This is a genomic window from Kluyvera sp. (assembly GCF_965301105.1).
Genome location: NZ_CBDKZX010000002.1, coordinates 57672 through 115342, shown reverse-complemented (window position 1 = coordinate 115342; position 57671 = coordinate 57672). Strand labels below are relative to the sequence as shown.

Genomic DNA, 57671 nt, shown 5'->3' with positions numbered 1-57671 from the left:
GGCGAACCGTCGGCCATTCCAGCAGGTAAGCCAGCACTAGTGCAACCAGCAGCGGCGCCAGCAGGCCACTGAAGAAAAACAGAATGCAAAACCCGGCCACCAGGATGACCAGCAGCGCGATGGCCTCCGGGTCGCTGAACCGGCGGCGGTACCATTGCATCAACATCTCGAGCATAAATCTATTCCCTGAAGCCTATCGCGTTCATACAGAACATGAATTGTATCTAAGTGTCACAAAAAAGACTCCGCTTTTTATTTTTATCCCTGCAATCTGGTGATTATCGTTTTCAACCCGTGATCAGATAGATACACTGCCAAAGTAGCCCATAATGGAACGTAACATTATGCTGTTGGTCAAAACAGGCACATCCCACATTACAGGACAGAGGTTATGTTCAGGCAGTTGAAAAAAACGCTGTTGGCATCCCTTATTGCGACGCTCGCTTTCGGCCAGATTGCCCCCGCCTTCGCGGACACAACGGATAATCTGCCGGATATGGGTACATCCGCAGGAAGCACGCTCTCCATTGGTCAGGAGATGCAGATGGGGGATTACTATGTTCGACAACTGCGCGGAAGCGCGCCGCTGATTAACGATCCGCTGCTGGTGCAGTACATTAACTCACTGGGTATGCGGCTGGTCTCGCACGCTTTTTCCGTGCGCACCCCGTTCCATTTTTATCTGATCAATAACGACGACATTAACGCCTTCGCCTTCTTCGGCGGCAATGTGGTGCTGCACTCGGCGCTGTTCCGCTACTCAGATAACGAAAGCCAACTGGCGTCGGTCATGGCGCACGAAATCTCCCACGTCACCCAACGCCACCTGGCGCGCGCGATGGAAGATCAAAAACGCAATGCTCCGCTGACGTGGGTCGGCGCACTCGGTTCTATTCTGTTGGCAATGGCCAGCCCGCAAGCCGGGATGGCGGCGCTGAGCGGTACCTTAGCCGGTACCCAACAGGGCATGATCAGCTTTACCCGCCAGAACGAAGAAGAAGCTGACCGCATCGGTATTCAGGTCCTTCAGCGCGCCGGCTTCGACCCGCAGGCCATGCCTGCATTTATGGAGAAGCTGCTCGATCAGTCACGCTACTCCTCACGTCCGCCGGAAATGCTGTTAACCCACCCCTTACCCGAGAGCCGTCTGTCCGATGCGCGTAACCGCGCCAACCAGATGCGTCCGGTGGTGGTGCAGTCTTCCGCCGACTTCTACTTTGCTAAAGCGCGTACGCTTGGCATGTATAACAACGGGCAAAACCAGCTCGGCAGCGACCTGCTCGACAGTTGGTCGAAAGGCAACGTGCGCGAACAGCACGCCGCCCAGTACGGCCGCGCGCTGCTGGCCATGGAAGCCAAAAATTACGCCGAAGCCAGCAAGCTGCTCCAGCCGCTGCTGAGCGCCGACGGTCAAAACGCCTGGTTCCTGGATCTGGCCACCGATATCGACCTTGGCCAGAACAAAACCAACGAGGCAATTAGCCGGCTGAAAAATGCCCGCGAACTGCGCACTAACCCGGTCCTCCAGCTTAACCTGGCTAACGCACTGTTAGAGGGTGGGCAAGCTGGCGAAGCGGCCACCATTCTTAACCGCTACACCTTTAATAACAAAGGTGATACCAACGGCTGGGATCTGCTGGCCCAGGCGGAAGCGAAGCTCGGTAACCGCGACCAGGAGCTGGCCGCGCGCGCCGAAAATATGGCGCTGGTCGGCCGGCTTGACCAGGCAATTTCCCTGCTGAGCGCCGCCAGCGCGCAGGTGAAATTACGCAGCCTGCAGCAGGCGCGCTACGATGCGCGCATCGACCAGCTGCGAGAGCTGCAGGAACGCTTCCGCCCTTATCAGAAAATGTAACAGGAGAGACGATGACGGATTCGGTCACGATTTACCACAACCCGCGCTGCTCAAAGAGCCGCGAGACCTTGAGCCTGCTGAAAGATAACGGCATTGACCCTAACGTCGTGCTTTACCTCGACACGCCGCCAGACGCCGCAACCCTGGCTAAGCTGATTAAGATGCTTGGCCTCAGTAGCGCCCGCGAGTTGATGCGGCAGAAAGAAGATCTCTATAAAACGCTGAACCTCGCCGATAGCCAGCTTAGCGAAGAGCAGCTTATCCAGGCGATGGTTGAGAACCCGAAGCTGATTGAGCGCCCTATCGTCGTCAAAAATGGCCAGGCGCGCATTGGCCGCCCGCCGGAGCAGGTGTTGGAGATTGTGGGCTAATTCGCCTTAAGGCCGCAGCGCTTCCAGAAAAGCCTGCGGCGTCATATTCCCCAGCTTTTTCTGTTGTTTCCCGCCGTTAAATAACCCACACAGCCTGCACGCCAGCTCATCCGGCGTGTAGATGCTTGCCGCTGGAATAATCTCTGCCAGTGGTGAGGTTACCGTGACCGCCTGCCGTTTTTCGCCCGAGGGCATGACGCTGGCGTTTATTCCTCGCTCAGCCAGATGCTGGCGCAGCGTGGCGATATATGCATCATTCAGCCACTCGTCACTTTTAATCTCAACAGATTGGATATCACCCGGGAACTGCGCCAGCACCTCATCCAGCCAGTGAATCACCAGTGGCGACGACATCCCCGAATAGATCCGCGCCGTGCACCAACCGCTCACCGGCTCCTGCGCCCACAGCAGGTGATGATCGCCATCATCATCCATATGCAGCGACAACGCGCGGTAGTGCAGCGTTAGCGTCTGCGGCCGCATTCCCGCCTTGAGCGCCTTCTTACCCTGTAGCGCCTGTTCAGCCGTTTTCGAATAAGATGGCGCCAGATAACGGCTAAGCGTCGCCCGTGATAGCGGAATGCCTAAACCTTCCACCACGATAAACAGCAGATCGTCCAACGGCGCGCTAAGAATTTCACGCAGGGCGTTAATCAATACAATCTGTTCTTGTCTCATCGCTTTGTGTACAACCTTTGGCGTCGTACTTCGATCTGCCGTCTGCTCGCGATTACGCCAACGGCGAACCGTCGTCACGGAAATACCCAGCTCAACTGCCAGTTCACGGTCACTTTTATTCGATTCCTGGAGATATTTGCGGATACGAGGCGTCGTCGTCGCATTAGCGTGCAGCTTAATTTCCATGGCATTCCTTAAAAAATAAGTAACTAATCATATGAGATTTATATGGGTTAAGTCGATGCATTGTGACCCGATTCACCTTTCTGCCCCCACCTTTCTCCGATAATCCCCTCGTCGTTTTCTATTACATAACACACACAATGTCCGTTAATCTTATACGGAGTTCACAATGAACAATGTTCTGGGATTTTTAGAAGAGAAATTGATGCCGATTGCGGCGAAAACCGCACAGCAACGTCATCTCGGCGCCATCCGCGGCGCATATGTTTCCTTTATGCCGTTCATTATCGTCGGCTCTATCCTGCTGGTTATCTCGTCGTTCCCGAATCAGAGCTATCAGCAGTTTATGTCCAGCACTTTTGGCGCCAGCTGGAGCGCCATTATCGAGATTCCGTTTAACGCGGTCTTCTCCACCATGTCGCTGTTTATTAGCTTCCTCGTTGCCTACCGTCTGGCAGAGCACTACGGCGATGACAAAATCTCCAGCGGCATCCTCGCGCTGGTGTGCTTCCTGATCCTGACACCGTTTATTAAGGTCGCCGAGAACGGCGGCATTACCGTGATGCCGGTAGAATGGATTGGTACCAAAGGGCTGTTCGTCGCCATGATTGGCTCTCTGCTATGGACGGAGCTGTTCTGCTGGCTGAAGCGCAAAAAGCTGGTGATCAAAATGCCGGAAGGTGTACCGCCCGCGGTGCAGGAATCATTTGCCGCGCTGATCCCCGCGCTGGTGGTGATGATTCTGGTGCTGGCTATCCGCATCGGTTTTGAAAACACCCACTACAACACCATTCACCAATTTATTTACGACGTCGTCGCCACCCCGGTTCGTCATTTCGGCACCTCCTACTTTGGCGCGCTGATGACGGTATTCAGCATCACGATTCTGTGGTCGGTGGGGATTAACTCCGGTTCCATGGTCAACGGCATCATCCGTCCGCTGTGGATGGAAAACCAGACCGACAACATCGCCGCCATTCAGGCGGGCGTCACGCCGCCGCATATTATTACCGAACAGTTCTTCGACATGATCTGGATGGGTGGCGCCGGAGCCACGCTGTCGCTGGTCATCGCAATGCTGATTTTCGCCCGCAGTAAAAACATGCGCGAAGTGGCGCGTCTGGGCGCGGGGGCTTCCATCTTTAATATCAATGAACCGGTGCTGTTTGGCCTGCCGGTGATCATGAACCCAATCATGCTGATTCCGTTCAACCTGGTGCCTCTGGTGCTGGTGACCATCCAGTATCTGGCGATGAAAATCGGTGCGGTTGCGGTCACTACCGGGGTGTTTATCCCGTGGACGCTGCCGCCGGTCATCAGCGGATTTATCGTCACCGGGCATATTTCCGGCAGCGTGATGCAAATTATTAACCTGCTGATTGGCGCGATGCTGTACCTGCCGTTTATGCGCATCGTCGACAAGCAGTACCGCAATGCGGAAATCAGTGCCGTTGAGGAATCCGGCACGCTAGCAAAACAGGAGTAGCAAAGGATGTGGGGAATTATTGCAACCTGGCGCATGGCGCTGGAAGGCGTAGGCGAGTCAGCTTCTGCGCTGGCGGCTGGCAGCGCAGCAACAACGTCCGTCGTGGATGCCGTGGTCGCGGTAGAGGATTTTCCGTTCTATAAATCGGTGGGCTATGGCGGCCTGCCCACCGAGAACGGCGAGGTTGAGCTGGACGCGGCCTGGATGGACGGCGACACCCTGGCCTTTGGTGCCGTAGGCAATCTGGTCGACATCGCCAACCCGGTTAAAGTGGCGCAGGCGCTGGGCCGCCAGCGTTATAACTCGCTGCTGGTCGGCCAGGGGGCGCGCGAATGGGCGCTGAGCCAGGGTTTCGCCGAGAAAAAAATGCTCACCGAACGCGCGATGCAACACTACCGCAAGCGCTGTCGCGAAACGCTGGATAAAGGGTTAAGCCCCTACGATGGTCACGACACCGTCGGCGTGATTGCTCTCGATAAAAAAGGGTCAATGAGCGTCGCCACCTCGACCAGCGGCCTGTTTATGAAAAAGCGCGGGCGGATTGGCGACTCGCCAATTATCGGCTCTGGCTTCTACTGCGACAGTCAAATTGGCGCGGCTACCGCCACCGGCGTGGGCGAAGATCTCATGAAAGGCTGCACCAGCTATGAAATCGTTCGCCGTATGGAACAGGGAATGACGCCGCAGCAGGCGGCTGATTCCGTGGTTTACGAACTGGAAGATAAGCTGATGTCGCGCTTTGGCCGCGCGGGGGATCTCTCCGTGGTCTGTATGAACCGCAAAGGCGAGTTCGGTGCCGCGACCAACATCAAAACCTTCTCTTTCGTGGTCGCGACCGCTACCCAGCCGCTCACGGTGTTCCGCGCCGAACGCGTCAAAGAGAAAACCCATTATCAGCCGGTGGACGACGCCTGGATGCAGGCCTATGCCGATCGCATTCGCGCGCCCATTGAGGAGTAAATGATGATTCACTACCGATTAGTCACGGCGCTGCCCAGCGAACAGGAACAGTGTCATCTTATCACCAGACCCGATAGTCCCTTGCTCCAGCAGGATGCGCTACGTAATAACCCGCTGATTGCCGAGATGACGGCGCGCGCCGCTCAGGGAAAACTGGCGGATACCTGTTTCGGTTGCGGGCCGTTCGCCCGTATCACGCTGGTGCCGCAAAGCGCCTGGCAGGACAATCTGACCGATTCACTGCTCACTTTTCTGCGCCCGCTGTTTGCTTCACCGATGTGCCGCGAGGTACTGCTGGATTGCACGCAAATTCACGACACGGTACTGGCGAAAACCCTGCGCTTCCTGTTTAACCAGCAGCACCGGCTTACGGATCTCGGGCTGAAAACCACGGCGCAAAACGATACGCGTCTGACCCATATTCATGCCTACTGCTCAGATAACGAACTGGCGTGCCTTGAGCCGCTGTTTAAGCAACAGCAGGCCATCGCCAACGGGATGGTTGCCGCCCGCCGCCTGGCGGATATTCCCTCCGAGCAATGCACACCGCAGTTTGTGGTGGAAGAAGCGCAACGCCTGTGCGCGGCCTTCCCTGCACTGCGCTGTGAGGTTTTGGATGAGCAAGCGATTATCGAGCAAGGTCTGGGTCTGCTGCACGCGGTAGGCAAAGGGGCCAGTCGTCCGCCGCGCCTGCTGGCGATTCACTATGAGGGGGCGAGTCATGGCCCGGTACGCAGCTACGTCGGCAAAGGCATCACCTTCGACACCGGCGGTCTGTGGCTGAAAGACGGCGCGGGCATGTATACGATGAAATACGACATGTGCGGCGCAGCCAACGTCCTGGGCTTGATGCTAAGCATCGCCGAGCTGGCGTTACCGGTGCGGGTGATGGGCGTACTGGCGCTGGCGGAAAACGCTATCGGCCCGGACGCCATGCAGCCGGGTAGCGTGGCGCGCGCCTGCAACGGCATGACGGTGGAGATCAACAACACCGATGCCGAAGGCCGTCTGGTGCTCTCGGACGCCATCGCCTGGGCCAGCCAGCGCCATGCACAAACGCGTTATATCATCGACTTAGCCACCCTTACCGGCGCAGTAGTCAAAGCGCTGGGCTATGAGCTGAGCGGGCTGATGACCCAGGATAAGGCACTGCGCTCAGCGTTAACCCTGGCCGGTGAACAGAGCGGTGATGAAGTGTGGTCGCTGCCGCTCGATGCGCGCTTGAAAAAGCAAACCGAGAGCGCGATTGCCGATCTGTGCAACACGCCGACCAACAACGCGGCGATCAGCGCTTCTGCCGCCTGGCTGCTGCATCACTTCTGTCCTGCGGATATTCCGTGGGCACATCTTGACGTCAGCGGGACGGCGCTGTGGCGTGAAGGCGGCAAAAGCGTGGCATCGGGCAGGCCAATTCCGCTGCTGATGCAGCATTTGCTCAACGATTTGTCCCTCAACAGTTAACCCCCCGCCCGGCCGAGCATCGCGACGCCGGGCATTTCCTTCTGATAAGCTCAGCTTAACTATCAGCTTTCTCTCCGAGCCGCACTGACATAGCGCCTACCGCTGATAACGTTTGTCATGAACGTTCAGTTTTTATATATAACACCATGTTTTTAAAAACTATTTAAACTGAGATGACAGTTCAACTCACATCGGTAATTCTGCGTTTATACAACGAAAAAACCTGATGATAAGGAGCAAAATGAACTGGAATATTCAGAAATTCATTGTCTGCCCTGATACCGGGACCATGTATAGTCTGGCCGTCAGCGCCAAAAACCTACAGATGATTCTCTGGTGTAAAGGTGACTACTTTTTACGTCAGGGTTCGGTGATGGACAGCACGCCGTTTGGCATGGTTGTGAACGGAAAAGTCAGGAAAATTCAGGTGCTGCACGCGTTCCCGTATAGCCTTTCGCTGTGGGATTATTTCAAACAACGCACGCTTTGCCCCGGCAATGAAATGCCGGAGCTCCGGCGCTGTCCGCGCCAGACGGTATGCGCTTTCCAGCTTTGCCCTTACGGCGCGCAGGAAACCTAGAGTTTCAGAATTTCTTTTACAAACGGGATGGTCAGCTTACGCTGGGCGGTGATGGAGGCATGATCGAGCTGATCCAAGGTCTGGAATAACGTTCGCATCTCCCTGTCCAGGCGCTTGAGCATAAAGCGGCAGACATCGTCCGGCATTTCAAAACCGCGCAGACGGGCACGCAGCTGCAAGGCCTGGAGCTTGTCTTCGTCCGAGAGCGGCTGCAGCTTGTAGATTTGCCCCCAATCAAGGCGCGAGGCGAGATCCGGCAGGCCCAAATTCAGCTGGCGCGGCGGACGATCGCCGGTGATCAGCAGGCGCGTATTGCCGGATTCCAGAATGCGGTTATACAGGTTGAAGATCGCCATCTCCCACGGTTCGTCTCCCGCCACGCACTCGATATTATCGATACAGACCAGCGAGAGCTGCTCCATTCCTTCCAGCACTTCCGGTACAAACCAGGTGCGTTTATCCAGCGGAACATAGCCAACCGCGTCGCCGCGCTGAGAGAGTTCGGCACAAGCCGCGTGCAGCAAATGGCTGCGCCCGGCGCCTTCGCGCGCCCAGATATAGATGTATCCGCTATGTTCCTGCCGCAGCACATTTTGCAGTGCGGCAAGTAAAGAAGGGTTATCGCCCGGGAAGAAACTGGCAAAGGTTTCGTCGTCGGGAAGATAAAGTGGCAAAGAGAGCTGTGCCGGTGCGTTCAGAGGAGACCTCAACATGGGCTTACGAAAAAACGTGAAGAGTTTACCACAGAAATAACGGATGAGAGAACCGGGCGGCGATCCCGCCCGGTTTGCGGATCACGACTTCGCTTCGTCGCTGTCCGCGGCGTCCAGCACCACTTCTTCCGGGCGCAGTACGCTGATAAGTTTAAAGACCAGGCTCAGGCAGATACCGACGATCGTCGCCAGCGCCATACCTTTCAGCTCGGCCGCGCCAATGTGTACTTTCGCGCCGCTGACGCCAATGATCAGAATCACGGAGGTGAGGATCAGGTTCTGTGCTTTGCTGTAATCCACTTTCGATTCGATCAGCACGCGGATACCGGATGCGCCGATCACCCCGTACAGCAGCAGAGACACGCCACCCATCACCGGCAGCGGGATAATCTGAATGGCCGCCGCCAGCTTGCCGACGCAGGAGAGCAGAATCGCAATAATCGCCGCGCCGCCGATAACCCAAGTGCTGTACACGCGGGTAATCGCCATCACGCCGATGTTTTCACCGTAAGTGGTGTTCGGGGTAGAACCGAAGAAACCAGAAATCACCGTCGACAGACCGTTGGCAAACATTGAGCGATGCAGGCCCGGGTCGCGAATCAGGTCTTTTTTAACGATGTTCGCCGTCACCACCAGGTGACCGACGTGCTCGGCAATCACCACCAGCGCCGCCGGTAAAATAGTGAAGATAGCGAACCACTCGAAACGCGGGGTATAGAAGGTTGGCAGCGCGAACCAGTGCGCCTGCGCAATCGGCGTGGTATCCACTACGCCCATCACGAAGGACAGCGCATAACCGACCAGCACGCCGATCAGAATCGGGATAATCGCCAGGAAGCCGCGGAACAGCACGGAGCCGAATACGGTCACGCCGAGCGTCACCAGGGAAATAATAATGGTTTTGGTATCCGCTGACTGGCCATCCGGCGGCAGCAGGCCTGCCATGTTGGCCGCTACGCCCGCCAGCTCAAGACCGATGACGGCAACGATTGCGCCCATCGCCGCCGGCGGGAACATCACGTCCAGCCAGCCGGTACCCGCTTTCTTCACAATGAAAGAGACCAGGCAGAACAACACGCCGCACATAATAAAGCCGCCCAACGCCACTTCATAACCTAGCGGCAGCAGCAGCAGCACCGGAGAAATAAAGGCAAAGCTCGACCCGAGGTAGGCCGGGATTTTCCCTTTACAGATAAAGAGGTACAGCAGCGTGCCGATGCCGTTGAACAGCAGCACGGTGGCTGGGTTAATGTGGAACAGCACGGGCACCAGCACGGTTGCGCCAAACATGGCGAATAAATGCTGCAAACTAAGCGGGATGGTCTGTAAAAGCGGTGGTCTCTCACTTACCCCAATTGCGCGGCGCGTCATTGTGTTTTCCTCTGTGTTATTAGTCTGGGTTTTTTATTCAAAAAAAAGCCGACTATCAAAGTCGGCTCTTTTTATTTTTTCGTTTACTTGGTACCAAAAATCTTATCGCCGGCATCGCCGAGGCCCGGGATGATGTATCCCTGCTCATTCAGCCCCTGGTCGATCGATGCGGTGTACAGCTCGATGTCCGGATGCGCTTTCTCCAGCGCCGCGATACCTTCCGGCGCAGCAACCAGCACCAGCACCTTGATGCTGGAGCAGCCCGCTTTTTTCAGCAGGTCGATAGTGGCGATAACGGAGCCGCCGGTCGCGAGCATCGGGTCAACGATCAGCGCCATACGCTCATCAATGTTGGAAACCAGCTTCTGGAAGTACGGTACCGGCTCCAGCGTCTCTTCGTCACGGTACATACCCACCACGCTGATACGCGCGCTTGGGACGTTTTCCAGTACGCCATCCATCATCCCCAAACCTGCACGCAGGATTGGCACAACGGTAATTTTCTTACCTTTGATCTGGTCGATTTCTACCGGGCCGTTCCAGCCTTCGATAGTCACTTTTTCCGTTTCCAGACCGGCAGTGGCTTCATAAGTCAGCAGGCTACCGACTTCGGAGGCGAGTTCACGGAAGCGTTTGGTGCTAATGTCGTTCTCACGCATCAGGCCCAGCTTGTGTTTGACGAGTGGGTGTTTAACTTCCACAATCTTCATTCTCTTTCTCCTTTAGATGGGGCAGCCACAAAAAAAATCGCGGGATTATACCGCTTTTTTTCGGCTGCGCCATACCTATGATGATTGACCAGGATCAAGCAAAGCGGCGAATGGCGCATCTGTCAGTATAAGACAGGATAAAAATAAACCCCGACGAGCGGGGTTTTATTTTATCTATTCAGCGAGTTAAAGCTCGCTGCCGTTGGTTGCAATCACCTTTTGATACCAGGCAAAAGATTTTTTACGACTGCGCGCCAGCGTACCGTTACCTTCGTTGTCTTTGTCGACATAGATAAAGCCATAGCGCTTTTTCATCTCGCCGGTGCCCGCGGATACCAGGTCGATACAGCCCCACGGCGTGTAGCCCATCAGATCCACGCCATCTTCCACGACCGCTTTTTTCATTTCAGCGATATGCGCGGAGAGATAGTCGATACGATACTGGTCGTTCACCGTACCGTCGCTCTCCAGCACGTCGATGGCGCCAAAGCCGTTCTCCACGATAAACAGCGGCAGCTGATAGTGATCGTAGAACCAGTTCAGCGAGTAGCGCAGGCCCACCGGGTCAATCTGCCAGCCCCAGTCGGACTTCTGCACGTACGGGTTGGAAACCAGGCTGGTGGTTTCGTCGTAGTCGAGCTGCGGGTTATCTTCGGTGGCCTTGGTGGCAAACGACATATAGTAGCTAAAGCCGATGTAGTCGACGCAGCCCTCAGTGAGCGCCTGACGGTCTTCATCGGTGATATCCAGCGCAAAACCGCGACGCTGGAAGTAGTTCAGCAGGTGCTGCGGATACTTACCGCGCACGTGCACGTCGGTAAACCAGTAGCGGCGATGCATGGCGTTCATTGCCATCATCATGTCGTTCGGCGCGCAGGTCAGCGGATAGATAGGACACATGGCGATCATGCAGCCAATTTGCAGCGCCGGGTTGATTTCACGCGCCGCCTTCACCGCCAGAGCGCTGGCCACCAGCTCGTAGTGTGCGGCCTGGTACATCACCGGCTCGCGATCCTCACCCGGCTGGTACTTCAGGCCAGAGTTGGTAAACGGTGCGAAATCTTCGTGGTAGTTGGCCTGGTTGTTGATTTCATTAAACGTCATCCAGTACTTCACTTTGTGCTGGTAACGGGTAAACACCACTTTGGCGAAGCGGACAAAGAATTCAATCAGCTTACGGTTGCGCCAGCCGCCGTACTCCGTGACGAGGTGATACGGCATCTCAAAGTGCGACAGCGTGATAACCGGCTCAATCCCCAGCTTCAGGCACTCATCGAACAGGTCGTCATAGAACTGCAGGCCCGCTTCGTTTGGTGTCAGCTCGTCGCCATTCGGGAAAATACGCGTCCAGGCGATAGAAGTACGGAAGCATTTATAGCCCATCTCAGCGAATAGTTTCAGGTCGTCTTTATAACGATGGTAAAAGTCGATGGCTTCATGGTTGGGGTAATTTTTCCCCGGCAGCACGCCGTCGGTAATTTCACGCGGCACGCCGTGCGCACCCGCCGTCATCACGTCCGCGACGCTTACCCCCTTGCCGCCCTCTTTCCAGCCGCCTTCCAGTTGATGTGCTGCGACCGCGCCGCCCCAGAGAAACCCAGCTTTAAATCCAGACATATCTTTCCCTCGTTAATCAGTAAGTTGTCGCTGCGAATAGTGCTGATTGAAATGGTAAACCGCGCCAATAAGCCCGGCGTCGTTGCCGTGGCTGACGGTATCGATGTAGTCGGCAATGCCAAACCAGGCAAGGTGCTCGCGCATCAGCGCCAGGAAACCGGGGCGTTCAACAATGCCGCCGCCGATGAGAATCGTCTGCGGGTCGAACAGGTTCACCAGGTTATAGAGGCCAGTGCCCAGGCCGTTGAAAAATTCGGCGACCAGGCGCTGACAGACGACATCGCCTGCGTCGAAGCGGTCGAAAATTTCCTCGCCGGTGACCTCTTCCAGCGTTTTGCCGAGATGCTGCGCATAGCGATAGCGAAGTACGCGCAGGGTACAGTTTTCGTTCATGGAGTAGCGGCGTACGTCGCGAGAGCCGGGACGTGAAGTTTGCATATAACCGAATTCGCCAGCGCGAAAACGCGCGCCGTGCACCAGCTGATTGTTGCAGAAAATGGCGCCGCCGATGCCGGTACCGATGGTCAGCACCAGAAAATCGGACAGTTCGGCCCCTTTGCCCTGCCAACGCTCGGCCAATAACACACAGTTGGCGTCATTTTCGATAGCGACGGGCAGCCCGGTGCGCTCCTCCAGCCAGTCTTTAATGGCAAAGTTGTCGAAGCGGCGAATCGCGCCGCCCATTTCGATATAGCCGGTATGCGGGTTAACGTAGCCAGGCGCGCTGATGGCGACGCCTTCACATTCGGGATGGGCGGTGATCCAGCCTGCTATCGCCGCGAGAATCTGCTCGCCATCGCTGTCAGTGATAGGCTGTTTCCCCTTTTCCAGCAGCTCGCCGCTGTCGGCGACTACCCCCATTTTTAACGCCGTACCCCCAATATCAAAGGCAGCAATTTTCATTCCATTCAATCCCTTCTGGCCATTTTCAGATCGCTTACCGGGCGCTATGCAACAAAAACAGAAACCGGTTTCATTACTATGATGTGGATTCATCAGAGAGGATGCAAGGACAAGGGTGTACCCGGTTTCATTTTCGTGAGCAGTATCATATTTGACCAATTTAATGATGGAATCGCAGCAAAATACGCAGGCGAAAAATTGGGTGCAGAATAGGCTCGCAAACGTTTGCCTGGGCTGATAGAATTGCGCCGATTTTTCTTGCTATCGCAAATGCGTGGAGACTTGCAGTGACCGACAAAACCTCTCTCAGCTATAAAGATGCCGGTGTTGATATTGACGCAGGAAACGCTCTGGTTGACCGTATCAAAGGGGTGGTGAAGAAAACGCGCCGTCCGGAAGTGATGGGTGGGCTAGGCGGTTTCGGCGCCTTGTGCGCGCTGCCGCAAAAATATCGTGAACCGGTGCTGGTGTCTGGCACTGACGGCGTTGGCACGAAGTTACGTTTAGCGATGGATTTAAAACGTCATGACACCATCGGCATTGACCTGGTCGCCATGTGCGTCAACGACCTGGTGGTTCAGGGCGCCGAGCCGCTGTTCTTCCTCGACTATTACGCTACCGGCAAGCTGGATGTCGACACGGCGGCAAGTGTGATCAACGGCATCGCCGAAGGCTGCCTGCAGTCCGGCTGTGCGCTGGTCGGCGGTGAAACCGCTGAAATGCCGGGCATGTACCACGGCGAAGATTACGACGTGGCGGGTTTCTGCGTGGGCGTGGTCGAAAAATCTGAAATCATCGACGGCAGCAAAGTCACCGATGGCGACGTGCTGATCGCGCTGGGCTCCAGCGGCCCGCACTCCAACGGCTACTCGCTGGTGCGCAAAATTGTTGAAGTCAGCGGCTGCAACCCGGACACCACCATGCTGGAAGGCAAAACCCTGGCCGACCATCTGCTGGCGCCGACCCGCATTTATGTGAAATCTATTCTTGAGCTGATTGCGAACGTCGACGTTCACGCCATCGCCCACCTGACCGGCGGCGGCTTCTGGGAAAACATCCCGCGCGTACTGCCGGACAACACCCAGGCGGTGATCGACGAGTCCTCCTGGCAGTGGCCTGCGGTGTTCAACTGGATGCAGGATGCCGGTAACGTCAGCCGTCACGAAATGTACCGCACCTTTAACTGCGGCGTCGGCATGGTGATCGCCCTGGCGGCGGACCAGGCCGATAAAGCCATCGCCCTGATGAACGAAAAAGGTGAAACCGCGTGGAAAATCGGCTATATCAAAGCCACGGATTCCGAACAGCGTGTGGTCATCGAGTAAATGAAAAATATCGTGGTGCTGATTTCCGGCAACGGCAGCAACTTACAGGCCATCATTGATGCCTGTGAGCAGAAAAGGATTCATGGCACCATCCGGGCAGTGTTCAGCAATAAGGCCGACGCCTTCGGCCTTGAGCGCGCACGTTCTGCGGGTATTCCTCAGCATGCCCTGTCTGCCAGCCAGTTCGCCAGCCGCGAGGCGTTCGACCGCGAGCTGATGCACGAGATTGACGCCTACGCGCCGGATGTCGTGGTGCTGGCGGGGTACATGCGCATCCTGAGCGCTGAATTCGTACAGCACTATCGGGGCAAACTGCTCAACATCCACCCTTCCCTGCTGCCGAAATATCCCGGCCTGAACACCCATCGTCAGGCGCTGGATAACGGCGATGCGGAACACGGCACTTCCGTGCACTTCGTGACCGAAGAGCTGGACGGTGGGCCGGTCATATTGCAGGCCAAGGTGCCGGTTTTTGACGGTGATGACGAAGCGGAAATCACTTCACGCGTGCAGGTTCAGGAACATGCTATCTATCCGCTGGTGGTGGGCTGGTTCCTCGATGGCCGCCTGAAGATGCAGGATAATCACGCCTGGCTTGACGGCGTACAGCTGCCGCCCGCGGGCTACGCGGCGGAAGAGTGATATCACGTCGATACGCACGATGAGGGGGCCTTTATGGCCCTCTTTTTTATGCCTTTTTATCCGTATCACCGGTACGAAAAAAGACTAAAAAAAGCTTACATATCAAAACGGATAGCGAATAATTTCTTAGGCAAAACCGGATAACTGTCATACTAAGATGACACAGTTGGACATAACCCGGCAAAGCTAGCAATATAAACAGTGAGACGACTTTGCCGCGTCCCGTGAATTAACCGGAGTATGAGTAGTAATGGGTCAGGAAAAACTGTACATCGAAAAAGAACTGAGCTGGTTGTCCTTCAACGAGCGCGTCCTTCAGGAAGCGGCAGATAAAAGCAACCCGCTGATTGAGCGCATGCGTTTTCTGGGGATCTACTCCAACAACCTCGACGAATTTTATAAGGTCCGCTTTGCGGAACTGAAGCGTCGCATCATCATCAGCGAAGAACAGGGCGTGACCACACATTCCCGCCACCTGCTGAGTAAAATCCAGGCCCGGGTGCTGAAAGCCGACCAGGAGTTCGATGGACTGTACAACGAACTGCTGCTGGAGATGGCGCGAAACCAGATCTTCCTGATTAACGAACGCCAGCTGTCCGTCAACCAACAGGGCTGGCTGCGTCACTACTTTAAGCAGCACCTGCGCCAGCACATCACGCCGATTCTGCTGAACCGCGAAACCGACCTGGTGCAGTTCCTGAAAGACGATTACACCTATCTGGCAGTGGAAATTATCCGTGGCGAAGAGATCAACTACGCGCTGCTGGAAATTCCTTCTGATAAGGTTCCGCGCTTCGTTAATCTGCCGCCGGAGACGCCACGTCGCCGCAAACCAATGATCCTGCTGGATAACATCCTGCGCTATTGCCTTGACGACATCTTCAAAGGCTTCTTCGACTACGATGCTCTCAATGCCTACTCGATGAAAATGACCCGTGACGCCGAGTACGATCTGGTGCACGAAATGGAATCGAGCCTGATGGAGCTGATGTCCTCCAGCCTCAAGCAGCGTCTCACCGCCGAACCGGTGCGCTTTGTTTATCAGCGCGACATGCCGGATGCGATGGTCGAAATGCTGCGCAAAAAGCTGACCATCTCCCGCTACGACTCAATCGTGCCGGGCGGCCGCTACCACAACTTTAAGGACTTTATCGGCTTCCCGAACGTCGGTAAGGCCAACCTGGTCAACAAACCACTGCCGCGCCTGCGTCACCTGTGGTTCGATAAGTTCCGCAACGGCTTTGACGCCATTCGCGAGCGCGATGTACTGCTCTATTATCCGTACCACACGTTTGAACACGTGCTCGAACTGCTGCGTCAAGCCTCCTTCGACCCGAGCGTGCTGGCGATCAAAATCAACATCTATCGCGTGGCGAAAGATTCGCGCATCATCGATGCGATGATTCACGCCGCGCACAACGGTAAGAAAGTGACGGTGGTGGTCGAGCTACAGGCGCGCTTCGACGAAGAGGCCAACATTCACTGGGCGAAGCGGCTCACCGAAGCGGGCGTTCATGTCATCTTCTCCGCACCGGGGCTGAAAATTCACGCCAAACTGTTCCTCATCTCGCGTAAAGAAGGCGATGACGTGGTGCGTTACGCCCATATCGGCACCGGTAACTTTAACGAGAAAACCGCGCGTATTTACACCGACTACTCGCTGCTGACCGCCGACGCGCGTATCACCAACGAAGTGCGCCGGGTATTTAACTTTATTGAGAACCCCTATCGTCCGGTGAGCTTCGACTATCTGCTGGTATCCCCGCAAAACTCGCGCCGCCTGTTGTACGAAATGATCGACCGCGAGATCGCCAACGCCCAGAACGGTATCGCAGCCGGGATCACCCTCAAGCTCAACAACCTGGTGGATAAAGGCCTGGTCGATCGCCTGTATGCGGCCTCCAGTTCGGGCGTACAGGTCAATCTGCTGATTCGCGGCATGTGTTCTTTGATCCCTGAATTAGAGGGGATCAGTGAAAATATTCGTGTGATCAGCATCGTTGACCGTTTCCTTGAGCACGACAGGATCTATATTTTTGAGAACGGCGGCGATAAACGCGTTTATCTCTCCTCCGCTGACTGGATGACCCGTAATATTGATTACCGTATTGAAGTGGCGACGCCGCTGCTCGATCCGCGTCTCAAACAACGGATCCTCGATATTATCGATATTCTGTTTAGCGACACGGTGAAAGCCCGCTTTATCGATAAAGAACTGAGTAATCGCTATGTTCCGCGCGGCAACCGCCGTAAGATCCGCTCGCAGCAGGCGATTTACGATTACATCAAATCACTTGAACAACCTGACTAACCTATGCCAATAAAAAGCAAAGCACCCCGGCCGCAGGAGTTTGCGGCGGTTGATCTTGGTTCGAACAGTTTTCACATGGTCATTGCGCGCGTCGTCGACGGAGCAATGCAGATCATCGGCCGCCTGAAACAGCGCGTTCATCTGGCTGACGGTCTGGATGAGAACAACATGCTGAGCGAAGAGGCCATGGAGCGCGGGTTAAGCTGCCTGTCGCTGTTTGCCGAGCGACTACAGGGCTTCTCCCCTTCCAGCGTCTGTATCGTGGGCACGCACTCGTTACGTCAGGCCGCCAACGCGACCGAGTTTCTCAAGCGTGCGGAAAAAGTGATCCCCTACCCGATTGAAATCATCTCCGGGAATGAAGAAGCCCGTTTGATTTTCATGGGCGTAGAGCACACACAACCGGAGAAAGGCCGCAAGCTGGTCATCGACATCGGCGGCGGCTCAACGGAGCTGGTGATTGGCGAAGATTTCGAACCCAAGCTGGTGGAAAGCCGTCGTATGGGTTGCGTGAGTTTCGGCCAGCAGTTCTTCCTGGCGGGCACCATCAACCGCGAGAACTTCCAGCGCGCCCGTATGGCGGCAGTGCAAAAGCTGGAAACGCTGGCGTGGCAGTTCCGCATCCAGGGCTGGAGCGTGGCAATGGGCGCTTCCGGCACCATTAAGGCCGCGCATGAAGTGCTGCTCGAGATGGGCGAAAAAGACGGTTTCATCACCCCTGAGCGCCTGGAGAAGCTGGTGGAAGAAGTGCTGAAGTATAAGAACTTCAGCAGCCTGAGCCTGCCGGGCCTTTCCGAGGAACGTAAAGGCGTGTTTGTGCCGGGGCTGGCGATTCTTTGCGGCGTATTCGACGCGCTGGCCATTAAAGAGCTGCGTCTGTCTGACGGCGCGCTGCGTGAAGGCGTGCTGTATGAGATGGAAGGCCGCTTCCGCCATCAGGACGTGCGTAGCCGCACCGCGCAAAGCCTGGCAAACCAGTACAATATCGACCGCGAGCAGGCCCAGCGCGTACTCGAAACCACTATGCAAATGTACGATCAGTGGCTGGAGCAAAATCCTAAGCTGGGGAACCCGCAGTTGAACGCGCTGCTGAAATGGGCATCGATGCTGCACGAAGTGGGGCTGAATATTAATCACAGCGGCATGCATCGCCACTCCGCCTACATTCTGCAAAATAGCGATCTACCGGGGTTCAATCAGGAGCAGCAGTACCTGATGGCGACGTTGGTACGCTTCCATCGTAAAGCCATTAAGCTCGACGAACTGCCGCGCTTTACCCTGTTCAAGAAGAAGCAGTTCCTGCCGATGATCCAGCTGCTACGCCTGGGCGTGCTGCTGAACAACCAGCGTCAGGCAACCACCACGCCGCCGACGCTGAAGCTCACGACCGAAGCCAACCACTGGACGCTCTGCTTCCCGCACGACTGGTTTACTCAGAACGCGCTGGTGCTGCTCGATTTGGAAAAAGAGCAGGAATACTGGGAGAGCGTCACCGGCTGGTTGTTAAAAATCACCGAGGAGCGTGCGCCCGACGAAGTTGTCGCGGCCTGATTCGCTGCTTTTGCACTCCACTGCCGCCAGCTCCTCAAGGGGAGCTGGCTTACCAATGCAGTACCCCTGCAAGTAATCTATGCCCAACGCAATCGCCGCCTGACGAATCTCTTCGTTCTCCACATATTCCGCCACCACGCGCATTTTCTTCATCCGCGCCAGATGGCAGATCGATGCCACAATCTGATAGTCCATACTGCTGGTAGCAATATTGCGGATAAAGCTGCCGTCAATTTTGAGGATATCAGCGCTGATATGCTTAAGCCTGGCGTAGCTGGCATAGCCGGTACCAAAATCATCTATCGCCACCCGACAGCCCAGTTCCTGCAACTCTCGCAGCGTGCGACGCGCCTGCTCAACGTTGACCAATGAATGACTTTCCGTAATTTCAAAGACCAACTGCCAGGCTTCGATGCCATGCTCTTCCAGCAATAGCGCGACCTGTTTGGAAAAGCCTAGCCCGCTTGCCGTTGATGGCGCCAGGTTCAGCGCCAGCCGCATACCCGGGTTAGTCGCCCGGCGGCTGGCCATAAAGCGCAGCGTATTTTCCAGTACCCACAGGTCGATACGCGAGGCCATACCAAATTCGTGGGCGACCGGCAGGAACAACGTTGGCGAGATCAACTCATCATCATCATCGCCCAACATACGCAACAGCACTTCGTGATAATCATCGCCGCGAATGCCGACGATCGGCTGCGCCATCAGGCGGAAACGGTCGTTCTCCAGCGCCTGCTGAACGCGGACCATCATGGCGATTTTGTCCTTCAACTCCTGCTGTAAATGCTGCGCGCCGCGCCGCTGGAGGTTTTCCGGGCGGTCGGTCACCAGCGACAGCTCGGCCACCGTATTCAGCTCGCCCAGCATCAGCGAAAGGTGTGATACTGGCGATTGAATGTAGCAGTAGCTGAGGCCAATCTGCGGCTGTAACGGCATGCCGTTCCAGCTATAGCGGAACATCTTCAGACGCGCATAGAGATCTTCAATGCGCTCTTTGTAGGATTCCGTATGCAGCAGTACGGCGAGGTCGCTACCGGTCAGCTGGTACACCCCTTCACCAGGACGCAGCACCTCGCTCAGGTACTCCGCCAGATTCTGCTTGTAGTTGATACGCAGCATAATACCGTAGTGCCGCGTGAGTACCTCCAGGTCCGGCATACGCAGGAAACACAGTACCGACCATGGAGCCTTGCCGATTGCCCGATTCAAGGCGCGCATGTTGGGCAGATTGACCACTGGATCGATAAAGGCCATCCGTCGCACCCGCTCGTGAATGGCCCGCTGACGGCTTGAGAGCATGGCCATATAAGCAATGATAAACGAGAACACCAGGAAGCTGGAGGAGGTAATTGCCAGCTGTACGCTGTAACCTGCGGTGTGTGGCACGTAGTGATAGTGGTAGTGAATCGCCACAATCAGCAGCAGCGTCCAGACCACCGAAATAAAGCGGTAGCCGAAGCGCATCGATCCCCACAGCATAATGGGCAGCAGCAAAGAGATTGTATAGTTGGTGCTGAAAATGGTGCTGCCGCTGTCCAGCGGCTTCATCAGCAAGGAGAAAATCCCCAGCAAGAAGCCGCTCCATACTATCATTTCCGGCCACTTCACTTTTGGGTCAAAGTCCCGGCGCACCTGCGAAATAAAGGAGCGAATATAGTATGGGTTGCGGATTAATCTAATCAGCAAATAACATAACGGCACGCCGGTCAGGTAGCCCATCAGCAGCGACTGGTAGTTGATCAAATTGCGCTGGGTGAGCGGCGAGGTCCATTGTACATCGCTGAAGCTCGGGTAAATACCGATATACAGCGTAAATTGGAGCAGCAACATAAACAGCGTGGCCGGGACAAACATCTGCCAGAACAACCGCTGCGCCATGAGTCGCGTGTCGCCATGCGACACCATTTTGCGCCCGCTGTTGAAGTACTGATAGCCGCCCCATGCCACCAGCGTAGGGATCAGAAACTGCAGCGTGATGCCTATTTCTTCAACCATATGCAGATCGCGCGTGAGATAGCAGCCAATACCAACCATCAGCCCAGGCAACGCTTTCCAGCCGAAAAACAGCATCATACACAGCAGAAACGGCATCGGCAGATAATAAAGGTAGGTCTTGCCGCCGCCAACATAAGTGTACGTATTAGCAAGTCTAATTATTGGCAAGATCAGGAGTGGCAATATCAGCGGAAGCCCCCACCAGCAATCGCGATATTGCTTATATATTTTACAGAAATTCATAGATGCTCTATAGATACCCCAAATCCTGCTGGGTATTTTCAGACAGGCATCCAACCTGGCTTAAACGTCCGCGAAAGAAGGCAATGCGCGGGTATAGCGAGAATTTTAGTTATCAGCTACGAATGAAGTTTGATGTGAGTCAAGAAACCGCGTACATAAAAACAATAATTTCGTTTTCTTTGCCGTTTATCTAATTATTAATTTATCTTTGTGAATACGTATAATATCTTATATAACATTAATTAATGTTTTATCTGACGGATTTTTACATTCACCTCAATTGACCCGTGCGTCACTCTGTGCCTTAATGTACACATCGCCCGTCTATGGGTATTGCTAAAGGACCCCTTTGTGAGCCAGGTTACCAGCCTACGAAAACGACACCGATTTAACAGTCGAATGACCCGGATCGTACTGCTTATCAGTTTCCTCTTCTTCTTCGGACGCTTCGTCTACTCCTCCATCGGTGCGTGGCATCACCACCAGGACAAAAAAGAATCCCAGCAGAGCAGCCTGTCGCAACAGACGCCCCCCGCACAACCCGACGAGCGGTAATCCCCCGAAAGATTCCTTACCGGATGGCTAAGCATCCTGTTTAACCATCCGGTAAGGGATCTACATGTCAGCCCACCATATGTCGTAAAGTGGATAAAAAACGTTTCCCGCACGAATACACAAAATTTTCTTTTCGCTTCGCCGCACCATTCGCGCTGTTTTTTTATAGTCTTGATAAATGGGCAGAAAAAAGACAATAAGTGCGCAAATAATCGCTAACCCATCCATCTTGGATATATGAAAACAAATATATAGATATTTTATATATCTTCATTTGATTTTTTCGCCATTATTTTTAGCCAGGCAGGGCTTGTGATGATCGGTTTTACCTTATTTCCAAAAATAAAAAATGCTGTTGAATGGATGGCTGGCCACAGCGATGCGGTTATTCAATTTGGCTGGAATGTTGTTGCCGCTATTATCCTGTTGTTCGTTGGCAAAGCCATCTCACGCCTGCTTTCTCGCGGGCTGGAGAAGCTGCTGCTCAAACGTAAAGTCGATATCACCATTGTCCAGTTTTTCACCGCGCTGGTACGCTACATCACGCTGGCTTTCTTTGTCGTGGCCGCGCTGGGCCGCGTGGGGATTGAAACCTCATCGATCATCGCCGTCATCGGCGCTGCGGGGCTGGCTGTAGGTCTGGCGCTTCAGGGCTCGCTCTCCAACTTTGCCGCGGGCGTGCTGCTGGTTTCCCTGCGCCCTTTCCGCGCCGGCGAAGTGGTACAGATTGGCGCCATGACCGGCACAGTAGAGAAGGTGCACATTTTCTCCACCACGCTGCTGACCGGCGATAGCAAAGAAGTGGTGATCCCCAACGGCAAGATTATCGCTGACAACATTATCAACTACTCCCGTCACCCGTTCCGCCGTATCGACCTGGTCATTGGCGTGGGTTACCAGAGCCGCATTGCCGACGTGAAGCGCGTGATTAATCAGCTGATTGAAAAAGACTCGCGAATTGACCGCCAGCGCGGCGTCACCGTCCGTCTGGGAGAGCTGGGCTCCTCATCGCTGAACTTTTATGTGCGAGTGTGGGTACGCAATGCCGAGTACTGGAACACCTACTACGACCTGCTGGAGAACATCAAAGAGGCGCTGGACGCCAATCACATCGATCTGCCTTATCCACAGATGGATATTCGCGTTGAGAACGTGACCGCACCTGCGCATCCACAGCTACAGCTGGTTGATTAATCCCGAGGGCACGAGGGTGCCCTTTGCAACAGCTTCACTAATTCAGCAATCCCTTTGCTGAGGATCTTATCCTGGCGCATCACCACCGCCAGTTGGCGGTGCAAAAGTGGCGCCAGCGAACTGACGTGCAGCCCTTCACGATCGCGGGGCGCCTCAACCGCCATACGCGGAATAATACTGTAGCCCAGCCCGGCGGCCACCATGCGCTTTATCGCTTCAATACTGCCCAGCTGCATCACCGGCCGGGCTTCTACGCCTGCGCGTTGGAACCAGCCGTCAATCAGACTACGCGTGCCGCTTCCTTGCTCGAATGCGATAAGCGGTAGCGCCCGCAACCCGGCAGGCGTTGTCGTTGGCGTCCGTTGCGCCGCGGCAATAATCAGCACAAACTCTTCTCGTTGAGCCGCCATGACCTCCAGACTACGCCCGCTAGCGGGCAAGGTGACCAGCCCCAAATCGAGACGATTCTCTTCTATGGCCCGCACGATATCCGGCGTATTGCCAGTGGTCACCCCGACCGTCAGCAGCGGGTAACGCTCACGCAGTTCTTGCAGCATCGGCGGCAACAGATGAATGCACGCCGTAGCCCCGGTGCCCAACGAAATCTCACCGCTCACCTGCTCGCTGCATTCGTTTACCGACTGCACGGCTTCATTCACCGCCTGTTCAATCCGCTCGCCGTGCAGCAGCAACGCCATTCCTGCCGCCGTCGCCTTCACGCCGCGCCCGGTACGCTCAATCAACCTTGCCTGTAAGAACTGTTCAAGCTGACGTACCTGAAGACTTACCGCCGGCTGAGAGATACCCAGCACGTCAGCCGCCGCCGAAAAGCTGCCGCGCTGCACCACCAGGCGGAAGGTTGCCAGATATCCCAGATTCAGGGTCGTCATGCAAAGTTTCTCTTATCAGGGTCATAAACGGAGGGCTCTGCCAGCACAATAGCGTGAGCGTTATGCTGCCAGCAACTGCATAACTGACGAGAATATAATGAAAACACCTGCCGCCCCTCTTTCTGTCACCCTTGCCGCTGGAGGCAACCAGTTGATTAACTGGGGAATCTCGTTTTATATGCCTGGCACCTTCGCCCGCGCGATTACGCAAGATACCGGCTGGGCAGCGACGCATATCTATTTCGGCCTGACGCTGGCCATGCTGGTCATGGCGCTACTTTCGCCATGGGTCGCCCGCCTGCTGGCACATTTTGGCGGCCAGCGTGTGGTGATCGGCGGCACAATGCTGATTGCCATAGGCTGTCTTTTGATGTCTCTCATCCACACCTTGTCGGGATGGTACTGCGCCTGGATACTGACCGGCGTCGGCATGCGGCTGGCACTGTACGACGGTCTGTTTGCCGCGCTGGTGTACCTTTACGGCCAGCGAGCCAGAGCGACCATTTCCCGCGTCACCTTAGCCGGCGGGCTAGCCTCCGCATTCTTCTGGCCGCTGGGCAGTGCATTACTCACGCTAATCGACTGGCGACATGCGCTGCTGGTGTACAGTCTGCTCGGGTTTCTGAGCGCTCTGATTCTCATCCCAATGCCCACCCCAAAACGGCCGCCAGTGAGCACGCGCAGCCCCAGCGCAGCCCTCTCCCGCGACGTTCATATGGGCTGGCTTTACGCCGCACTGATTGCCATCGTGACCTTTATCTCTAATGGCACCTCTACGCATCTGCCGGAGTTTATCGCCGCCCATGGTCTCCCCATCGCCGTGGGTATTCTGTGGGGAATCGGGCAGACCGGGGCGCGCTTTCTTGAAGTCGCCTCCGGCTCCGTGTTAACCCCTATCAGACTGACGCTGCTCACGGTCTTTTTCATACCGCTGTGCTTTGCATTGGGTATCAGCAGCACACATATTGGCTGGGCGGCCGGAGGATTTGTCCTCGGGTACGGCGCAATCAACGGTTTGACCACGGTATTCAAAGCCACGTTGCCACTTCAACTGTTCGCCGCCGAAGACTATGCCCGCCGCACTGGCGTATTGCTGATCCCCGCCCAACTGCTGGCCGCCGCCTCGCCGTTTGCCTACGCCTGGCTCAATCAGACGCTGGGTATGCAGGGAAGCCTTACCGTATCCGCAGCCCTTGCTGTCATAGCCGCTGGGCTGGCGGTGACCATTGCGCTGTGCCAGACTGCTCGCATAACAAAAAACAACGATCAACACGCTTCACGACAAGGATAACCCCCATGCACCTGCAAACCGAACGCCTGATCCTCCGCCCGGTGGCGATCACAGACCTTGACGCGCTTTTCCGTATTTATGGCGATCCGGCGACCAACACTTTTAATCCCGCGGGCCCACATCCGGATATCGAACACTCTCACCGCATCCTGACGGGGTGGCTTGAACATCGCGACACTCACGGCTTCGGCAACTGGGCGTTCAGTCTGCGGGAGACACCCGAACAGATCATCGGTTTTGGCGGGCTGCGCATTGTCGAATATCCTTTCGGCGCGGTGAATAACCTGGGCTACCGCTTTGCTCCCGAGGCGTGGGGAAAAGGGTTGGCGACAGAATTTGCCCTCGCGGCGGTGGAGTATGCGTTTACGACGTTAAAACTTGATGAGGTCGTCGGTATTGTGCGCAAGAATCATCTGGCATCACAGAAAGTATTGCTGAAGTGCGGAATGAGGCTGGTCAGAGAAATTAACGATGTGCCGGGGGCGGAGCCAAGTTTGCAGTATCGGCGACGACGTGACGAAGCGGCATAAAAAAACCCTCTGCCAGGCAGAGGGTTTTGCACGCTAACGGAGAGGGAAAATTATTCCCACTCGATCGTGGCTGGCGGCTTACCGCTGATGTCATACACCACGCGGGAAATACCGTTCACTTCGTTGATGATGCGGTTAGAGACGCGGCCTAAGAAATCGTACGGCAGGTGTGCCCAGTGCGCGGTCATAAAGTCGATGGTTTCCACAGCACGCAGGGAAACAACCCAGTCGTACTTACGGCCATCGCCCATTACGCCAACGGAGCGAACCGGCAGGAACACGGTGAACGCCTGGCTCACTTTGTTGTACAGGTCAGCTTTGTGCAGCTCTTCAATGAAGATAGCGTCCGCACGACGCAGCAGGTCGCAGTACTCTTTCTTCACTTCGCCCAGCACGCGCACGCCCAGACCCGGGCCCGGGAACGGGTGACGGTACAGCATGTCGTACGGCAGGCCCAGTTCCAGACCGATCTTACGCACTTCGTCTTTGAACAACTCACGCAGCGGCTCAACCAGACCCATCTTCATCTCTTTCGGCAGGCCGCCCACGTTGTGGTGAGATTTGATAACGTGTGCTTTACCGGTGGCAGACGCCGCAGATTCGATCACGTCAGGATAGATAGTGCCCTGCGCCAGCCATTTCACGTCTTCCAGCTTCAGCGCTTCTTCGTCGAACACTTCCACGAACACGCGGCCGATAATCTTGCGTTTCGCTTCCGGATCGTTCTCGCCTTTCAGCGCGTCCAGGAAGCGCTGCTCGCCTTCCACGTGAACGATGTTCAGACCGAAGTGGTCGCCGAACATGTCCATCACCTGCTGGGCTTCGTTGAGACGCAGCAGACCGTTATCGACGAAGACGCAGGTCAGGTTTTTACCGATAGCGCGGTGCAGCAGCATCGCGGTGACGGAAGAGTCCACGCCGCCAGACAGGCCCAGAATAACTTTGTCTTCGCCAACTTGTTCACGAATACGCGCAACGGCGTCGTCGATGATTTTAGCCGGGGTCCACAGGGCTTCACACTGACAGATATCGCGTACGAAGCGCTCCAGCATGCGCATGCCCTGACGGGTGTGGGTCACTTCCGGGTGGAACTGCACGCCGTAGAAGCGTTTTTCTTCGTGCGCCATAATGGCGAACGGGCAGGTCTCGGTGCTGGCAACGGTGACAAAACCTTCCGGGATCGCGGTCACTTTATCGCCGTGACTCATCCACACGTCCAGCAGCGGTTTGCCTTCTGCGGTCAGAGAATCTTCGATACCGCGAATCAGCGCGCTGTCGGTCTGCACTTCAACCTGGGCGTAGCCGAACTCACGCTCGTTAGAACCTTCAACATGGCCACCTAACTGCATCGCCATGGTCTGCATACCGTAGCAGACGCCAAAGACCGGCACACCGGCGTTGAAGACGTACTCAGGCGCGCGCGGGCTGTTTGCTTCGGTGGTGCTTTCCGGGCCACCGGAGAGGATGATGCCGCTCGGGTTGAACTCACGGATTTGTGCTTCAGTAACATCCCATGCCCACAGTTCACAGTAGACGCCCAGTTCGCGGACGCGACGCGCGACCAGCTGGGTATACTGCGATCCGAAATCGAGGATGAGAATGCGATGTTTATGAATATTGTCTGTCATTTGACGATAATTCCGAGGCAAGTGAAACAATAACAAAACGCCCGGTTTAAAACCGGGCGCGGAAACTTATCAGGAGCCCAGACGGTAGTTCGGGGACTCTTTGGTGATGGTCACGTCGTGAACGTGGCTTTCCTGGATGCCCGCACCGCTGATGCGTACGAATTCCGCTTTGGTACGCAGCAGGTCAATGGTACCACAGCCGGTCAGACCCATACAGGAGCGCAGGCCGCCCATCTGCTGGTGAATGATCTCTTTCAGGCGGCCTTTATACGCTACGCGACCTTCGATACCTTCAGGTACCAGTTTGTCAGCGGCGTTATCGCTCTGGAAGTAACGGTCGGAGGAGCCTTTGGACATCGCGCCCAGAGAACCCATACCACGGTAAGATTTGTAAGAACGGCCCTGGTAGAGTTCAATTTCGCCCGGGGATTCTTCAGTACCGGCCAGCATAGAGCCCACCATCACGGCAGCGGCGCCAGCGGCAATCGCTTTAGCGATATCACCGGAGAAACGGATACCGCCGTCAGCGATAACCGGAATACCGGTGCCTTCCAGCGCTTCAACCGCGTCGGAAACGGCGGTGATCTGCGGAACGCCCACGCCGGTCACGATACGAGTCGTACAGATGGAGCCAGGGCCGATACCCACTTTCACCGCGCTGCAACCGGCTTCCGCCAGTGCGCGAGCGCCAGCGCCAGTCGCGACGTTACCGCCGATGATTTGCAGGTCAGGATATTTCGCCCGGGTTTCACGGATACGCTGCAGCACACCTTCAGAGTGACCGTGAGAGGAGTCAATCAGCAGGACGTCAACGCCCGCGGCAACCAGCGCATCAACACGCTCTTCGTTGCCCGCGCCCGCGCCCACTGCGGCCCCAACGCGCAGACGACCTTTCTCATCTTTACACGCGTTCGGTTTACGTTCGGCTTTTTTGAAGTCTTTAACGGTGATCATGCCCAGCAGGTGGAAGCTATCGTCAACCACCAGCGCTTTTTCGACGCGACGTTCGTGCATTTTGGCGAACACCACATCACGCGCTTCGCCTTCGCGAACGGTTACCAGACGATCTTTCGGAGTCATGTAGACGCTCACCGGCTGGCTCAGGTCGGTGACGAAACGCACGTCACGGCCGGTAATGATACCTACCAGTTCATTGTCTTCGGTCACAACCGGATAGCCCGCGAAGCCGTTGCGCTCGGTCAGCTCTTTCACTTCTGCCAAAGTGGTGGTTGGCAGCACGGTCTGCGGGTCGGTTACCACGCCGGATTCGTGTTTTTTCACGCGGCGAACTTCTTCCGCCTGGCGCTCGATAGACATGTTTTTGTGGATAAAACCAATGCCGCCTTCCTGTGCCAGGGCAATCGCCAGGCGCGCTTCAGTCACGGTGTCCATTGCCGCAGAGAGCATAGGAATGTTCAGACGAATGGTTTTGGTCAGCTGAGTGCTAAGGTCAGCCGTGTTCGGCAGAACGGTAGAATGAGCGGGAACGAGGAGGACGTCGTCAAACGTCAGGGCTTCTTTAGCGATACGTAGCATGGGCAATATCTCACCTGGGAGGTTATTAAATATTGCCGCGGCATTATACAGAGCGTAAGCGATTGCATCCACACTTTTTTGCAAAAAATGCTTGCGATCGCCCTCTGGCAGGTTACTATCGACTGAATAACCTGCTGATTTAGAATTTGATCCCGCTCACATGTTATCCTCACAAAGCCCCGCAATTTTTACCGTTAGCCGCCTTAACCAGTCGGTGCGTCTGCTGCTCGAAAAAGAGATGGGCCAGGTGTGGATTAGCGGCGAGATCTCCAACTTTACCCAGCCCTCTTCCGGCCACTGGTACTTCACCTTAAAAGACGATAACGCCCAGGTGCGCTGCGCGATGTTCCGCAACAGCAACCGCCGGGTGACGTTCCGCCCGCAGCACGGACAACAGGTGCTGGTGCGCGCCAACATCACGCTGTATGAGCCGCGCGGCGACTACCAGATTATCGTCGAGAGCATGCAGCCTGCGGGCGAAGGGCTGTTGCAGCAAAAATATGAACAGCTTAAAGCCAAACTACAGGCGGAAGGGTTGTTCGATCAGCAATACAAGCAGCCGCTGCCCTCCCCGGCCCACTGCGTCGGGGTGATTACCTCAAAAACCGGCGCGGCGCTGCACGATATTCTCCACGTTCTTAAACGCCGCGATCCCTCGCTGCCGGTGGTGATTTACCCCACCGCGGTACAGGGCGACGATGCGCCGGGGCAAATCGTTCGCGCCATTGAGTTGGCCAACGCCCGCGGCGAGTGCGACGTATTAATCGTCGGGCGCGGCGGCGGCTCGCTGGAAGATTTGTGGAGCTTTAACGACGAACGCGTGGCGCGCGCTATTTTTGCCAGCCGCATTCCGGTGGTTAGCGCCGTCGGCCACGAAACCGACGTCACTATCGCCGATTTTGTCGGCGACCTGCGAGCCCCCACGCCATCGGCGGCGGCGGAGATCGTCAGCCGTAACCAGCAGGAGCTGCTGCGTCAGATTCAGTCCGCCCAGCAGCGTTTGGGCATGGCGATGGACTACTACCTCGCCAACCGTAGCCGTCGTTTTACTCAGATGTTCCATCGCCTGCAGCAGCAGCATCCGCAGCTGCGTCTGGCGCGCCAGCAAACCTCGCTGGAGCGGCTGCGTCAGCGCATGAACAGCGCGCTGGAAAGCCAGATCAAACAGGCCAATCAGCGCCAGCAGCGCATGCTGCAACGTCTGAACCAGCAGAATCCGCAACCGCGTATTCATCGCGCCCAGTCGCGTATCCAGCAACTGGAATATCGCCTGGCCGAAACCATTCGCGCACGCCTCAGCGAACAGCGCGAACGCTTTGGCAATGCGGTCACGCATCTGGAAGCCGTCAGCCCGCTGGCGACGCTGGCGCGCGGCTATAGCGTCACTACCGCCAGCGATGGCAAGGTATTGAAACAGGCAAAACAGGCAAAAGCCGGAGAAATGCTGACGACCCGGCTGGCAGACGGCTGGGTCGAGAGTGAAATTAAAACAGTAACGCCGGTGAAAAAAACGCGCTCACGGAAAAAAGCCGTTTAATCGTTCAACATAACCGGGCCTACAGGCCCGGTATCCTCTCGCTTATTCCCCCGCAGGCACCCACTCAACCCGCTTTTTCGAGATCATCCCGTGGCCGTTCTGGCAGAAGAAATCCACCGCGCCGCAGGCTTTTAACACTTCCAGCGGCTTATGGCACTCGGGGCAGCGTGGCTCGAGGGTAAAGGTTTTATCACAGTGCGCGCAGTGCGCCTGTTGGCCCTGCACCTCCAGCGAGGCCTGACAGGTTGGGCAGATGAATTCCATGGCGACTCCTTAACATCGTATTGTGCCGCCATTTTATCACGTCTCAGTGCGTTCCACGTAACCGCTGCTGAATCTGCAACAGCGCCTCGACCTCGCCAATGCGCCGCGCCGTGAGCTTCGCCACTTCCTGCGGCGCACGGGAATACAAACTTTGCGCGCCCAGAATCTGATCGCCCAGACAGTGGGCATAAATTGCGCCGCGACGGGTCCAGCCGAGTACGGAATCGCCACAAATCAGCTCAACGCGCTCGCCCTCGGGGCCACGGTTCTGGCTTATCACTCGCCCGTCGCGCAAGGAAATACGGATGCCCTTGCGCTCGACGCCCGGCCCGGCGTATTTATTCAGCCATAGGTTGACCGCAATACCGCCAAGCGTGCCAATCAGATGTGCCTCGCCCTCTGCCGTTTCGGTATCGCCCAGCGCAATGGGCTGCCCTAGGCGGTCCTTAACCCGTTCAGCCCGCAGCACAATGTCATCGCTGCCGCCGAGATAGCGCACCGTCTCACGCATCATCGCCAGTACGTGAGTGCCAATATCGACAATCACCCCGTCCGGGTGGCGCAACTGGCGGGTATCCGGTTCCCCGGTAGCAAAATTCAGCGCGATAGGTTCACCCGCGGCGTTATAGCCACTCGGCTCAAGCAGAAAACCGTCGATGCTGACAATCTCGTCCAGCGCGGTGACCACCGGGCGGTCAATTACCGCGCCATCTTCAGGTTGCCAGCGGTCATCCATTCGGCCCTGTGCCAGACACAATACGCCGTCCCGGGCCATCCAGTGATCCAGCGCCAGCACGCGCCGAGCGTTATCCGGCACCGAAAGCAGCTGGCGCAGCGCGGTAAGCTGGTCCAGCGTGGCGGCAATCGGCTTTTCTACCACAATCCGCGGAATCGGCGAACGCAGCGCTTGTTCAAGTACCGGCAAATGCGCCAGCGAAACGGTGGTAATAAACAGCGTGTCGATGGGCTGCGCCAGCAGTGCGGCAAGGGATTTAAAGGTCGTTACGCCCGGCAGCACCCGCAGCGGATTGCTGTCATAGCCGCAAATCGAGCTCACTGGCAGCGACAGCGCCTTTAGCGCAGGTAAATAGGCGGTTTCAACCACCGACCCGAGGCCGATAAAGCCAATATTCATAACATTCGACTCATGCAGAAAAACAATACGGCGGGCATTATGCGTGAAGCGCCATCACAGAAACGTGTCCGCGATGGCGTATTGCGGTTAGCGCACCGCGCGCAGACGGTCGAAACCAGCCGCCAGATCGGTTTTTAAATCATCCATATCTTCCAGCCCCATCTGGATGCGCAGCGTCAGGCCGCCAGGCTGCCAGCTGGTCGCGGTGCGGTAATCGGCGCAGTTGAACGGAATAATCAGGCTTTCAAAACCGCCCCACGAATAGCCCATGGCGAAAATGCGCATATGATCCAACATATTCGCCACCCCCGCTTTGGTAAATTCGGGCTTCAGCACCAGCGAAAACAGCCCGGATGAGCCGGTAAAATCACGCTTCCAGATCTCGTGCCCCGGGCACTCCGGCAGCGCCGGGTGCAGAACCTTCAACACTTCCGGGCGCGCCTGTAGCCAATGCGCCATCTCCAGACCGCGCTGTTCAGCCTCTTTCAGGCGCAGATGCATCGTACGCAGCCCGCGCAGAGCCAGGAAGCAGTCTTCCGCGCCGGGCAGCATGGCCATCAGATCGTAGGTTTTACGCAATCGCGGCCACCAGGCGTCATTGGCTGACACCAGCCCCATCAGCAGGTCAGAATGGCCGCCGAGATATTTGGTCCCCGCCTCGAGCGAGAGGTCGCAACCGTGCTCGTGGGCACGAAAGAAAATCGGCGTCGCCCAGGTATTGTCGATAATGGTGGCGATCCCTTGTTTTTTCGCCGCCTGGGTCATCGCCGGAACATCCTGAATCTCAAAGCTCTGCGAGCCGGGGGACTCAAGGAACAGCGTGGTGGTGTTCGCGCGAAAAAGCGAGGCTATCTCCGCGCCAATCAGCGGGTCGTAATAGGTGGTCTCAATACCCATTTTGGCCAGCATACCGGCGCAGAAATTGCGAGTCGGTCGGTAAACGCTATCAGGCATCAGCAGATGATCGCCCGCTTTCAGCGTTGTCAGCAGGGCCAGCGAAATCGCCCCCAGCCCGGACGGTGACAGTACGGTCCCGGCGGCACCGGCCAGCACGCTCCAGGCGTTCTCGAGGCTGGCGATGGTCGGCGTACCCATTGTGCCGTAGTTAAATTCGGCGCGATTATGTTCAAGATCGTCAACCGTCGGAAAGACCACCGTAGAGCCGCGATAAATCGGCGCATTCACAAACCCTGCCTGGCGGGAAGTATCCCGGCCTAGCTGGGTAATTTGCGTGCTGATATTAAAATCGGATGGAGAATGATGACCCATAATTTACCTCGTACCTTTCAGCGGCCTTGCCGACGAGAAATCGTGTTATTCATTGCCCCATTGATTGAGGAATTCCGCAATATCATCAATGCGCTGTTCTTTAATGCCCGCTTCGGCGGCCATCTCTTTTTGCGCGTCTTCGCTGATCTCTTCGTTGTTCATTAAGCGGGTAATCAGCAGCTGGAAATAGTGTGCCAGCGCATCACGCTCGGCGTCATTCACCGCCTGCGCGGCTTCGGTCGAGTATTCATCGACGATGTCATAAAATTTCAGCGGGATTTCGTGCGTCATAGACAGCTCCTGGAATAAAGACTGGCAAAACGGTGACTATCCTACGTTACGCGCTATCAGGTCAACGTGCGTTTTCATACGGGCGGCAAATTACTCAACAATCACCTTCACTTTCGGTTTAGACAGCAGAATTTTAATCAACTCAGTGAATTTCACCGGTTTATAAAAGTAGTATCCCTGCTGGAACGTAATGTCATTTTTGTTGAGATAGTCGAGTTGTTCTTTGGTTTCGACGCCTTCAGCCACAATGCTCAGCGAAAGCTTGCGGGCCAGGTCCAGCACGCAGTCCAGAATGCGCGTCGAATCCGGATCGGCATTGACCCGTGCGACAAAACTTTGGTCGATTTTTATATAATCAATATGTAGATCATGAAGATAAGACAATCCCGAATAGCCGGTACCGAAATCATCCAGCGCAATCACAAAACCGTTTTCGTGCAGGGTATTCAACGTTTGTACCAAATCTTCATCCACGTGCAGCGGCTCGCGTTCCGTCACTTCAAGCACCAGGTTGAGATCCTTGCGGTGGAAACTGTCTTTAAAGCGCAGGCACTCGTCGACAAAGTCCGGCTTGGCGATATGCGACGCGCTAAAGTTAATACCGACATGAAAACCCTCCGGCAGTTTGCTTTCGATGGCGTTCATATTGTCCACGACCTGCGCCATCAGGCTACGCGTCAGCGGCACAATCAGCCCCGATTTTTCCGCCACCGGAATAAACGACGCCGGGGAAATATAGCCCGCGCGCGGGTGTTTCCAGCGGGCAAGCACTTCAACGCCGCGCAGCGTCCCCTCCCTACCGTTCACCACCATCTGGTAAAAAGGAACGATTTCACCGTTGGCTATCGCCCGGCGCAGCATCTCTTCCGGCGTCATCTCTTTGTTCAGGTATTTACCCAGCACATAAGCCGTGACAATTGAGATAACGCCAAGAAAAAGCAGGATGCCAAATCCGCGGGTGATCATGCGCTGTAGGCTAAATAACGGCGGCTGATTGTAGACAATACTGAAGGGATATTTTGTCGAGCTGATTTGCCCGCTATAGCGAGCGTTTCCGCTCACCACGTCGCCGGACATGCCAATCGTCGACTCCCCTACCCGTAAGGCAAAATGCACGCCCTTCAGAGGGACATTCAGCGCGCCGCGAATATGCTGGTCGCTAATGGTGACCAGGATGCGACTGGCGGTTAACTGAGTGCTATAGATAAGAATTGGCTGCCCATTCGACGTCTCGCGTGCAGGTGCCAGCAGCAAATTACGCGCCTCCATCGGCGGAATTTGTGACAGTAAAATACGGTTCCCCGGTAGGGATGAGCACCAGATCGCGCCACTTTTCACAATAACAATCGTGCGCAAATGTGGCTGCAATGCCGCTTCAGTACCGAGCTGATATTGCCCCTCCGGATTACATCCTTTATTCGCAATATCGGTGGCCACGCGGGTCGCCCGGAAAGCTTCATCGAGAATAAGGTTGATATTATTGGCGGCATATCGGGCGCCGCCAAGACTTTCCGCACGAGAGGAATACCAAAGCTGAGTATTCAAAATAAAAACACCGGCCAGAAACAGGCACACGGCGGCAATGACAGGAAGAAGCGCGCTACGCATTATCATGTCCTGGGCGAAGAGATTTATTTTTGGCTGTGGATAGTGAGTCGCGCAAATACGCGAATAAAGAAAGGATGGTCGAGAGAAGCAGAAATCGCCATTAGACCAATAACATTTTGCCATTTCTCTTGCCGGGAAAAAGGCACCCCGGCGACACCGGAGTACCTTGAGAAGCTTACTCCAGTGCCAGCAGCGCGAAGCTCGCCAGCCAGTGGCCGCCGCTGTAGTGGCTGCCCACCACGTGCTCAACGCTGGCCGCCAGATGGCGCGCCACGGCGTCGCCCAGCGCTTGCTGCGCCGCATGGTCTTGCGGCAAAGCGCGGGCGATATGTTTCATACACCAGGCGCGGCTGAGGTTCAGGCCGTCAAGATGGGCAATTTTCGGGTCGGTACGGTCGCTCACTTCCGCCGGGTTCATCAGTGCCGACACCGACGCCACGTCCGGCAGGAAGGCATCAAACCACGCCGGGAAGTTCCTCGCGACTTTGCTCATCAGCAGCGCTTCGGTCAACGCGCCGGAAATATACTCGTCACCGCCCGGTTCATAATGCGCCGGGTACTGCGTGTCGGCCACATAGAAGCGGTTAGCGGCGTCGAGAATCGCCCCCTCCAGCGTCTTATCGGCCTGCGCGCGGGCGTAGTCCAGCCCCAGCGCCAGCGCGAAAGCGGTGTTGTAGTGCGTGCCCACGCGAATCGGGTAGGTCAGCTTGCTGAGATAATCGATAAGGCGGGTACGGATATCCTGCGTCAGCGGTTCGAGCGTCGCAAACCAACGCGCGGCCTGCGGCAGAGAGGCGTGTTTCAGCTCCTGCGCCAGCGCCAGCAGCCAGCCGTAGCCGTAAGGACGCTCAAACGACGCGCGGAACGGCGCGGTGAAATAGGCCAGCTCCTGCGCCACGTTTTCCTCGGTGAAGTGCTCGTCAAACAGCGCGATGATTTCATCGCGGCACGGCAGATCCGGGTAAAGGCGCACGCAGCGCAGCAGTAGCCAGTAGCCGTGTACCGCCGAGTGCCAGTCGAAGCAGCCATAAAAAATCGGGTGCAGCGTACGGGGCGGCAGCACATCGCCATCATCATTCAGCAGATGCATGATGTGGTTTGGATATTCCTGGCGCAAATAGGTCAAGGGCATACGGGCGAAAGCGTCAGCCTGATGTTGCGTTAATTCCATAACAGCTCCTGAAAAAGTCACCGCGCTTAGCGAAACACGAGGAAGTACATTAAAAAGACGTTCACCACCAGCAGCGGTAGGGCCGTGGGGATCTGAACCTTAATCACCTGATACTTATCTTTCAGCTCAAGCAGCGCGGCGGGCACAATATTGAAGTTGGCGGCCATCGGCGTCATCAACGTGCCGCAGTAGCCGGCATACATCCCAATCGCCAGCAGCGGCGCCGGGTTGCCGTGGTGAAGATGGATCAGGAACGGCAGCGCAATACCGGCGCTGAGTACCGGGAAGGCGGCAAAGGCGTTGCCCATGATCATGGTAAACAGCGCCATACCGACGCAGTAAATCACCACCAGCATGAAGCGGTTATCCGGGTTCACAAACAGGCTCACCACCTTCTGCACCGATTCGCCGGTATCCGCGACCACAAATACGCCGCCCAGCATGGCGAGCATCTGCGGCAGAATCACCGCCCAGCCAATGGTGTCCACCAGACGGCGAGACTGACGAATGGCATGCAGCGGCGTGCCACGCGTCAACCACCAGCCGGTCAGAATGGCCGCCACACAGGCCACGCACAGCGCCGCCAGCGTCAGTTGCTTCTGGTCAAGCAGATACACGCCGCCAATCGATACGCCTTTCAGGAACAGCGTGCCGATGACCGTCACTACTGGAATCATTAATGCAGGCAGGAATAACCAATTTTTCAGTCGGTTAGACGAGGCAACACGTTCGCTGTCGCTCGACATTTTGTATTCGCCTTTGCCAACCAGCCCACAGCCCGCCAGCAGCGCTATGACAATCACCGCCCCGCCGATAATGCGATAAGCCAGCGATTTCCCCAGTTCCTGGACCATCAGATCGCCAAACAGGAAAATCCCGCCGAACAGGAACCAGAACAGCGCGGTGGTAAAACGTTTCGGGTTGCCGCGATCGCGCAGCGTCATGATAACCAGCAGCATCACGACAAAACCGATCAGGTAATAAACGCGATTGATGGTGATAAGTGTACTCATGGCGTCACCGCCTTCGAGCCTTGGGCGTTGCGCCACGCCATCACGTCACGGCGAATGCTGGCGTCCAGACGCAGCAGGCGAATCATGTGGATAATCAGCGCGGAAATGGCCGTCGGAATAGCCCACAGGCCAATATGCAGCGGTTCAATCCCGCTAATCCCGTTCTCTTTGAGGAAGGCGTCAATCAACAGCACCGCGCCGAAGGCGATAAAAATATCTTCGCCGAAAAAGACGGCAATATTGTCGCAGGCGGCGGCGTGCGCTTTGATTTTATCGCGGATGTGCTGCGGCAGTTCGCCGTATTCATTCAACGCCGCCCCTTCCGCCATCGGCGCCAGCAGCGGGCGTACCGTCTGTGCATGACCGCCCAGTGACATCAGGCCCAGCGCGGCCGTCCCCTCACGCGCCACAAAGTAGAGCATCAGAATACGCGCCGAGGTGGCGCTGGCGATTTTAGCCACCCACGCCTGCGCGCGCTCCTTCAGACCGTAGTATTCCAGCAGGCCAATCACCGGCAGAATCAGAATGAAAGTCGCCAGTGAGCGGCTATTCACAAACTTTTCGCCAAAGGTTTCCAGCAGCATGCCGAAATCCATGCCAACCAGCAGTCCTGTCGCCAGACCGGCGACAACGACCACCAGCAGCGGGTTAAAGCGCAGCGCAAAGCCAATCACCACCACCGGAATCCCGATAAGCGGCATCAGTGTCGTACCGTCCATAAACGTTTACCCTATCCAAAGTGTGCGTTGCACGCCGAAGGCTCTTTTTTATCGCGTCACCTCAAGGTGAAGCGTGCGGCATTGCGGCGAACGATGTTGTGTTGTGTCATCAGACCGCGTAAATCTACGTATGCGTCATCGGTCTGTGCTAAAAATCTATATCTGAACGCGGATAACATGTAAACAATTTATCAATAAAACGTTCTTATATTATCTCGTTTCATTTACATTCTTTGCGAATAGTCACAATTGCGTAAGGACAGTTATGACCTCGAAAAAAACAGCTACACCTGCCACAAACGACGATATCAACGAAAGCCGGATCGTCTCCTCACGCCATCTGATCTCCGAGCGCTGCGCGGAATTATCGGAGCTGGAGTACGCCCTGATCATGACCAGTAACGCCTTCAACAAATGGATGGTGCGCTGTATGACCGCGGCGGGCGAGCCGGATATGGGGGCGTTTGATGTGTCACTTTTGCATCACGTGAACCATCGCAATCGCAAGAAGAAGCTGGCGGATATCTGCTTTGTACTGAACGTGGAAGACACCCACGTGGTGACCTATGCGCTGAAAAAACTGGTCAAAGCGGGCTACGTCACCAGTGAGAAAGTGGGTAAGGAGCTCTATTTCTACACTACGGAAGAAGGGAAAGCGCTGTGCATGAAATACCGCGACGTGCGGGAAGCGTGTTTGATTTCGATTCAGGTGGAGAGCGGTATTCCGGGACATTCGATTGGCGAGACCGCCCAGTTGCTGCGGACCATCTCGTCGCTGTATGACACCGCCGCGCGGGCCGCGGCGTCGCTGTAGCAAGGCGCTCGCCGGGGACGGACGACGAGCGCAGGAAACTCAGTCGGCGCGTACAGCAATCTGCCGGGCGTCGAACGCATCGCGCAGCCGACGAGCGAATGCCAACGCCTGCGCGCCGTCACCGTGCAGACACACCGTCTGGGCATTCACCTTTGCCCAGACGCCATCACGGCTCATTACCCGGCCATTCAGCACCATTTCCAGCGTACGGGCTACCGCCTCATCCTCATCGTGAATCAGCGCGCCAGCCTCGCTACGCGGTACCAACGAGCCGTCCGCCAGATAGCCGCGATCGGCAAACACTTCTTCCCGAGTGGTCAGCCCATGATGTATGCCTGCGCGAATGAGCTCGCTACCGGCTAACCCCACCAGGATAAGAGACGGCTCAACACTGTGCACCGCTCTGGCGATAGCATCCGCCAGCAGCGGCTCTTTCGCCGCCTGGTTGTACAGCATGCCGTGAGGTTTAACGTGCGTTAGCGCACCGCCTTCGGCGCGGGCGATCGCCGCCAGCGCGCCAATCTGATACAGCGTCTGCGCATAGACCACGTCAGGCGGTAGCTGCATCGCAGTACGGCCAAAGTTTTCCCGGTCGGGGAAGCTCGGGTGTGCGCCGATAGCCACACCGTGTTTCAGCGCCAGCAACACGCTCTGGCGCATGGTCTGCGCGTCCCCGGCATGGAATCCACAGGCTATGTTGGCCGACGTAATCAGCGGCATCAGCGCGCTATCGTTCTCACAGCCTTCGCCGAGATCGGCGTTTAAATCAATCTTCATCGTTCAATCGCCATTCCAGTTGTTCAAAGTAACGCTGCTGCTGAGCGCGCGCGGCCAGCGCCTCTTCCAGCGTGCAGAGGTCAAAGTGTACCGTTTCACCGAGCCGGATTTGCGCCAGGTTGTACATGTCCGCCTCAATCACGCAGGCAATGCGCGGGTAACCGCCGGTGGTCTGCGCGTCGTTCATCAGTACAATCGGTTGGCCATTGTGCGGCACCTGAACCACGCCGGGGAGCAGACCGTGGGAGAACATCTCACGAGATTCCGTACGCTCCAGCACCTGGCCCTGCATACGGTAGCCCATGCGATTGCTCTGCGGGCTGAGCTTCCACGGCGCGCGCCAGAAGGACTCGTGCGCCGCGGCGGAAAATTCATGGTACTCCGGCCCCGGTAAAGCGCGTACGCGGTTGCCCCACAGCAACTGACGCACACCGCGACGCTGACGGAAGTCACGCGTTGCCGGGCGCAGCGGCAGGCGATCGCCCTCTTGCAGGCTTCGCCCCTCAAAGCCGCCGAATCCGGCCTTTAAATCGGTGCTGTAAGAACCCATCATGCAAGGCACATCGAAACCGCCAGCCACCGCCAGATAGCTGCGCATCCCACGTTTTGGCAGCGCCAGTTTGAGGCGCTGGCCCGCGCGCACCGGCCAACGCCAGCCGGACCACACCGGCTGACCGTCGAGCGTGGCCGCGCAGTCCGCGCCCGCGAGAGCAAACCAGCCGTCGCGATGAAAAACCAAATCACACTGCCCCAGCGTGATTTCCAGTACGGCGCTGTCGGCGGCGTTACCGACCAGCAGATTAGCGATGCGCAATGCCGCAGAATCCATCGCCCCGCAGCGGCTAATCCCCGACTGCCGTAGACCATGTCGCCCGCCGTCCTGCAAGGTGGTGCTCATCCCTGCGCGAATAATCTCTAACACACGCCCTCCTTAGACGGCACAAAACGAACCCGATCGCCTGGCTGTAGTAGCGTCGCTGGCTCTCGCTGCGGGTCGAACAGGCGTAAATCGGTACGGCCAATGATTTGCCAGCCACCGGGGGTCGGCAGCGGATAGATTCCCGTCTGACTGCCGCCAATTCCCACCGATCCCGCTGGTACGGCAAGGCGCGGTTCCGCCCGTCGCGGCGTCGCCAGTTCGGTTGGCAGGCCGCCAAGATAGGGGAAACCAGGCTGGAAGCCGATAAAGTAGGTGATGTAGTCCGCTGACGCGTGGCGTTCAACCACCTGCTGTTCACTCAGGCCAGTATGCCGCGCCACATCCGCTAAATCAGGGCCGTGCTCACCGCCATAAATCACCGGAATCTCTATCTGCCTTGAGTCCAGAGTCACCGCTTCGCTCTCTTCCCACCAGCGCTGTAAACGCTCGATGGCATCCAGCGCCAACGACGCCGGGTTACGAAGCATCACGGTGATATTGTTCATCCCCGGAATCACTTCAACCACTTCGGGCACTCCCGCCAGACGTTGCGCCAGCCCCCAAATCCGTTGCTGGCTTTCCAGCGTCAGCGGCGGTTCCAGCTCCAGAACCACCGCGCTCTCTCCTAACAGATAACACCGCGCTCGCTGCACGTTTTCACCTTTACTCATGCTGGGTTGCAGAGGCCGATGGATGTTAAAGTCGGCCACCATTTCCATTTACAATTCAGCAATAATGCAAATGTGTCAATGTCTTCAGTTTGGATCTGTACGAGCGAATCCGGTTATCTGAACGACGGGCAGTAAAAAGCCCGCATTATGCGGGCTTGATATATTTGGCAAATTCGCGCTTAGCGTGAACGCTTACTTGCTTTTCTTAATGTGTTTAATCAAACGCTTACGTTTACGCATCTGAGTCGGCGTCAAGGTATTGCGTTTATTCGCATACGGGTTCTCGCCTTCCTTGAACTGAATGCGGATAGGGGTGCCCATCACGTCCAGCGATTTGCGGAAGTAGTTCATCAGATAGCGCTTGTAAGAATCCGGCAGGTCTTTTACCTGGTTGCCGTGAATCACCACAATCGGCGGGTTATAACCACCGGCATGGGCGTATTTCAGCTTCACGCGGCGACCGCGCACCAGAGGCGGCTGGTGATCTTCAGCAGCCATGGTCATGATGCGGGTCAGCATCGCTGTCCCCACGCGGCGGGTGGAGCTGTCATAAGCTTCACGAATAGATTCAAACAGGTTACCAACACCGCTGCCGTGCAGCGCAGAGATGAAGTGCACGCGCGCAAAGTCGATAAAGCCCAGGCGGTAGTCGAGGGTCTCTTTCACCTGCTCTTTCACTTCCATGCTCAGGCCGTCCCACTTGTTGACGACGATGACCAGTGAGCGCCCACTATTGAGGATAAAGCCGAGCAGAGACAGATCCTGATCGGAAATGCCTTCACGCGCATCAATCACCAGCAGACAGACGTTCGCGTCTTCAATGGCCTGCAATGTTTTGATAACCGAGAATTTTTCTACCGTATCCGTCACTTTACCGCGCTTACGTACCCCGGCGGTGTCGATGAGCACGTATTCACGCTCATCGCGTTCCATCGGGATATAGATGCTGTCACGGGTGGTGCCCGGCATGTCATAGACCACCACGCGGTCTTCGCCGAGGATACGGTTAGTTAGCGTTGACTTACCTACGTTCGGACGGCCAACGATAGCGATTTTGATCGGCAGATCCTGCGGATTGAAGTCGTCTTCCGGCTCTTCTTCGCCTTCGCCATTTTCCGCTTCAAACTGCGCCCAGTACTCTGCGTCCTCGTCCACCTCTTCTGGCGGATTAACGTCATCCACGAACGGCAGCAACACCTGCTCCAGCAACGTGGTTACGCCACGGCCATGAGAGGCAGCGATCGGGTGAATGTCACCGAGGCCCAGCGACCAGAAATCGGCGACGGCCTGATCCGGATCGATACCATCGGTTTTATTCGCCACCAGGAAAGTCGGCTTTTCACGCGCGCGCAGATGGTTAGCGATGGCCTGGTCCGCCGGCATCAGCCCGGCGCGCGCATCAACCATGAACAGTACAACGTCGGCTTCTTCAATCGCCAGCAGCGACTGTTCCGCCATGCGCGTTTCCACGCCTTCTTCCGTGCCGTCGATACCGCCGGTATCGATACAGATAAATTCACGCCCTTCAACTTCAGCACGACCGTACTTACGGTCACGAGTCAGACCCGGGAAATCCGCAACCAGCGCATCACGAGTGCGCGTCAGGCGGTTAAATAGCGTGGATTTTCCAACATTAGGGCGCCCGACAAGCGCGACCACAGGTACCATGTTAAAGCCTCATTTACTCAAAATCTAAAAATAGCAAACGGCCCCTGATTAAACAGGAGCCGCCAATAGAGTTACGACAGCCGAAATTAACGCGTAATCGCGTAAACCGTGCCGTCTTTTGCCTGAATCAGCAGTTTACCGTCGGCGACCACCGGTTCCGTCAGGAAGCCGGAGCTGTCAACTTTCTGCTGCGCTTCAAAGCGCCCGTCTTCCGGGTTAACCCAGTGCATGTAGCCTTCGCTATCGCCGACAACCAGGCTGCCGTTATACAGCGCCGGTGCGGTCAGCAGACGGTGCAGCAGATCGCTCTGCGTCCACAGGGTCACGCCGCCGTCGGTGGTCAGTGCCAGAATACGGTCATTCTGATCGACGATGTAGATGCGGTTGCCGTCAACGATGAAATCATTCACCGAACCCAGCTCGCGTTTCCACAGAATCTGGCCGCTGCGCAGATCCAGCGCCGTCAGGTTACCATTGTAGGCTAAGGCGTAAACCACGCCATTCACGATAACCGGCGTGGTATCCACGTCGCTCAAACGGTCGATTTCGGTCGTGCCGGTCGCCTGGGAGATACGCTGCTGCCAAATCAGCTGGCCTTGCTGCATCAGGACCGCGCTCACGCGACCGTTATCGCCGCCAACAATCGCCGCGCCATAGGCCACAGCCGGTGCAGATTCGCCGCGCAGAGAGAGCGCTGGCATATCCAGGTTCACCGTCCACTTCACGACGCCACTGTTTTCATCCAGCGCCTGCAGCTGGCCGTTACTGGTGTGAACCAGCACCAGGCCATCGCTCGCCGTTGGGCGAGAGAGAACTTCACCCGCCGCGGTGGTCTGCCAGACGATAGAACCGTCGCCCGCGTCCAGCGCATAAACCTGCGCTTTTTCGCTGCCGACGTACACGTGGCCGCCGGAAACGGTCAGACCGCCGGAAAGCAGCGCCGGTTTACGAGAGAACCAGCCGTCTTTTTCCGCCAGATTCACGGACCAGACTTCTTTACCGTCATCCGCATTGACCGCTTTCACGGTGCCTTTACGGTCGGCGGCATACACCACGCTATCCGCATAAGCCGGATGCAGGTTGGAGTAGAAATCGCCAATCCCGCTACCGACGGAAACGTCCCAGGCGGTGGACGGAGTAAACTGGTTCTCTACGGTCGGCAGCGGAGACATTTTCACAACGTCTTCTTCGCCGCTGAACAATGAACAACCACTCAACAGAGTGACAGAAAGCAGTCCTGGCAAAAGTAGTTTACGCAATTGCATCGGGTCCCTCTCAGACGGACAAATTATTAATTTTCATGCGCATCATTTCACTGAGCGCCGGAGATGCATCGCTCTTAGCGCCAGCTTCCCACGCTGCACGCGCGCCCTGCTTGTCACCTTTACTGAGCAGGATTTCCCCGCGTAAATCAGCAACAATCGCCGTCCAGCCTTCGCCCTTCACGCCTTCCAGCGTTTTCAGCGCCGCATCAGCTTGCTTCATTTGCAGCTGAACGCGCGCCAGACGCAGGTTGATAACCGACTTCAGGTTGTCATCAGAAGCGGCAGCCAGCCCTTGCTGCAGCTGCTTTTCCGCCTGTGCCAAATCGTTTTTATCGACGAAGACCTGCGCCAGTTCCAGAGAAGCAAACGACCCGTAGGTGTTTTTGGTTTCGGCGGCGAATTTCTCTGCCGAGGCCAGCGCTTCCGGTTTCCCTGAGCTAAGAGAAGAAACGGCATTTTCGTAGGCCATGGAAGATTCCCGGGCCGAGTCTACCTGATGAGAGTTCCAGTAGCGCCAGCCGACCAGCGCACCGATCCCCAAAATTACCCCAACGGCCAGCGCTTTGCCATTTTCGGCAAAGAAGTTTTTAATCGCTTCAACCTGATCGTTTTCGTTATGAATTTCCACGCAGCCCTTCTCCTGATAATGATGTCCTGGAGATTAACCCAGAATAGTGCGCAAATGCGCGGCAACGCCTTCCTGCGTTACGGTTGTCTGCTCGCCAGAGCGCAAATCCTTCACGACAACAGTGGCTTGCTCAACCTCAGACTCACCCAGAACCAGGGCAATACGAGCACCCCATTTATCCGCGCGGGCAAACTGCTTCTTAAAGTTGCCGCCGCCATGGTTCGTCATCAGCTTCACGTCCGGTAACGCATCACGCACCTGCTCGGCCAGGCGCATTGCGGCTGACTGAGTTCCGGTACCTGAGGCGACCAGGTATATATCGACAACAGGATCGGCTTTAAATTCCGGATTAACTGCCTGAACTAATAAAACAAGTCGTTCCAGGCCCATAGCGAAGCCTACGGCTGGGGTCGCACGACCGCCCAGTTGCTCAACCAGACCGTCGTAACGGCCACCTGCACAGACGGTACCCTGTGAGCCCAGGCTGTTGGTGACCCACTCAAATACGGTGCGGTTATAGTAATCCAGACCACGTACCAGACGCTGGTTCACGGTATAGGCAATACCGGCGGCATCCAGCTGCGCGCACAGGCCAGCAAAGTGCTCGCGGGACTCTTCATCCAGGTAGTCGCCAAGCTTCGGCGCATCGTTTAACAGCGCCTGCACGTCCGGATTTTTAGAATCCAGCACGCGCAGCGGGTTGCTGTACATACGGCGCTTGCAGTCTTCATCCAGCACTTCCACGTGTTGTTCGAGGAAGGCGACCAATGCATCGCGGTAATTGGCGCGCGCGTCCAATGAACCGATAGAGTTCAGTTCCAGATTAACGTGTTCAGCAATACCCAGCGCACGCCACCAGCGCGCGGTCAGCATGATCAGCTCCGCATCAATATCCGGCCCCTGCAGACCAAACACTTCCGCCCCCAGCTGATGGAACTGGCGGTAACGGCCTTTCTGCGGACGCTCGTGGCGGAACATCGGCCCGATGTACCACAGACGCTGCTCCTGATTGTACAGAAGACCATGTTCGATGCCGGCGCGTACGCAGCCCGCAGTCCCTTCCGGACGCAGCGTCAGGCTATCGCCATTGCGGTCTTCAAAGGTGTACATCTCTTTTTCAACCACATCGGTGACTTCACCGATTGCGCGCTTGAATAACGGGGTCTGCTCTACAATCGGCAAACGGATTTCGCTGTAACCGTAGCTGCCGAGCACCTGCTTAAGTGTGCCTTCAATGCGCTGCCAGATGGCGGTTTCGCCAGGCAGATAATCGTTCATGCCGCGAATGGCTTGAATGTTTTTTGCCACGTTAATTCTCTTTATATATAAAAATGAACCCTCGGCGCAGAACACGCCCGCGGGGTTCAATCATACACGGGAAGCAAGCGGCTTCCCATCTCGTTATTTTTCAACCTGCTGAACGTCGATACGGCGAGCTTCATCCAGCACCGACGCTTTCGCGCGAATTCTGGCTTCAAGCTGGCTAATCATATCATCGTTGTCCAGGCGGTCTTTACGCACGCCGTCTTCATACAGGCCGCTTTTCTTATTGCCGCCGGTGACGCCCAGCGTCGACACCAGCGCTTCGCCAGGGCCATTCACCACGCAGCCGATGATGGAGACGTCCATCGGGGTGATGATATCTTCCAGGCGCTGCTCCAGCGCGTTCACCGTACCGATCACGTCAAATTCCTGACGGGAACAGGTTGGGCAAGCGATGAAGTTGATCCCACGCGCGCGGATGCGCAGCGACTTCAGGATATCGAAACCGACTTTGATCTCTTCAACCGGATCGGCTGCCAGCGAAACGCGAAGCGTGTCGCCGATGCCTTCGGACAACAGCAGCCCGAGGCCGATTGCGGACTTGACCGCACCGCTGCGCGCGCCGCCCGCTTCGGTGATCCCGAGGTGCAGCGGCTGATCGATCTGTTTAGCTAACAGGCGATAAGACTCCACTGCCAGGAACACATCGGAAGCCTTCACGCTGACTTTGAACTGATCGAAGTTCAGACGATCGAGATGATCGACATGGCGCATCGCCGATTCCAGCAGCGCCTGCGGGGTTGGCTCGCCGTATTTTTCCTGAAGATCTTTTTCCAGCGATCCGGCGTTAACGCCGATACGGATCGGGATGTTTTTATCGCGCGCACAGTCAACAACCATGCGGATACGCTCTTCGTTGCCGATGTTGCCCGGGTTAATACGCAGGCAGTCGACGCCGTACTCCGCGACTTTCAGCGCAATACGGTAGTCAAAATGGATATCGGCGACCAGCGGAACGTTCACCTGCTGTTTGATAAGCTTGAACGCTTCTGCGGCGTCCATCGTCGGCACGGAGACGCGGACAATGTCCGCACCCACGCGTTCTAACGCTCTGATTTGATTAACCGTCGCTTCGACATCCGTCGTGCGCGTATTGGTCATTGACTGGACGGCGATAGGTGCCCCATCGCCGATCGGCACGTTCCCAACGTAAATGCGTGTGGATTTTCTACGTTGAATAGGAGCCTGGTTGTGCATGAAAAATCTCCCGCATTACGCGTCTGTTATTGTGCCGGTGATTGTTCAGCACTCACGGTCAGGCGCGCAACCTGGTTAGTTCTGATAAAACGACTCAGATCGACCGGTTTACCCTGGAATTCGATCTGCACTGCAGCCGGTGCGCCAATTTTCAGTTTATAAGGCGTCTGACCGGTCAGATTCAGATTGCCACCTTTACGTTGCAGGCCGCTGAACAGTTTTTTACCGGTGGCGTCGGTCACTTCCAGCCAGCAGTCGGCGGAGAAGTTCATGACCAGCGCGTTAGCGTCAGCCACCGGCGCGGCGGTTTGTGCCGGGTCGGTCGGCAGCGCGCCAGGGGTCGCGGTCTGCGGTGCAGGGGTGGTCTGCGCGGTGGTGGTATCAACGTTAGCCTGAGACGGCGCCACCACGGCATTATTCTGGGCGGTTGCGGCTGGCGCAGCGGTGTCTGCCGGCGCCTGCGCGGAAGTATCCGCCGGTGCAGCGGCGCTGGAATTCGGCGCGCCCGCGGTATCGGTGGTTGCCGGAGACGAGGTCGCATCTGCGCCCGTATTCAGCGGAATATTTTGTGAATCGCTGCCGTTGGCCTTCAGCTCAACGGAGGATTGGTCAGCCATGGTCGAGATTTCTTCCTGCTGCGCTTTGTGGTTCTGCCACCACCAGGCGACGGTTAATCCCACCACCACGAACAGCACCAGCCAGGTAAAGCTCATCAGCCAGCCATCGCGTTTTTTACGACGTTTGCCCAGAGAGAAGCTCTGCATCGGCGCGACTTTCGCTGCGCGAACCGGCGCCTGCTTTTCCATCATCGGCAGCAGCTCTTCCTCAGGAATATGCACGAGGCGAGCGTAAGAGCGGATATAACCACGCAAGAATGTTGAAGCGAGTTCAGCAGGCGCCTTATCTTCTTCAATATCACGAACGGTGGAAACCTTCAGGCACAAGCGTTCTGCGACGGCTTGCTGGCTGAGTCCGAGTTGTTCACGGGCATTACGCAAACGGACACCCGTAGTTTGTGCTTCTTGTTGGTCGTGGTTGGTTTCAGTATTCATTCGCTACAACTGCTGATTCGTGAAATTTAAGATTCTGATGCGAAGCCGTTCTCGCACCGCGAAACATCCGGTCGTGTTATCGAACAGACAGACAAGCTGCCCGGTATACCCTACTCCAAAACAGCGTCAAAAGCCCTATTCACGCTGTCGATGTAACGCTACATACTGCCTCAATACTTGATGAAACGCACCGTAATTATTAACCAGATCAGTACGTTTCGCCTAATCCTTAAGCACTTAACTTTGCGTGCGCCATTTCTGACGCACGCGGCGCGGGATTACACCGTTTTCACGGCGATAGATTCACCCTGCATACGCTTGCGCATGGTACGTTTGGTACGGTCAATAACATCACCGGCCAGCTGGCCGCAGGCGGCATCGATATCGTCACCGCGGGTCTTACGTACGATGGTGGTAAAGCCATAACCCATCAGTACCTTACAGAAGCGATCGATGCGGCTGTTGGAGCTACGACCATACGGCGCGCCCGGGAACGGGTTCCACGGAATCAGGTTGATTTTGCACGGCGTGTCTTTCAGCAGTTCAGCCAGCTCATGCGCGTGCTCGGTACCGTCGTTGATATGGTCCAGCATGACGTATTCGATGGTCACGCGGCCCTGGTTGGCGTTGGACTTCGAAATGTAGCCGCGAACGGACTCCAGGAAGGTGGCAATATTGTACTTTTTGTTGATCGGTACAATTTCATCACGAATGGTGTCGTTCGGCGCATGCAGAGAGATAGCCAGCGCAACGTCAATCATGTCGCCCAGTTTATCCAGCGCAGGCACTACGCCAGAAGTAGACAGCGTCACGCGACGTTTAGACAGACCAAAACCGAAATCATCGAGCATGATTTCCATGGCCGGGACCACGTTGGTCAGGTTCAGCAGCGGTTCGCCCATACCCATCATCACCACGTTGGTGATCGGACGTACGCCGGTGGTTTTGACTGCGCCGACGATTTTCGCCGCGCGCCACACCTGGCCGATAATTTCCGATACCCGCAGGTTACGGTTGAAACCCTGCTGAGCCGTAGAGCAGAATTTACACTCTAACGCGCAGCCGACCTGTGAGGAGACGCACAGGGTCGCACGATCGTCTTCCGGGATATAAACGGTTTCAACGCGCTGATCGCCGACGGCAATCGCCCATTTGATGGTGCCGTCCGAAGAACGCTGCTCTTCAACCACTTCCGGCGCGCGAATTTCAGCGACTTCTTTAAGCTTACCGCGCAGGACTTTGTTGATGTCGGTCATTTCATCAAAGTCGTCGCAGCAGTAGTGGTACATCCACTTCATCACCTGGTCGGCGCGGAAGGGTTTTTCGCCTAAGTCTTTAAAAAACTCGCGCATCTGCTGACGGTTGAGATCCAGCAGGTTAATTTTTCCATCTTTGTTGGGAACCGCCGGGATGGCGCTCTCAGGCGTGACAATTTGTTCAGACATTTTCTATTCCGGCCTCGTTGTTACACGTTATGGCCCCTGGAGGGTTGATAAAAAGAAGCGCCCCTGGACAGCGGTCTGCTCGTCCGGGGGCGCTGCATTGTACAAATTCTGGCGCATGGATGCCACGTCTGCACGCGGCATTCACGAAATAAAGTGTAAACGACCCCTTAACGGGTACGTGGGCACACTTCGCCTTCGCCGAAGAAGAAGGCGATTTCACGCGCGGCGGATTCAACGGAGTCGGAACCGTGGGTACCGTTCTCAGTGAAGCTGTCCGCGTAGTCAGCGCGCAGCGTGCCCGCCAGCGCGTTGGCCGGGTTAGTTGCGCCCAGCAGGTCGCGGTGACGCTGAACGGCGTTTTCGCCTTCCAGCACGGAAACCACGATCGGACCGGAAGTCATAAATTCAACCAGGCCATCGAAGAACGGACGACCGTCGTGCTCAGCGTAGAAGCCGCGAGCCTGTTCAACGGTCAGGTGCAGCATTTTGGTGCCAACAATCTTAAACCCTGCTGCTTCAAAGCGAGAGAAGATGCTGCCAATAACGTTTTTTGCCACCGCGTTTGGTTTGATGATGGAAAAAGTACGTTCAATAGCCATGATTACCTCTAATAAAATTTATTCTGTTGTCGTGCATACGCATTGTATGATCTGGCGCGGATTATAATGAGCCTCCGCGCCGTTGCCTATGGATGAAGGTAACATTTTTTTAAAATAAAATACTTTTAAGCAACAGATCTGCTACCGAGCCCATCATCGGCATGGTGCGCCCGTTGTGCCCGATGGCGCTACGCTTATCGTGCCTACCCGATTACGCCGCCCGATAATATCCATCACTGTAGCGTAAAGTTAGCCACCGCCATTTGCCCCGCATCATCCATCACCACCAGCTGATAGGCTCCGGTTTTCTCCAGCGTTAACACCAGACGGTCGTCCGCATCCGCCTGCGGGTCGCCGTTAAGGAACCACCAGCGCCGACCTTCTCCGCCATGGGCCTGTAGCACCACCTGCGCGCTACGCGCGCCCGGCAGGCGGCGAATGACCGCGTCATCCCGCACGCCGGTGAGCATCAGCGGTGCGACATTTTGCAACTGTCTCGGCGGGCAGGTTGCTGAAACTGGCGGCAGTCGCGCCGCGCGGCGCTCCCCGGCGGGGAGCCACGGTTCCAGCGGGAGCGGCCAAACGTTAAGGGTGACCTCGCGAGCATCCGGGCAGTCCGCCGCCACCCGCTTGCCTGCGGCGTCCAGCCACAGCGGGAAACGGATACCCTGCATCCCCTCCTGTTCCGGCAACAGCAGCGTGGGCGGCAGGCTATTATCCAGCACCCAGGTCGATAACCGACGACGACAGTTACCGTCGCCCGCCGGCAGCGGCTGACCACCCGGCCAACAGATTTCCGCCGCGCTCACAGAGGCCGGCCTCGGATCGCGCCCTTCCTGCTGACGCACGCCGCGCGAAGCCAGGAGATTGTTTACCTGATTGAGCAGCGGGATGGCGCTGGCAAAACCAAATTGTCCGGCTACCGGTGTGCCATCGGGTCTGCCGGTCCAGATCCCGATGCTGTAACGCGCGTTGACGCCAATCGCCCAGGCATCGCGATAGCCGTAGCTGGTGCCGGTTTTCCACGCCAGCGACGGCACCTGCGGTAGCGAAGCATCCGGCACAGGCTGCGCTTCCCCCGCCAGAATACGTCGAGTAATCCACGCCGCGCCTGGCGACAGCAGCGGGCGTTCAACCAGCGGATCGCTTGCCAGCATCCGCAATTTACCCACTTTCCCGTGACGGGCGAAGGCGCTATAGGCGGCGGTAATATCGGCCAGACGGGCGCCCGCACCGCCGAGAATCAAGGACAAATTCGGCTCCGCCCCTGCCGGTAAGATCAGCGGCAACCCCGCATTACGCAAACGTGCGGCAAACTGTTTCGGCCCATAGGCGTCCAGCACCTGTACTGCGGGCAGGTTAAGCGATCGCACCAGCGCGTCGCTCATACTCACCGGGCCGTGGAAACCGCTATCGAAGTTACCAGGGCGATAATCGCCGATCCGCCGCGGCACATCCTGTAGCAGGGACGCCGGATGAATCAACGCGCTGTCCAATGCCATGGCGTATAAGAATGGCTTCAACACCGAGCCGGGCGAGCGAATTGCGGTGACCATATCCACGTGGCCAAAACGGCTGTCATCGGCGATATCCGCCGAACCGACCCAGCCGCGCACCTTCATGTCGCGATTATCCACCACGATCATCGCCAGCGAGCTGCGTGGCGGTAGCCGCGATTTCCAGTTCAGCGCTAAATCTTCCAGCTGCCGCTGTAGCCCTGCATCCAGCGTAGTGACAATTTTCTCCTCCCGGCTGCGGGCCAGCATCGCGCGGGCAAACAGCGGCGCCAGCTGTGGCATCTGACGCGGGAACAGCCAGACCGGCTCTTCTTTCGCCTCGTTAACCACATTGGCAGGCCAGACGCCCTGCGTCAGCAGACGATCAAGCACTTTATTGCGTGCCGCCTGCGCCCGCTCGGGCCAGCGATCCGGACGCAGCCGACTCGGCGCCTGCGGTAAAACTGCCAGCAGCGCGGCATCAGCGTAGCTCAGTTCGGCGGGCGGTTTGCCGAGATAGGCCCAGCTTGCCGCGCCGATCCCCTGTAACGTGCCGCCGAACGGCGCCCGGTTGAGATATAGCGTAAGAATGTCGCGCTTAGAGAGGTGCCACTCCAGCTGGAAAGCGCGCCAGAGCTGGCGAAACTTACCGCCGAAAGTGCGCGGATGCGGGTCCAGCAGCCGCGCCACCTGCATGGTGAGCGTGCTGCCGCCAGAGACCACGCGCCCGGCAGTGAGATCCTGCCAGGCGGCGCGGGCAATTGAAAATGGATTGACGCCGGGATGATCCCAGAACCAACGGTCTTCATACTGAATGAGGGCGTCGAGGTAACGCGGCGAGACCTCTTCAATCGTGACCGGGTAGCGCCAGATCCCCTCGGCGTCGGCAAAGCGCCACAGCGGGCTGCCATCTTCGGCGACCACGACCCGCGCGGGGGACACTTCATGCAGCGGCAGCGGCCACTGCTTATCCGCCAGCACAATCGCGCCGCAAAACAGTACCACCGCCCCGGCCAGCCAGCGCCAGACGGAGCGTTTCCAGCAGACGATCCGCATCTTACGGTACGACGATCAGCATATCGTCCGCCGCGCCAACTGCACGCCAGGCTGGCACATACATCGATTCCACCTGCGTTGGCGGCACCTGATAGGTCCCCGGCATCACCGCCCGCGCCAGGTAGACCACCGTCACCGGCTGATTGGCATTCACTGCCACCGCGGCCACAAAGCGATCATCACGGAATTCCATATGTTGAATATCCGCCTGCTGCATCTGGTTCAGCCACTCCTGCACTTCGCTGCCGTTATCCTGCAGGTTCGCGCTGCTGTTGGCCAGATTCTGGTTTTCCAGTTCCAGCCCGGCAGGCAACATATCCACCACCAGCGCGTCCGGCACGTTTTGGCTGGCGTTGATATCCAGTTTCACCAGCACCAGTTCACCGCTGCGCAGCGAAGAGAGCGATTTACGCTGCCCATCAGTGCCATAGAACTGGCGTTCAATATGCAGCACGTTGCTGCTGGCCGCCGGAGCGTGTTCCGGGTAGCCGGTGCTATCGAGGCGCAGCCACAGCGGCTGCTGGCCGCTGTTGGTCACTTTCAGCGCCGAAAGTTGTTCAGCATCGAGGTTGCGCGTCAACGCCTTTTCGCCCTGCAACGGCTGGCTGTCCAGCGTCGTTTGCGCCTGCCAGTTACCCGGCAGGTCCAGCACGCTTCTCGCCGCGAGGAACAGCGCATTATTCTCCTGAGTTGACAGCCAACGTTCGCTAAATGCCTGCTCGGAGAGAGTTTGCAGCAGCGCATTCTGCGCGTCCGGCAGCAGCTTGTTCTCTTCCAACAGGGCCAGCATCAGCGCGTTATCTCGCAGGTCGCTACCGTAGTCTGCCAACCAGCGGGTCTGATCCGAGCGTTTGGTGGCCAGCGCCAGCTGTAACGCCTGTTCGCTGCGCGGCGCGTCGCCCATCGCCTTCAGCGCGATACCTAACTGCATCAGCGGCAGACCGGAGCGCGCCTGCTCACGGCGTTCCCATAGCTCGCGTAACGCGCCCAGCGGCGCTTTTTGCTGTCGGGCCAGCACCAGCCCCGCATACGACTGAATGGCGAAGCGGCTGGCGGCATTATCGTCGGTGTAGCGAACGCTCATCAGCCCCGGCTCCTGAAGATAGCGCAGCAGCCGGTTGTTGCCGTTGTTAATCGCCTGCGCCGGAACGCTATAGCCTTGCTCCGCCGCGCGCACCAGGAAGTCCATAGCATAGGCGGTCAGCCAGTACTCCTCCGGCCCTTCTTTATCCCACAGCCCAAAGCCGCCGCTCTCTTTTTGCATTTGCAGCAGCCGCGAGATACCGATGTCCACCGCCGCTCGGCGTTTGTCATCGCTGTCGCCAGCAATGCCCAACGTTTTCAACTGCGCGGCGTTGATATAAAGCTGCGGGAACAGGCCGCTGGCGGTTTGTTCCAGACAGCCGTACGGATAGGCTTTCAGCTCACGAATATAGCGCGCCAGGTTCAGCGGGGGTTTCCCGCTGAGCAGGAGCTGGCCCTGCTGTGTCACCGGCGAGAAGAGCGCGTTCTGGTTAGCCGGCACACTCCAGCTTTCACCGGGTTGCAGCACCGCGCCGTTGTTCACCGTTTGCGCCGGGAAGGCCGGACGCACGCCAATTTTCCACTGCTTGTGCAGGTCGGCCAGCGTTTCGCCCGGCAGATTCATCCCCGAGACGGTGACGTTCACCTCACCATCGCCGAAGCCATCACTGGCGCTGACGGGCACAAATAGCGTGGTGCGCACGCCCGGCTCCAGCGTCACCGGCGACGGTTGACCGCTTTTCAGCGTCAACAGGCCCGTAGCCGCAATCTTCACGTTCAGCGTTTGAGGTTTATCGGTAAGGTTAGTGACGTCCAGCGTCAGTCGCGCGCTATCGCCACCGGCCATAAAGCGCGGGGTGTTCAGCTCGGCCACCACCGGCGCGGCCACCACCACTTTTTGTTCTGCGCTGCCGAAATCTTCGCTCGTCCACGCCTGCGCCATCACCCGCAGCTCGCCGTTAAAATAGCCGATTGGCAGCGTAACGGTACCTTCACCGTTGTCATCAAGGGTTACCGGCTGCGCCTGCTGGGCGATAATCGTGACGTGATTCACCGGCGGTTTGCCGCCGCGGTTCAATTCATCGCCGTCGCCACCGAAGCGCAGGCTGGCAAGCCGCCCCTGACCTTCAATGACCTGGCCGTAGATATCATAGATATCCGCGCCGTAACGTTTCTGGCCGAAGAACGCCTGCCACGGATCCGGCGTGGCGTAATCGGTGATATTCAGCACCCCGCTGTCAACCGCTGACAGCAGCACATTGACCTGTTTCGGCGCCGCGCCTTCCTTGCGATTCACTTTCACTTTGATGCTCAGCGGCTGGTTTGGCCGCATTTTTTGCGGGCTTTCCAGCGCCACGTTTAGCCGACGCTGTTCATCACCCAGCGGCAGATGCAACACGCCAACCGCACGTTTCGGCGTCGCAGAACGTGATTTATCCCCCGGACGAACCACCAGCGTGCTCAGATAGAGGTCGTGACGATTCCAGCTTTTATCGACCGGAATAGACAGATCCAACCCCTGAGCCGGGACGTCAATTTCTTGCCACCACAGCGGGCCATCGCTGGACTCTACCATCGCATAGCCCTTACCGGCCGCCGGAGCAGCTACGTGCAGCTTGATGGTATTCCCCGGCTGATAGCTCGGTTTATCAAGTTTTAAGGTCACGCGATCCGGTCGCGCCGCGCCGCTACCGTCGCTGTTATCCTGCCAGCTATAGCCTGCCCAGAAGCGCACGCTGCTGACCGCGTCATTTGGCGCTTTCACTTCCAGACGGTAAGCACCCCACTCCACCGGGAAGCTGACTTTGCCGGTCTCATCGGCTTTGAGATCCAGCGTCTCTTCGCCTTCCACCAGATCTTTTTGATCGAAGCGAGACTGCCAGCCGTCGCTTTCCGACCAGTTCCAGTAGTAGTCGCGGCGTTCGCGGATCAGCCGAACCTGCAGGCCGGAAACGGCTTTTTTGTCACCGGCAGCGTTGCTGTAAACAATGTCAAACGCGGCCTGGCTATTTTCTTCGACGATCGGCTGATTCACCGTGGTGTCGGTGCGGTAGTCATAGACCGCCTTGCTGGCGAACTGCGGGCGGATCCCCGGCAGTTCGGCGGCGGGCCAGATAGCCTGGCTCACCCGACGGGTTACCGGGCGACCGCCAGACTCCAGCAGGCTGGCCTGGAGAATCACCTGCAGCGGCGAGTGCGTTTCCTGCCACTGGCTGGCGGTGGTCACTTCTCCCCGCCCTTTGTCATCCAGCGTCAGATTCATTTCATCCAGGCTACGGGAAGTATTGTCTTGCGCAATATCGCCAAACTGGAAGCCCGGCAGCGCCGCGACCGCATCGCGCAGCGGGCGCAGGAACAATTTCCCCTGCAGACTGTTCCCGCTGGCGGGCGCGCCGTACAGATAGTAGCCGGAAACGGCGAATTTGACGTCGTCAGCGGGGGCCAGCGGCGTCGTCTGCGGCGTCAGGCTCAGCGCCATGCGCTCGGGCATAAAGTCTTCGACGTGGAAATCCCACTCGCGCAGCTGGTTGTCGCCGGTGTTGGCGCGGATATGCCACATGCCGGTCGCCGCGCCGCTATCCAGCGGGTAGGTCAATTGATACAGACCGTTCTGCGGCTGGCTCACCACGCTGCGAACCACCTGGCCGTCCGGTTTCACCACTTCCAGCTTCACCGGCTGGTCAGGTAGAGGCTTGCCGTCGCTGTCGCGCAGCAGGCCGTTGAGGATCACCGTTTCGCCGGGACGATAGAGATCGCGCGGGCCAAACATAAAGAACTGCTTGCGATAACCAGGATCGCCGGCAACATCGAACTCAGCCAGATCCAGCGCGGGCAGTTTCAGATCCAGCAACGTCGTCTGCCCGTCTTTACGTGCCAGCAGCAATGCCGCGTCTTTGTCGGTTTGCAGCGTGGCGTGACCTTTGGCGTCGCTGGTCGCCTGCGCCAGCGTCTGACCTTTGTCGTTTAACAGCGTCAATTCAACTGCTGATTGAGCAGCGCCGTTTTCCAGGCTTTGGGTAAACACATCAAGTTGGCCGTGATAACGGTGCAGCGATACGCCGACGTCGCTCAGGGTAAACAACGTCGCGGCGTTACTGTAGCTGTATTGTCCCGCCGGGTTCATCACCGCGATATAAACGCCAGACTGCTGTAGCGGCGCGATATCTTTCAGCGGCAGCAGCAGTTTTTCCCGGGTGTTGCGCGCCGGATTAAGGTCAAATCGCCCGGTGTAGACCAGATCGGCCATCTTCAACAGCTCATCCGACTCCCAGTTGCTCAGCGAACTGCGGTATTCCCACTGGCTGACGAACGCGGCCAGCGATTCCGGCTTCACGCGGAAGAAGTTCACGTCAACGTGCGGCACGTTGAGCACCATCACCGGTAGCCCTTCCACCACCTTGCCCGGCAGCAGCGATCCGCGGCTGGCAAAGCCGACGTTCGGCGCAATATCGCGGGTGGTCAGCGTTTTTTCGACGCTGGTGCCAAAAGTCGACTTATTCAGCGCCGCCAGCTCAGGATCGACGGTCACAATCAGGTCGCGTTTCGGTTCCAGATGGCGCAGCCGCAGCTCTTTGAGATTCGGCGCCAGCTCCCATGCGCCGTCAACCTTACCGTTCTTTTTGTCTACCAGGTGGACCGTTTTGCTGAAATCCTGATCGGGGTTAAGCGGTATGGAGAAAGTGAGCACCAGCGTTGCCGCGCCGTCGAGCTGCACTTCGGAGGCATCGAGCAGGGTAAGCGTTTTGCCCTGGCTCTGCCGGGCGAGTTTTTCAAGCTGGGCGGCATCGGGTTTTACCGGTGCGGCAGCGGCTGGCGTCGAAGGGGCGGCGGGTTTGTCGTCGTTTTTATTGTCGCAACCGGCCAACGTGAACGTCATTGCCAGCGCGAGTGCCAGCGTAGCCAAACGAAAGGGTTTCATCCTGTAACCTCTGACTGGTGAAGTCTGTTTGAGTCATCAACACAGTATTATGCCCCAGGGAGGCGTTTGCCAGTAGCTAAGGATCACATTGCTGGCCATCTCTCTGGGATGTTACTGCGATCACAACTCATAACGTAACATGTAACGTTATGCGTACTTTGTTTTTAAAACAATAAGATAGCTGGATTCTCCCGCCCTTCTGCTGCTACCTTTTGCCGGTCATGAGGTCTCAT

At 56.9% G+C, this 57671-nt stretch carries 48 protein-coding genes (1 of these 48 only partly in view); 16 read left to right on the top strand and 32 right to left on the bottom strand.

Translation table 11 applies throughout. The annotated features are described in order from the left end of the window. Positions 1-175, bottom strand: partial view of an AI-2E family transporter gene (locus ACW14G_RS01490; protein WP_163446578.1) — the 5' portion only. 929 nt of this gene lie to the left of the window's left edge; 175 of the gene's 1104 nt are visible here — the first part of the coding sequence; the start codon lies at positions 173-175; its stop codon lies beyond the left edge, outside the window. A gap of 216 nt (positions 176-391) precedes the next feature. Here ACW14G_RS01490 and bepA point away from each other — a divergent pair, with 216 nt between their 5' ends. After that, the gene (gene bepA, locus ACW14G_RS01485) at positions 392-1855 is read left to right on the top strand and encodes a beta-barrel assembly-enhancing protease (protein WP_249022911.1); all 1464 of its coding nucleotides are present in this window, start codon (positions 392-394) and stop codon (positions 1853-1855) included. Positions 1856-1866: 11 nt separating this feature from the next. Then, positions 1867-2226, top strand: a complete 360-nt coding sequence (arsC, locus tag ACW14G_RS01480) for an arsenate reductase (glutaredoxin) (protein ID WP_163446576.1) — start codon at positions 1867-1869, stop codon at positions 2224-2226. 6 nt (positions 2227-2232) lie between these two features. On the opposite strand, the gene ACW14G_RS01475 is transcribed toward arsC, so the two are convergent. Beyond that, positions 2233-3090, bottom strand: coding sequence for a helix-turn-helix transcriptional regulator (locus ACW14G_RS01475; protein ID WP_223803108.1), 858 nt, complete (start codon positions 3088-3090; stop codon positions 2233-2235). Between the two features lie 166 nt (positions 3091-3256). Here ACW14G_RS01475 and celB point away from each other — a divergent pair, with 166 nt between their 5' ends. From celB to ACW14G_RS01455, 4 genes are all read left to right on the top strand, one after another. Then, positions 3257-4573, top strand: a complete 1317-nt coding sequence (celB, locus tag ACW14G_RS01470) for a PTS cellobiose transporter subunit IIC (protein ID WP_163446574.1) — start codon at positions 3257-3259, stop codon at positions 4571-4573. Positions 4574-4579: 6 nt separating this feature from the next. Further along, positions 4580-5533, top strand: a complete 954-nt coding sequence (locus tag ACW14G_RS01465; protein WP_163446573.1) for a N(4)-(beta-N-acetylglucosaminyl)-L-asparaginase — start codon at positions 4580-4582, stop codon at positions 5531-5533. Positions 5534-5536: 3 nt separating this feature from the next. Further along, on the top strand, positions 5537-6994 hold the full coding sequence (locus tag ACW14G_RS01460; RefSeq protein WP_249023293.1) for a leucyl aminopeptidase family protein: 1458 nt from the start codon (positions 5537-5539) through the stop codon (positions 6992-6994). A 241-nt stretch (positions 6995-7235) separates the two neighbouring features. Then, complete coding sequence (locus ACW14G_RS01455) at positions 7236-7574, top strand: anti-adapter protein iraM (protein WP_065355895.1); 339 nt, start codon at positions 7236-7238, stop codon at positions 7572-7574. On the opposite strand, the gene ACW14G_RS01450 is transcribed toward ACW14G_RS01455, so the two are convergent. The 5 genes from ACW14G_RS01450 to bglK all read right to left on the bottom strand — a co-directional run bounded on the left by ACW14G_RS01450 (position 7571) and on the right by bglK (position 12888). Next, positions 7571-8272, bottom strand: a complete 702-nt coding sequence (locus ACW14G_RS01450) for a DnaA inactivator Hda (protein ID WP_074398749.1) — start codon at positions 8270-8272, stop codon at positions 7571-7573. The genes ACW14G_RS01455 and ACW14G_RS01450 overlap by 4 nt on opposite strands. Before the next feature lie 96 nt (positions 8273-8368). Further along, entirely contained in the window at positions 8369-9658 is a 1290-nt protein-coding gene (gene uraA / locus ACW14G_RS01445) for a uracil permease (RefSeq protein WP_064543614.1), read from the bottom strand. Positions 9659-9741: 83 nt separating this feature from the next. Then, positions 9742-10368, bottom strand: a complete 627-nt coding sequence (gene upp, locus ACW14G_RS01440; RefSeq protein ID WP_064543612.1) for a uracil phosphoribosyltransferase — start codon at positions 10366-10368, stop codon at positions 9742-9744. A 186-nt stretch (positions 10369-10554) separates the two neighbouring features. Then, positions 10555-11985 carry a 6-phospho-beta-glucosidase gene (locus ACW14G_RS01435; protein ID WP_163446571.1) on the bottom strand — a complete coding sequence of 477 codons (1431 nt, stop codon included), beginning with the start codon at positions 11983-11985 and terminating at the stop codon, positions 10555-10557. A 12-nt stretch (positions 11986-11997) separates the two neighbouring features. Next, a complete protein-coding gene (gene bglK, locus ACW14G_RS01430; RefSeq protein WP_163446570.1) occupies positions 11998-12888 on the bottom strand; it encodes a beta-glucoside kinase BglK in 891 nt (296 codons plus the stop codon). 287 nt (positions 12889-13175) lie between these two features. Here bglK and purM point away from each other — a divergent pair, with 287 nt between their 5' ends. The 4 genes from purM to ppx all read left to right on the top strand — a co-directional run bounded on the left by purM (position 13176) and on the right by ppx (position 18717). Next, on the top strand, positions 13176-14213 hold the full coding sequence (purM, locus tag ACW14G_RS01425) for a phosphoribosylformylglycinamidine cyclo-ligase (protein ID WP_167575256.1): 1038 nt from the start codon (positions 13176-13178) through the stop codon (positions 14211-14213). Next, a complete protein-coding gene (purN, locus tag ACW14G_RS01420; RefSeq protein WP_163446568.1) occupies positions 14214-14855 on the top strand; it encodes a phosphoribosylglycinamide formyltransferase in 642 nt (213 codons plus the stop codon). It abuts the gene before it with no gap. Between the two features lie 250 nt (positions 14856-15105). Beyond that, positions 15106-17166, top strand: a complete 2061-nt coding sequence (gene ppk1 / locus ACW14G_RS01415; protein ID WP_249022910.1) for a polyphosphate kinase 1 — start codon at positions 15106-15108, stop codon at positions 17164-17166. Between the two features lie 3 nt (positions 17167-17169). After that, entirely contained in the window at positions 17170-18717 is a 1548-nt protein-coding gene (gene ppx, locus ACW14G_RS01410) for an exopolyphosphatase (RefSeq protein WP_163446566.1), read from the top strand. Here the strand turns inward: ppx and ACW14G_RS01405 are convergent. Further along, positions 18670-20955, bottom strand: coding sequence for an EAL domain-containing protein (locus ACW14G_RS01405; protein ID WP_249022908.1), 2286 nt, complete (start codon positions 20953-20955; stop codon positions 18670-18672). The two genes, ppx and ACW14G_RS01405, sit on opposite strands and share 48 nt — an antisense overlap. 351 nt (positions 20956-21306) lie before the next feature. Between ACW14G_RS01405 and ACW14G_RS01400 the strand changes: the two genes are divergently transcribed. After that, positions 21307-21510 carry a YfgG family protein gene (locus tag ACW14G_RS01400; protein WP_163446564.1) on the top strand — a complete coding sequence of 68 codons (204 nt, stop codon included), beginning with the start codon at positions 21307-21309 and terminating at the stop codon, positions 21508-21510. Positions 21511-21825: 315 nt separating this feature from the next. Next, on the top strand, positions 21826-22704 hold the full coding sequence (mscS, locus tag ACW14G_RS01395) for a small-conductance mechanosensitive channel MscS (protein WP_249022907.1): 879 nt from the start codon (positions 21826-21828) through the stop codon (positions 22702-22704). On the opposite strand, the gene ACW14G_RS01390 is transcribed toward mscS, so the two are convergent. Further along, on the bottom strand, positions 22701-23594 hold the full coding sequence (locus ACW14G_RS01390; RefSeq protein WP_419058566.1) for a LysR family transcriptional regulator: 894 nt from the start codon (positions 23592-23594) through the stop codon (positions 22701-22703). The two genes, mscS and ACW14G_RS01390, sit on opposite strands and share 4 nt — an antisense overlap. Positions 23595-23691: 97 nt before the next feature. Between ACW14G_RS01390 and ACW14G_RS01385 the strand changes: the two genes are divergently transcribed. Further along, complete coding sequence (locus ACW14G_RS01385) at positions 23692-24885, top strand: MFS transporter (protein WP_249022905.1); 1194 nt, start codon at positions 23692-23694, stop codon at positions 24883-24885. 5 nt (positions 24886-24890) lie between these two features. Next, positions 24891-25415 (top strand): GNAT family N-acetyltransferase, encoded by a 525-nt coding sequence (locus ACW14G_RS01380; protein WP_223803115.1) that lies wholly within the window; start codon positions 24891-24893, stop codon positions 25413-25415. A 50-nt stretch (positions 25416-25465) separates the two neighbouring features. Here ACW14G_RS01380 and guaA read toward each other — a convergent pair whose 3' ends face one another. Continuing rightward, complete coding sequence (guaA, locus tag ACW14G_RS01375; protein ID WP_163446560.1) at positions 25466-27043, bottom strand: glutamine-hydrolyzing GMP synthase; 1578 nt, start codon at positions 27041-27043, stop codon at positions 25466-25468. 69 nt (positions 27044-27112) lie between these two features. After that, positions 27113-28579 carry an IMP dehydrogenase gene (guaB, locus tag ACW14G_RS01370; protein WP_455648423.1) on the bottom strand — a complete coding sequence of 489 codons (1467 nt, stop codon included), beginning with the start codon at positions 28577-28579 and terminating at the stop codon, positions 27113-27115. A 160-nt stretch (positions 28580-28739) separates the two neighbouring features. Here guaB and xseA point away from each other — a divergent pair, with 160 nt between their 5' ends. Then, positions 28740-30116, top strand: a complete 1377-nt coding sequence (gene xseA, locus ACW14G_RS01365) for an exodeoxyribonuclease VII large subunit (protein WP_163446559.1) — start codon at positions 28740-28742, stop codon at positions 30114-30116. A gap of 42 nt (positions 30117-30158) precedes the next feature. Here the strand turns inward: xseA and ACW14G_RS01360 are convergent, their stop codons facing one another. The 8 genes from ACW14G_RS01360 to ACW14G_RS01325 all read right to left on the bottom strand — a co-directional run bounded on the left by ACW14G_RS01360 (position 30159) and on the right by ACW14G_RS01325 (position 37586). Further along, positions 30159-30380, bottom strand: coding sequence for a zinc ribbon domain-containing protein (locus ACW14G_RS01360; RefSeq protein ID WP_163446558.1), 222 nt, complete (start codon positions 30378-30380; stop codon positions 30159-30161). A gap of 43 nt (positions 30381-30423) precedes the next feature. Then, a complete protein-coding gene (locus ACW14G_RS01355; protein WP_249022904.1) occupies positions 30424-31515 on the bottom strand; it encodes a Gfo/Idh/MocA family oxidoreductase in 1092 nt (363 codons plus the stop codon). Positions 31516-31602: 87 nt separating this feature from the next. Continuing rightward, positions 31603-32784 carry a cystathionine beta-lyase gene (gene metC / locus ACW14G_RS01350; RefSeq protein ID WP_223803118.1) on the bottom strand — a complete coding sequence of 394 codons (1182 nt, stop codon included), beginning with the start codon at positions 32782-32784 and terminating at the stop codon, positions 31603-31605. 45 nt (positions 32785-32829) lie between these two features. Next, complete coding sequence (locus ACW14G_RS01345; protein WP_163446555.1) at positions 32830-33075, bottom strand: YmjA family protein; 246 nt, start codon at positions 33073-33075, stop codon at positions 32830-32832. A gap of 90 nt (positions 33076-33165) precedes the next feature. Further along, positions 33166-34683, bottom strand: a complete 1518-nt coding sequence (locus ACW14G_RS01340) for an EAL domain-containing protein (protein ID WP_249022903.1) — start codon at positions 34681-34683, stop codon at positions 33166-33168. A 175-nt stretch (positions 34684-34858) separates the two neighbouring features. Continuing rightward, positions 34859-35854, bottom strand: coding sequence for a DUF2891 domain-containing protein (locus ACW14G_RS01335; RefSeq protein WP_249022902.1), 996 nt, complete (start codon positions 35852-35854; stop codon positions 34859-34861). A 26-nt stretch (positions 35855-35880) separates the two neighbouring features. After that, the gene (locus tag ACW14G_RS01330) at positions 35881-36867 is read right to left on the bottom strand and encodes a DUF979 domain-containing protein (protein ID WP_163446552.1); all 987 of its coding nucleotides are present in this window, start codon (positions 36865-36867) and stop codon (positions 35881-35883) included. After that, entirely contained in the window at positions 36864-37586 is a 723-nt protein-coding gene (locus ACW14G_RS01325) for a DUF969 domain-containing protein (RefSeq protein WP_249022901.1), read from the bottom strand. The genes ACW14G_RS01330 and ACW14G_RS01325 overlap by 4 nt, the downstream gene beginning before the upstream one ends. 265 nt (positions 37587-37851) lie before the next feature. On the opposite strand from ACW14G_RS01325, the gene ACW14G_RS01320 reads away from it, so the two are divergent. Next, positions 37852-38400, top strand: coding sequence for a winged helix DNA-binding protein (locus ACW14G_RS01320; RefSeq protein ID WP_163446550.1), 549 nt, complete (start codon positions 37852-37854; stop codon positions 38398-38400). A gap of 39 nt (positions 38401-38439) precedes the next feature. Here the strand turns inward: ACW14G_RS01320 and pxpA are convergent, their stop codons facing one another. The 13 genes from pxpA to ACW14G_RS01255 form a co-directional block, all read right to left on the bottom strand. Next, positions 38440-39177, bottom strand: coding sequence for a 5-oxoprolinase subunit PxpA (gene pxpA / locus ACW14G_RS01315; RefSeq protein ID WP_249022900.1), 738 nt, complete (start codon positions 39175-39177; stop codon positions 38440-38442). Next, positions 39167-40099, bottom strand: coding sequence for a 5-oxoprolinase subunit PxpC (pxpC, locus tag ACW14G_RS01310; RefSeq protein ID WP_167575244.1), 933 nt, complete (start codon positions 40097-40099; stop codon positions 39167-39169). The genes pxpA and pxpC overlap by 11 nt, the downstream gene beginning before the upstream one ends. Then, the gene (pxpB, locus tag ACW14G_RS01305) at positions 40093-40749 is read right to left on the bottom strand and encodes a 5-oxoprolinase subunit PxpB (RefSeq protein WP_064543672.1); all 657 of its coding nucleotides are present in this window, start codon (positions 40747-40749) and stop codon (positions 40093-40095) included. Before pxpB ends, pxpC begins: the two co-directional genes overlap by 7 nt. A 210-nt stretch (positions 40750-40959) precedes the next feature. Further along, on the bottom strand, positions 40960-42435 hold the full coding sequence (gene der, locus ACW14G_RS01300; RefSeq protein WP_163448270.1) for a ribosome biogenesis GTPase Der: 1476 nt from the start codon (positions 42433-42435) through the stop codon (positions 40960-40962). Positions 42436-42521: 86 nt separating this feature from the next. Further along, on the bottom strand, positions 42522-43700 hold the full coding sequence (bamB, locus tag ACW14G_RS01295; protein WP_163448271.1) for an outer membrane protein assembly factor BamB: 1179 nt from the start codon (positions 43698-43700) through the stop codon (positions 42522-42524). Between the two features lie 10 nt (positions 43701-43710). Then, complete coding sequence (locus ACW14G_RS01290; protein ID WP_064543551.1) at positions 43711-44328, bottom strand: YfgM family protein; 618 nt, start codon at positions 44326-44328, stop codon at positions 43711-43713. 33 nt (positions 44329-44361) lie between these two features. Next, positions 44362-45636 carry a histidine--tRNA ligase gene (hisS, locus tag ACW14G_RS01285; protein WP_167575243.1) on the bottom strand — a complete coding sequence of 425 codons (1275 nt, stop codon included), beginning with the start codon at positions 45634-45636 and terminating at the stop codon, positions 44362-44364. Between the two features lie 93 nt (positions 45637-45729). After that, on the bottom strand, positions 45730-46848 hold the full coding sequence (gene ispG, locus ACW14G_RS01280) for a flavodoxin-dependent (E)-4-hydroxy-3-methylbut-2-enyl-diphosphate synthase (protein ID WP_065355919.1): 1119 nt from the start codon (positions 46846-46848) through the stop codon (positions 45730-45732). 26 nt (positions 46849-46874) lie between these two features. Next, positions 46875-47900 carry a cytoskeleton protein RodZ gene (gene rodZ / locus ACW14G_RS01275; protein WP_249022899.1) on the bottom strand — a complete coding sequence of 342 codons (1026 nt, stop codon included), beginning with the start codon at positions 47898-47900 and terminating at the stop codon, positions 46875-46877. Positions 47901-48178: 278 nt separating this feature from the next. Continuing rightward, entirely contained in the window at positions 48179-49345 is a 1167-nt protein-coding gene (locus ACW14G_RS01270) for a bifunctional tRNA (adenosine(37)-C2)-methyltransferase TrmG/ribosomal RNA large subunit methyltransferase RlmN (RefSeq protein ID WP_163448274.1), read from the bottom strand. Between the two features lie 167 nt (positions 49346-49512). Then, positions 49513-49944, bottom strand: coding sequence for a nucleoside-diphosphate kinase (gene ndk / locus ACW14G_RS01265; protein WP_064543541.1), 432 nt, complete (start codon positions 49942-49944; stop codon positions 49513-49515). A 233-nt stretch (positions 49945-50177) separates the two neighbouring features. Then, positions 50178-52496 (bottom strand): peptidoglycan glycosyltransferase PbpC, encoded by a 2319-nt coding sequence (gene pbpC / locus ACW14G_RS01260; protein WP_419058556.1) that lies wholly within the window; start codon positions 52494-52496, stop codon positions 50178-50180. 1 nt (position 52497) lies between these two features. Continuing rightward, positions 52498-57438, bottom strand: coding sequence for an alpha-2-macroglobulin family protein (locus tag ACW14G_RS01255; RefSeq protein ID WP_455648421.1), 4941 nt, complete (start codon positions 57436-57438; stop codon positions 52498-52500). Positions 57439-57671: the final 233 nt, after the last annotated feature.

Excerpts from the sequence above, each read along its gene's own strand:
- bepA (WP_249022911.1), top strand. The coding sequence starts at position 392 with ATGTTCAGGCAGTTGAAAAAAACGCTGTTGGCATCCCTTATTGCGACG.
- arsC (WP_163446576.1), top strand. The coding sequence starts at position 1,867 with ATGACGGATTCGGTCACGATTTACCACAACCCGCGCTGCTCAAAGAGC.
- ACW14G_RS01475 (WP_223803108.1), bottom strand. The coding sequence starts at position 3,090 with ATGGAAATTAAGCTGCACGCTAATGCGACGACGACGCCTCGTATCCGC.
- celB (WP_163446574.1), top strand. The coding sequence starts at position 3,257 with ATGAACAATGTTCTGGGATTTTTAGAAGAGAAATTGATGCCGATTGCG.
- ACW14G_RS01465 (WP_163446573.1), top strand. The coding sequence starts at position 4,580 with ATGTGGGGAATTATTGCAACCTGGCGCATGGCGCTGGAAGGCGTAGGC.
- ACW14G_RS01460 (WP_249023293.1), top strand. The coding sequence starts at position 5,537 with ATGATTCACTACCGATTAGTCACGGCGCTGCCCAGCGAACAGGAACAG.
- ACW14G_RS01455 (WP_065355895.1), top strand. The coding sequence starts at position 7,236 with ATGAACTGGAATATTCAGAAATTCATTGTCTGCCCTGATACCGGGACC.
- uraA (WP_064543614.1), bottom strand. The coding sequence starts at position 9,658 with ATGACGCGCCGCGCAATTGGGGTAAGTGAGAGACCACCGCTTTTACAG.
- upp (WP_064543612.1), bottom strand. The coding sequence starts at position 10,368 with ATGAAGATTGTGGAAGTTAAACACCCACTCGTCAAACACAAGCTGGGC.
- ACW14G_RS01435 (WP_163446571.1), bottom strand. The coding sequence starts at position 11,985 with ATGTCTGGATTTAAAGCTGGGTTTCTCTGGGGCGGCGCGGTCGCAGCA.
- bglK (WP_163446570.1), bottom strand. The coding sequence starts at position 12,888 with ATGAAAATTGCTGCCTTTGATATTGGGGGTACGGCGTTAAAAATGGGG.
- purN (WP_163446568.1), top strand. The coding sequence starts at position 14,214 with ATGAAAAATATCGTGGTGCTGATTTCCGGCAACGGCAGCAACTTACAG.
- ppk1 (WP_249022910.1), top strand. The coding sequence starts at position 15,106 with ATGGGTCAGGAAAAACTGTACATCGAAAAAGAACTGAGCTGGTTGTCC.
- ppx (WP_163446566.1), top strand. The coding sequence starts at position 17,170 with ATGCCAATAAAAAGCAAAGCACCCCGGCCGCAGGAGTTTGCGGCGGTT.
- ACW14G_RS01405 (WP_249022908.1), bottom strand. The coding sequence starts at position 20,955 with ATGAATTTCTGTAAAATATATAAGCAATATCGCGATTGCTGGTGGGGG.
- mscS (WP_249022907.1), top strand. The coding sequence starts at position 21,826 with ATGATCGGTTTTACCTTATTTCCAAAAATAAAAAATGCTGTTGAATGG.
- ACW14G_RS01390 (WP_419058566.1), bottom strand. The coding sequence starts at position 23,594 with ATGACGACCCTGAATCTGGGATATCTGGCAACCTTCCGCCTGGTGGTG.
- ACW14G_RS01385 (WP_249022905.1), top strand. The coding sequence starts at position 23,692 with ATGAAAACACCTGCCGCCCCTCTTTCTGTCACCCTTGCCGCTGGAGGC.
- ACW14G_RS01380 (WP_223803115.1), top strand. The coding sequence starts at position 24,891 with ATGCACCTGCAAACCGAACGCCTGATCCTCCGCCCGGTGGCGATCACA.
- guaA (WP_163446560.1), bottom strand. The coding sequence starts at position 27,043 with ATGACAGACAATATTCATAAACATCGCATTCTCATCCTCGATTTCGGA.
- guaB (WP_455648423.1), bottom strand. The coding sequence starts at position 28,579 with ATGCTACGTATCGCTAAAGAAGCCCTGACGTTTGACGACGTCCTCCTC.
- xseA (WP_163446559.1), top strand. The coding sequence starts at position 28,740 with ATGTTATCCTCACAAAGCCCCGCAATTTTTACCGTTAGCCGCCTTAAC.
- ACW14G_RS01360 (WP_163446558.1), bottom strand. The coding sequence starts at position 30,380 with ATGGAATTCATCTGCCCAACCTGTCAGGCCTCGCTGGAGGTGCAGGGC.
- ACW14G_RS01355 (WP_249022904.1), bottom strand. The coding sequence starts at position 31,515 with ATGAATATTGGCTTTATCGGCCTCGGGTCGGTGGTTGAAACCGCCTAT.
- metC (WP_223803118.1), bottom strand. The coding sequence starts at position 32,784 with ATGGGTCATCATTCTCCATCCGATTTTAATATCAGCACGCAAATTACC.
- ACW14G_RS01345 (WP_163446555.1), bottom strand. The coding sequence starts at position 33,075 with ATGACGCACGAAATCCCGCTGAAATTTTATGACATCGTCGATGAATAC.
- ACW14G_RS01340 (WP_249022903.1), bottom strand. The coding sequence starts at position 34,683 with ATGCGTAGCGCGCTTCTTCCTGTCATTGCCGCCGTGTGCCTGTTTCTG.
- ACW14G_RS01335 (WP_249022902.1), bottom strand. The coding sequence starts at position 35,854 with ATGGAATTAACGCAACATCAGGCTGACGCTTTCGCCCGTATGCCCTTG.
- ACW14G_RS01330 (WP_163446552.1), bottom strand. The coding sequence starts at position 36,867 with ATGAGTACACTTATCACCATCAATCGCGTTTATTACCTGATCGGTTTT.
- ACW14G_RS01325 (WP_249022901.1), bottom strand. The coding sequence starts at position 37,586 with ATGGACGGTACGACACTGATGCCGCTTATCGGGATTCCGGTGGTGGTG.
- ACW14G_RS01320 (WP_163446550.1), top strand. The coding sequence starts at position 37,852 with ATGACCTCGAAAAAAACAGCTACACCTGCCACAAACGACGATATCAAC.
- pxpA (WP_249022900.1), bottom strand. The coding sequence starts at position 39,177 with ATGAAGATTGATTTAAACGCCGATCTCGGCGAAGGCTGTGAGAACGAT.
- der (WP_163448270.1), bottom strand. The coding sequence starts at position 42,435 with ATGGTACCTGTGGTCGCGCTTGTCGGGCGCCCTAATGTTGGAAAATCC.
- bamB (WP_163448271.1), bottom strand. The coding sequence starts at position 43,700 with ATGCAATTGCGTAAACTACTTTTGCCAGGACTGCTTTCTGTCACTCTG.
- ispG (WP_065355919.1), bottom strand. The coding sequence starts at position 46,848 with ATGCACAACCAGGCTCCTATTCAACGTAGAAAATCCACACGCATTTAC.
- rodZ (WP_249022899.1), bottom strand. The coding sequence starts at position 47,900 with ATGAATACTGAAACCAACCACGACCAACAAGAAGCACAAACTACGGGT.
- ACW14G_RS01270 (WP_163448274.1), bottom strand. The coding sequence starts at position 49,345 with ATGTCTGAACAAATTGTCACGCCTGAGAGCGCCATCCCGGCGGTTCCC.
- ndk (WP_064543541.1), bottom strand. The coding sequence starts at position 49,944 with ATGGCTATTGAACGTACTTTTTCCATCATCAAACCAAACGCGGTGGCA.
- pbpC (WP_419058556.1), bottom strand. The coding sequence starts at position 52,496 with ATGCGGATCGTCTGCTGGAAACGCTCCGTCTGGCGCTGGCTGGCCGGG.
- ACW14G_RS01255 (WP_455648421.1), bottom strand. The coding sequence starts at position 57,438 with ATGAAACCCTTTCGTTTGGCTACGCTGGCACTCGCGCTGGCAATGACG.